This is a genomic window from Nocardia sp. A7, assembly GCF_046549215.1.
Lineage (GTDB): Bacteria > Actinomycetota > Actinomycetes > Mycobacteriales > Mycobacteriaceae > Nocardia.
Genome location: NZ_JAJPWE010000010.1, coordinates 1 through 55343 on the forward strand (window position 1 = coordinate 1; position 55343 = coordinate 55343).

General features: G+C 67.8%; 58 protein-coding genes (1 of these 58 running past the window's edge). 35 read left to right on the forward strand and 23 right to left on the reverse strand.

Annotated elements, in window-relative coordinates; genetic code table 11:
• The first annotated feature begins 154 nt into the window (after positions 1–154).
• Both nucS and ACLJPD_RS32285 read left to right on the forward strand, forming a co-directional pair.
• On the forward strand, positions 155–898 hold the full coding sequence (gene nucS / locus ACLJPD_RS32280) for an endonuclease NucS (RefSeq protein WP_410877250.1): 744 nt from the start codon (positions 155–157) through the stop codon (positions 896–898).
• 11 nt (positions 899–909) lie between these two features.
• Positions 910–1200: an ATP/GTP-binding protein gene (locus ACLJPD_RS32285; RefSeq protein WP_410877251.1), complete on the forward strand. Its 291-nt coding sequence runs from the start codon at positions 910–912 to the stop codon at positions 1198–1200.
• Positions 1201–1290: 90 nt separating this feature from the next.
• On the opposite strand, the gene ACLJPD_RS32290 is transcribed toward ACLJPD_RS32285, so the two are convergent.
• The gene (locus ACLJPD_RS32290; protein WP_084473310.1) at positions 1291–2286 is read right to left on the reverse strand and encodes a hypothetical protein; all 996 of its coding nucleotides are present in this window, start codon (positions 2284–2286) and stop codon (positions 1291–1293) included.
• Between the two features lie 86 nt (positions 2287–2372).
• Positions 2373–2834, reverse strand: a complete 462-nt coding sequence (mce, locus tag ACLJPD_RS32295; protein WP_410877252.1) for a methylmalonyl-CoA epimerase — start codon at positions 2832–2834, stop codon at positions 2373–2375.
• 131 nt (positions 2835–2965) lie between these two features.
• Here mce and ACLJPD_RS32300 point away from each other — a divergent pair, with 131 nt between their 5' ends.
• The 3 genes from ACLJPD_RS32300 to ACLJPD_RS32310 all read left to right on the forward strand — a co-directional run bounded on the left by ACLJPD_RS32300 (position 2966) and on the right by ACLJPD_RS32310 (position 5552).
• The gene (locus ACLJPD_RS32300) at positions 2966–4150 is read left to right on the forward strand and encodes an acetyl-CoA C-acetyltransferase (RefSeq protein WP_410877253.1); all 1185 of its coding nucleotides are present in this window, start codon (positions 2966–2968) and stop codon (positions 4148–4150) included.
• Between the two features lie 105 nt (positions 4151–4255).
• On the forward strand, positions 4256–4624 hold the full coding sequence (locus tag ACLJPD_RS32305) for a DUF3817 domain-containing protein (protein ID WP_410877254.1): 369 nt from the start codon (positions 4256–4258) through the stop codon (positions 4622–4624).
• 61 nt (positions 4625–4685) lie between these two features.
• Positions 4686–5552, forward strand: a complete 867-nt coding sequence (locus tag ACLJPD_RS32310; RefSeq protein ID WP_410877318.1) for a tetratricopeptide repeat protein — start codon at positions 4686–4688, stop codon at positions 5550–5552.
• 22 nt (positions 5553–5574) lie between these two features.
• On the opposite strand, the gene glgB is transcribed toward ACLJPD_RS32310, so the two are convergent.
• Genes glgB through ACLJPD_RS32325 form a run of 3 tightly spaced genes read right to left on the reverse strand, consistent with a single transcriptional unit; the run spans position 5575 to position 10366 of the window.
• The gene (gene glgB, locus ACLJPD_RS32315) at positions 5575–7731 is read right to left on the reverse strand and encodes a 1,4-alpha-glucan branching protein GlgB (protein ID WP_410877255.1); all 2157 of its coding nucleotides are present in this window, start codon (positions 7729–7731) and stop codon (positions 5575–5577) included.
• Positions 7731–9731, reverse strand: coding sequence for a maltotransferase domain-containing protein (locus ACLJPD_RS32320; protein ID WP_410877256.1), 2001 nt, complete (start codon positions 9729–9731; stop codon positions 7731–7733). Before ACLJPD_RS32320 ends, glgB begins: the two co-directional genes overlap by 1 nt.
• Before the next feature lie 44 nt (positions 9732–9775).
• A complete protein-coding gene (locus ACLJPD_RS32325) occupies positions 9776–10366 on the reverse strand; it encodes a TetR/AcrR family transcriptional regulator (RefSeq protein ID WP_410877257.1) in 591 nt (196 codons plus the stop codon).
• Positions 10367–10445: 79 nt separating this feature from the next.
• Here ACLJPD_RS32325 and ACLJPD_RS32330 point away from each other — a divergent pair, with 79 nt between their 5' ends.
• The 6 genes from ACLJPD_RS32330 (at position 10446) to ACLJPD_RS32355 (ending at position 17088) form a co-directional block, all read left to right on the forward strand.
• Complete coding sequence (locus tag ACLJPD_RS32330) at positions 10446–10865, forward strand: VOC family protein (RefSeq protein ID WP_410877258.1); 420 nt, start codon at positions 10446–10448, stop codon at positions 10863–10865.
• 36 nt (positions 10866–10901) lie between these two features.
• Complete coding sequence (gene glgP, locus ACLJPD_RS32335; RefSeq protein WP_410877259.1) at positions 10902–13469, forward strand: alpha-glucan family phosphorylase; 2568 nt, start codon at positions 10902–10904, stop codon at positions 13467–13469.
• Between the two features lie 99 nt (positions 13470–13568).
• A complete protein-coding gene (locus ACLJPD_RS32340) occupies positions 13569–14930 on the forward strand; it encodes an NCS2 family permease (protein ID WP_410877260.1) in 1362 nt (453 codons plus the stop codon).
• A 69-nt stretch (positions 14931–14999) separates the two neighbouring features.
• On the forward strand, positions 15000–15413 hold the full coding sequence (locus tag ACLJPD_RS32345; RefSeq protein WP_410877261.1) for a hypothetical protein: 414 nt from the start codon (positions 15000–15002) through the stop codon (positions 15411–15413).
• 184 nt (positions 15414–15597) lie between these two features.
• On the forward strand, positions 15598–16149 hold the full coding sequence (locus ACLJPD_RS32350; protein WP_410877262.1) for a DoxX family protein: 552 nt from the start codon (positions 15598–15600) through the stop codon (positions 16147–16149).
• Between the two features lie 129 nt (positions 16150–16278).
• Positions 16279–17088 (forward strand): hypothetical protein, encoded by an 810-nt coding sequence (locus ACLJPD_RS32355; RefSeq protein ID WP_410877263.1) that lies wholly within the window; start codon positions 16279–16281, stop codon positions 17086–17088.
• On the opposite strand, the gene ACLJPD_RS32360 is transcribed toward ACLJPD_RS32355, so the two are convergent.
• From ACLJPD_RS32360 to ACLJPD_RS32385, 6 genes are all read right to left on the reverse strand, one after another.
• Positions 17089–18387, reverse strand: coding sequence for a glycosyltransferase 87 family protein (locus ACLJPD_RS32360; RefSeq protein ID WP_410877264.1), 1299 nt, complete (start codon positions 18385–18387; stop codon positions 17089–17091). It abuts the gene before it with no gap.
• Between the two features lie 153 nt (positions 18388–18540).
• Positions 18541–19242 carry a hypothetical protein gene (locus ACLJPD_RS32365; RefSeq protein ID WP_410877265.1) on the reverse strand — a complete coding sequence of 234 codons (702 nt, stop codon included), beginning with the start codon at positions 19240–19242 and terminating at the stop codon, positions 18541–18543.
• Between the two features lie 85 nt (positions 19243–19327).
• Positions 19328–21373 (reverse strand): ATP-dependent DNA helicase, encoded by a 2046-nt coding sequence (locus tag ACLJPD_RS32370; protein WP_410877266.1) that lies wholly within the window; start codon positions 21371–21373, stop codon positions 19328–19330.
• 55 nt (positions 21374–21428) lie between these two features.
• The gene (locus ACLJPD_RS32375) at positions 21429–21965 is read right to left on the reverse strand and encodes a hypothetical protein (protein WP_410877267.1); all 537 of its coding nucleotides are present in this window, start codon (positions 21963–21965) and stop codon (positions 21429–21431) included.
• 12 nt (positions 21966–21977) lie between these two features.
• Positions 21978–22532 (reverse strand): isochorismatase family protein, encoded by a 555-nt coding sequence (locus tag ACLJPD_RS32380; RefSeq protein WP_410877268.1) that lies wholly within the window; start codon positions 22530–22532, stop codon positions 21978–21980.
• Positions 22533–22657: 125 nt separating this feature from the next.
• Entirely contained in the window at positions 22658–23971 is a 1314-nt protein-coding gene (locus tag ACLJPD_RS32385) for a nicotinate phosphoribosyltransferase (protein ID WP_410877269.1), read from the reverse strand.
• A gap of 61 nt (positions 23972–24032) precedes the next feature.
• On the opposite strand from ACLJPD_RS32385, the gene clpS reads away from it, so the two are divergent.
• Genes clpS through ACLJPD_RS32400 form a run of 3 tightly spaced genes read left to right on the forward strand, consistent with a single transcriptional unit; the run spans position 24033 to position 26060 of the window.
• Complete coding sequence (gene clpS, locus ACLJPD_RS32390; protein ID WP_379226911.1) at positions 24033–24380, forward strand: ATP-dependent Clp protease adapter ClpS; 348 nt, start codon at positions 24033–24035, stop codon at positions 24378–24380.
• Between the two features lie 21 nt (positions 24381–24401).
• Positions 24402–24971, forward strand: a complete 570-nt coding sequence (locus tag ACLJPD_RS32395; protein ID WP_410877270.1) for a DUF2017 domain-containing protein — start codon at positions 24402–24404, stop codon at positions 24969–24971.
• Positions 24972–24998: 27 nt separating this feature from the next.
• Positions 24999–26060 carry a P1 family peptidase gene (locus tag ACLJPD_RS32400; protein WP_410877271.1) on the forward strand — a complete coding sequence of 354 codons (1062 nt, stop codon included), beginning with the start codon at positions 24999–25001 and terminating at the stop codon, positions 26058–26060.
• A gap of 28 nt (positions 26061–26088) precedes the next feature.
• On the opposite strand, the gene ACLJPD_RS32405 is transcribed toward ACLJPD_RS32400, so the two are convergent.
• Complete coding sequence (locus ACLJPD_RS32405; RefSeq protein WP_410877272.1) at positions 26089–26226, reverse strand: hypothetical protein; 138 nt, start codon at positions 26224–26226, stop codon at positions 26089–26091.
• A 29-nt stretch (positions 26227–26255) separates the two neighbouring features.
• Here ACLJPD_RS32405 and ACLJPD_RS32410 point away from each other — a divergent pair, with 29 nt between their 5' ends.
• The 7 genes from ACLJPD_RS32410 to rdgB all read left to right on the forward strand — a co-directional run bounded on the left by ACLJPD_RS32410 (position 26256) and on the right by rdgB (position 30956).
• Positions 26256–26669, forward strand: coding sequence for a M67 family metallopeptidase (locus tag ACLJPD_RS32410; RefSeq protein WP_358071628.1), 414 nt, complete (start codon positions 26256–26258; stop codon positions 26667–26669).
• 36 nt (positions 26670–26705) lie between these two features.
• Positions 26706–26981: a MoaD/ThiS family protein gene (locus ACLJPD_RS32415; RefSeq protein WP_379239291.1), complete on the forward strand. Its 276-nt coding sequence runs from the start codon at positions 26706–26708 to the stop codon at positions 26979–26981.
• 4 nt (positions 26982–26985) lie between these two features.
• Entirely contained in the window at positions 26986–27948 is a 963-nt protein-coding gene (locus tag ACLJPD_RS32420; protein ID WP_410877273.1) for a PLP-dependent cysteine synthase family protein, read from the forward strand.
• Positions 27949–28019: 71 nt separating this feature from the next.
• Positions 28020–28706 (forward strand): rhomboid family intramembrane serine protease, encoded by a 687-nt coding sequence (locus ACLJPD_RS32425; protein ID WP_410877274.1) that lies wholly within the window; start codon positions 28020–28022, stop codon positions 28704–28706.
• A 69-nt stretch (positions 28707–28775) separates the two neighbouring features.
• A complete protein-coding gene (locus ACLJPD_RS32430) occupies positions 28776–29540 on the forward strand; it encodes a cyclic nucleotide-degrading phosphodiesterase (RefSeq protein ID WP_410877275.1) in 765 nt (254 codons plus the stop codon).
• 43 nt (positions 29541–29583) lie between these two features.
• Positions 29584–30348, forward strand: coding sequence for a ribonuclease PH (rph, locus tag ACLJPD_RS32435; protein ID WP_410877276.1), 765 nt, complete (start codon positions 29584–29586; stop codon positions 30346–30348).
• 2 nt (positions 30349–30350) lie between these two features.
• Positions 30351–30956: an RdgB/HAM1 family non-canonical purine NTP pyrophosphatase gene (gene rdgB, locus ACLJPD_RS32440; RefSeq protein ID WP_410877278.1), complete on the forward strand. Its 606-nt coding sequence runs from the start codon at positions 30351–30353 to the stop codon at positions 30954–30956.
• Between the two features lie 74 nt (positions 30957–31030).
• Here rdgB and ACLJPD_RS32445 read toward each other — a convergent pair whose 3' ends face one another.
• From ACLJPD_RS32445 to ACLJPD_RS32455, 3 genes are all read right to left on the reverse strand, one after another.
• Positions 31031–31405: a DUF3817 domain-containing protein gene (locus tag ACLJPD_RS32445; RefSeq protein ID WP_410877280.1), complete on the reverse strand. Its 375-nt coding sequence runs from the start codon at positions 31403–31405 to the stop codon at positions 31031–31033.
• The gene (locus ACLJPD_RS32450) at positions 31402–31830 is read right to left on the reverse strand and encodes a transcriptional regulator (RefSeq protein ID WP_410877282.1); all 429 of its coding nucleotides are present in this window, start codon (positions 31828–31830) and stop codon (positions 31402–31404) included. Before ACLJPD_RS32450 ends, ACLJPD_RS32445 begins: the two co-directional genes overlap by 4 nt.
• A gap of 73 nt (positions 31831–31903) precedes the next feature.
• A complete protein-coding gene (locus ACLJPD_RS32455; RefSeq protein WP_410877283.1) occupies positions 31904–32869 on the reverse strand; it encodes a GlxA family transcriptional regulator in 966 nt (321 codons plus the stop codon).
• A gap of 121 nt (positions 32870–32990) precedes the next feature.
• On the opposite strand from ACLJPD_RS32455, the gene ACLJPD_RS32460 reads away from it, so the two are divergent.
• A complete protein-coding gene (locus ACLJPD_RS32460) occupies positions 32991–33938 on the forward strand; it encodes an NADP-dependent oxidoreductase (protein WP_410877284.1) in 948 nt (315 codons plus the stop codon).
• Here the strand turns inward: ACLJPD_RS32460 and ACLJPD_RS32465 are convergent.
• Positions 33926–34801: an oxidoreductase gene (locus tag ACLJPD_RS32465; protein ID WP_410877285.1), complete on the reverse strand. Its 876-nt coding sequence runs from the start codon at positions 34799–34801 to the stop codon at positions 33926–33928. The genes ACLJPD_RS32460 and ACLJPD_RS32465 overlap by 13 nt on opposite strands.
• A 37-nt stretch (positions 34802–34838) precedes the next feature.
• The gene (locus ACLJPD_RS32470; RefSeq protein ID WP_410877286.1) at positions 34839–35756 is read right to left on the reverse strand and encodes an RNA polymerase sigma factor RpoD/SigA; all 918 of its coding nucleotides are present in this window, start codon (positions 35754–35756) and stop codon (positions 34839–34841) included.
• 135 nt (positions 35757–35891) lie between these two features.
• On the opposite strand from ACLJPD_RS32470, the gene ACLJPD_RS32475 reads away from it, so the two are divergent.
• Together ACLJPD_RS32475 and ACLJPD_RS32480 are read left to right on the forward strand one after the other, a co-directional pair.
• On the forward strand, positions 35892–36521 hold the full coding sequence (locus tag ACLJPD_RS32475) for a TetR/AcrR family transcriptional regulator (protein WP_410877287.1): 630 nt from the start codon (positions 35892–35894) through the stop codon (positions 36519–36521).
• A 67-nt stretch (positions 36522–36588) separates the two neighbouring features.
• On the forward strand, positions 36589–38619 hold the full coding sequence (locus tag ACLJPD_RS32480; RefSeq protein WP_410877289.1) for an MDR family MFS transporter: 2031 nt from the start codon (positions 36589–36591) through the stop codon (positions 38617–38619).
• A 65-nt stretch (positions 38620–38684) separates the two neighbouring features.
• Here the strand turns inward: ACLJPD_RS32480 and ACLJPD_RS32485 are convergent, their stop codons facing one another.
• The 4 genes from ACLJPD_RS32485 to ACLJPD_RS32500 form a co-directional block, all read right to left on the reverse strand.
• Positions 38685–39395 (reverse strand): phosphatase PAP2 family protein, encoded by a 711-nt coding sequence (locus ACLJPD_RS32485; RefSeq protein WP_410877290.1) that lies wholly within the window; start codon positions 39393–39395, stop codon positions 38685–38687.
• A 25-nt stretch (positions 39396–39420) separates the two neighbouring features.
• Positions 39421–39645 carry a hypothetical protein gene (locus tag ACLJPD_RS32490; protein WP_378638957.1) on the reverse strand — a complete coding sequence of 75 codons (225 nt, stop codon included), beginning with the start codon at positions 39643–39645 and terminating at the stop codon, positions 39421–39423.
• A gap of 35 nt (positions 39646–39680) precedes the next feature.
• Positions 39681–40457 carry an HNH endonuclease family protein gene (locus ACLJPD_RS32495; RefSeq protein WP_410877292.1) on the reverse strand — a complete coding sequence of 259 codons (777 nt, stop codon included), beginning with the start codon at positions 40455–40457 and terminating at the stop codon, positions 39681–39683.
• Positions 40458–40655: 198 nt separating this feature from the next.
• Positions 40656–41306, reverse strand: a complete 651-nt coding sequence (locus tag ACLJPD_RS32500) for a phosphate signaling complex PhoU family protein (protein ID WP_410877294.1) — start codon at positions 41304–41306, stop codon at positions 40656–40658.
• A 103-nt stretch (positions 41307–41409) separates the two neighbouring features.
• On the opposite strand from ACLJPD_RS32500, the gene ACLJPD_RS32505 reads away from it, so the two are divergent.
• The 11 genes from ACLJPD_RS32505 to ACLJPD_RS32555 all read left to right on the forward strand — a co-directional run bounded on the left by ACLJPD_RS32505 (position 41410) and on the right by ACLJPD_RS32555 (position 53059).
• Entirely contained in the window at positions 41410–42501 is a 1092-nt protein-coding gene (locus ACLJPD_RS32505; protein WP_410877319.1) for a calcium:proton antiporter, read from the forward strand.
• A gap of 198 nt (positions 42502–42699) precedes the next feature.
• Positions 42700–43545: an MlaE family ABC transporter permease gene (locus ACLJPD_RS32510; protein ID WP_410877295.1), complete on the forward strand. Its 846-nt coding sequence runs from the start codon at positions 42700–42702 to the stop codon at positions 43543–43545.
• On the forward strand, positions 43545–44411 hold the full coding sequence (locus ACLJPD_RS32515) for an MlaE family ABC transporter permease (RefSeq protein WP_410877296.1): 867 nt from the start codon (positions 43545–43547) through the stop codon (positions 44409–44411). Before ACLJPD_RS32510 ends, ACLJPD_RS32515 begins: the two co-directional genes overlap by 1 nt.
• A gap of 3 nt (positions 44412–44414) precedes the next feature.
• Positions 44415–45446, forward strand: a complete 1032-nt coding sequence (locus tag ACLJPD_RS32520; RefSeq protein ID WP_410877297.1) for an MlaD family protein — start codon at positions 44415–44417, stop codon at positions 45444–45446.
• Positions 45446–46450 carry an MlaD family protein gene (locus tag ACLJPD_RS32525; protein WP_410877299.1) on the forward strand — a complete coding sequence of 335 codons (1005 nt, stop codon included), beginning with the start codon at positions 45446–45448 and terminating at the stop codon, positions 46448–46450. Before ACLJPD_RS32520 ends, ACLJPD_RS32525 begins: the two co-directional genes overlap by 1 nt.
• The gene (locus tag ACLJPD_RS32530; protein WP_410877300.1) at positions 46438–47457 is read left to right on the forward strand and encodes an MlaD family protein; all 1020 of its coding nucleotides are present in this window, start codon (positions 46438–46440) and stop codon (positions 47455–47457) included. The genes ACLJPD_RS32525 and ACLJPD_RS32530 overlap by 13 nt, the downstream gene beginning before the upstream one ends.
• Positions 47457–48554: an MlaD family protein gene (locus ACLJPD_RS32535; protein ID WP_410877302.1), complete on the forward strand. Its 1098-nt coding sequence runs from the start codon at positions 47457–47459 to the stop codon at positions 48552–48554. Before ACLJPD_RS32530 ends, ACLJPD_RS32535 begins: the two co-directional genes overlap by 1 nt.
• Positions 48551–49603, forward strand: a complete 1053-nt coding sequence (locus ACLJPD_RS32540) for an MlaD family protein (protein ID WP_410877303.1) — start codon at positions 48551–48553, stop codon at positions 49601–49603. Before ACLJPD_RS32535 ends, ACLJPD_RS32540 begins: the two co-directional genes overlap by 4 nt.
• Positions 49600–50553, forward strand: a complete 954-nt coding sequence (locus ACLJPD_RS32545) for an MlaD family protein (RefSeq protein ID WP_410877304.1) — start codon at positions 49600–49602, stop codon at positions 50551–50553. Before ACLJPD_RS32540 ends, ACLJPD_RS32545 begins: the two co-directional genes overlap by 4 nt.
• 130 nt (positions 50554–50683) lie before the next feature.
• A complete protein-coding gene (locus tag ACLJPD_RS32550) occupies positions 50684–51328 on the forward strand; it encodes a hypothetical protein (RefSeq protein WP_410877305.1) in 645 nt (214 codons plus the stop codon).
• Positions 51329–51487: 159 nt separating this feature from the next.
• A complete protein-coding gene (locus ACLJPD_RS32555; RefSeq protein ID WP_410877307.1) occupies positions 51488–53059 on the forward strand; it encodes a Na+/H+ antiporter in 1572 nt (523 codons plus the stop codon).
• Positions 53060–53070: 11 nt separating this feature from the next.
• Here ACLJPD_RS32555 and ACLJPD_RS32560 read toward each other — a convergent pair whose 3' ends face one another.
• The gene (locus tag ACLJPD_RS32560; RefSeq protein ID WP_410877309.1) at positions 53071–53835 is read right to left on the reverse strand and encodes a VIT family protein; all 765 of its coding nucleotides are present in this window, start codon (positions 53833–53835) and stop codon (positions 53071–53073) included.
• Positions 53836–53942: 107 nt separating this feature from the next.
• On the reverse strand, positions 53943–55343 hold the 3' portion of the coding sequence (locus tag ACLJPD_RS32565; protein ID WP_410877310.1) for a GMC oxidoreductase. It continues 228 nt past the right edge of the window; the window shows 1401 of its 1629 coding nt (coding positions 229–1629); the start codon falls outside the window, past its right edge; it ends in the stop codon at positions 53943–53945.

Below are 55343 nucleotides of genomic sequence, written 5' to 3' on the forward strand. Positions count from 1 at the left end.
CCGAACCCGGAAGCTAAGCTCATCTGCGCCGATGGTACTGCACTCGACAGGGTGTGGGAGAGTAGGACACTGCCGGAACATCTTTGCGAAAGGCCCTCCAACTTCGGTTGGAGGGCCTTTTTGCGTTCCTATGGCCGTCGCCTACAGTGCTTGGGTGCGCCTCGTCATTGCTCGTTGCCAGGTCGACTATGTCGGTCGACTGACCGCCCACCTCCCGATGGCTCGACGGCTGTTGCTGATCAAGGCCGACGGGTCGGTGCTCGTGCACTCCGACGGCGGCTCGTACAAGCCGCTGAACTGGATGAGTCCGCCGTGCTGGCTGGTGGAGCAGGACGTGCCCGACGCCGTGCCCGCCGAGTTGCCTGCCGGTGTGCGGCCGCTGCGCGAGGAGCAGACACCGGAGCCGGTAACCGCGAAGGCGCTGTGGGTGGTGACCAACAAGGCCGGCGAGGAATTGCGGATCACCATCGAGGAGATCGAGCACGACTCCTCGCACGAGCTCGGCGTCGATCCCGGCTTGGTGAAGGACGGTGTCGAAGCGCATCTGCAGGAGCTGCTCGCCGAGCACGTGACGAAGCTCGGGGAGGGGTACACCCTGGTGCGGCGCGAGTACATGACCGCGATCGGCCCGGTGGACCTGCTGTGCCGCGACGCCGGCGGCGCCACGGTGGCGGTGGAGATCAAGCGACGCGGCGACATCGACGGTGTCGAACAGCTCACCCGGTACCTCGAACTGCTCAATCGCGACCCGCTGCTGGCCCCGGTGAGCGGGGTGTTCGCGGCGCAGCAGATCAAGCCGCAGGCGAAGACGCTGGCGGAGTACCGTGGGATCCGCTGCCTCACGCTCGATTACGACGAGCTGCGTGGCACGGAGAGCAACGTTTTCCGCCTGTTCTAGGAGGAAGTGGGATGCCGCGACGTAAACCACGCACCGGGCGTCCTACGGGGCCCGCGCCGATCGGTGATGTCTACGGCCGTACCGAGGACGGTCCGGGTGATGAAACCTACATCGTACGAACGGTTCCCGGTGCCCGGGCGGTGAAGACCTATCGGTGTCCCAGCTGCGACCACGAGATCGCGGTCGGGGTGGCCCATATCGTGGCCTGGCCCGCCGAGGATGGCGAGGACGACCGTAGGCACTGGCATCAGGGGTGCTGGAACGGCAGGCACACCCGCGGCATCACCCGCCGTTGGTCGTGACGCGAGAGACAACGAAAACCGAAGGCCGCCTCGATGATCGAGGCGGCCTTCGGTTTTCCAGGTGAATGTCGTGACTAGTCCGACAGACGGTTAGTTGACGTCGGCGCTCTCGCGGTCCTCATCGACGATGTCCTCGTCGGCGACCTCGGGGATGGCCTTGTTCTGGCGCGAGCTCGACACCGACTTGTTGCCGTTGTTGCTGATCGACTTGCGCTCAGGCGTGCCGTCGAGCAGTTCGCTCTCGCGGTTGACCGCGGCGAGCATGGCGGGCACCGAATCGAGCTGACCGCGGATACCGAGCAGCTGGGCGAGCACCCGGCCGCGCAGCACGCGCATCTCCTCGGCCAGTTCCTTCGCGTGCGCGATCTTGCGCTCGGAGGTCTGGGTGGCGGAGCTGATCAGACGGTTCGACTCATCGGTCGCGTCCTTGATCCGCTGGGCGGCCTCGGCGCGACTGGTGGCCTCGAGCTCCTCCATGGCACGGGTCAGCTTGGTGCGCCGATCGTTCATGGTGGCCTCGAAGTCCTGCTGGGTGGCCTTGCGCTTGGCCTCGGCCTCCTTGCCGAGACGTTCCACATCGGCCTGTGCGGCCTCGATGATCTTGGCGGACTCGGTGCGCGCGTTCGCGAGGGTCTGCTCGAACTCGATCTCGAGCGCCTCGCGCTTCTCCTTGGTCTCCGCGAGCAGCGACTCGTACTTGCCACGCATCTCGGTGGCCTGCTGCTCGGCGATCGACACCATCTCGGCGGCCTCGGCCTGCGCGAGCGCGCGAACCTCGGACGCTTCGTCCGAGGCGAGGCGCAGCATGCGCGAGATGCGGTCGGACATGCCTTCGGCGGTGGTCGGCGGCACGGAAAGCCGGTCGACCTCCTTGCGGAGCTCGTCGATCTCGTCACGTGCATCTTCCAGCTGACTGGCGAGATTGCGGGCCTGCGCTGCGGCAGCGTCCCGGTCGGTGGCGGTGACGCGGAGCTCAGCGTCGAAGCGGTCGAAGTAGTTGCGCACCTCGTCTTGCGCATAACCCTTGCGCACAACGGTGAAGGGCAGTGCAACGAAGCGATTGCGATCGGACTCAGGTGACGACATGGCACACAAAATACAGCCTCGAGCGAGCCAATGGAGACTCGACCGTGATTGTGATCTCGCCGAGATTTCCCGACGGTACCCGCGTACTAGTGCGTAACATCCGGGTTCGGCTCCACGAGCTCGACCAGCACACCGCCAGCATCCTTCGGATGGATGAAATTGATGCGGGAATCGGCGGTTCCGTGGCGGGGGGCTTCGTACAGCAAACGCACGCCACGGTCGCGCAGGAATGCCGAAACCGCCTCGATATCGGTGACCCGGTAGGCCAGCTGCTGCAATCCGGGGCCGCTGCGGTCGATGAACTTGGCGATGGTCGACTCGGGGGTGAGCGGGGCCAGCAACTGCAGGGCGGTCGCGCGGTCGGCGGCGGCGGGGCACGACAGCATGGCCTCGACGACGCCCTGGGCCTCGTTCACCTCGCGGTGGGTCTCGACCATGCCGAGATTGTCGGTGTACCAAGCCACGGCGATGTCGAGGTCGGGCACGGCGATGCCCACGTGGTCGATGGCGATGACGTAGTCGGCGGGGATGAAGTTCTCGTTGGTCACCCTACGAAGCTAGCGCGGACCTGCGTGCCGGGCACGGGCCGATACCGGTTACCGTGGAGGTCAACTCCTGAACCCGTGCGGTGATGCCGCCTGCGTCCGGTGAGGTTCGACTCAATGAATGCGAGGCTTTCGTGACCACTTCTGTCATCGTGTCCGGTGCGCGTACCCCGGTCGGTCGGCTGCTCGGCGGTCTGAAGGGCTTCAAGGCCTCGGATCTGGCCGGGGTGGCGATCAAGGCCGCGCTGGAGAAGGGCGGCGTCGCCCCCGAGCAGGTCGAGTACGTGATTCTCGGCCAGGTGCTGCAGGCCGGTGGTGGGCAGCTGCCCGCGCGTCAGGCCGCCATCGCCGCGGGTATCCCGATGGATGTGCCGTCACTGCTGATCAACAAGGTCTGTCTGTCCGGTATCAACGCGATCGCGTTGGCGGATCAGCTGATCCGCGCGGGGGAGCACGAGATCGTGGTCGCCGGTGGCATGGAGTCGATGAGCCAGACCCCGCACCTACTGCCAAAGAGCCGTGAGGGCTTCAAGTACGGCGATACCACCCTCGTCGATCACATGGCCTACGACGGCCTGCACGACGTGATCACCGACCAGGCCATGGGCCTGCTCACCGAGGATCGCAACGACCTGGACAAGGTGAGCCGCGCGGAGCAGGACGCGCTGGCCGCGGCCTCGCACCAGCGCGCTGCCGCCGCGTGGAAGAACGGGCTGTTCGAGGACGAGGTCGTGCCGGTCGCCGTGCCGCAGCGCAAGGGTGACCCGGTCTACGTGACCGAGGACGAGGGCATTCGCGCCGACACCACCGTCGAGTCGCTGGGCAAGCTGCGTCCGGCCTTCCGCAAGGACGGCACCGTCACCGCGGGCACCGCGTCGCAGATCTCCGACGGTGCGGCCGCGGTGATCGTGATGAGCAAGGCCAAGGCCGAAGAGCTGGGGCTGGAGTGGATCGCTGAGATCGGCGCCGCGGGCCAGGTCGCAGGGCCGGATTCGACGCTGCAGGATCAGCCTGCCAACGCCATCCTCGCCGCGTGCGCGAAGGAGGGCATCACGCCCGCCGATCTGGACCTGATCGAGATCAACGAGGCGTTCGCGGCCGTGGGTGTGTCCTCGACCCGCAAGCTCGGCTTCGATCCGGAGAAGGTCAATGTCAACGGTGGAGCCATCGCCATCGGGCACCCGCTCGGCATGTCCGGCGCGCGCATCCTGCTGCACCTGGCGCTGGAGCTGAAGCGTCGCGGTGGTGGTGTCGGCGCCGCCGCGCTGTGCGGTGGTGGCGGCCAAGGCGACGCGCTGATCATCCGCGTGCCTGCCTGATCCTGTTCGGCTGCGAAAGCCCTGGTACTCCTCGCGAGTGCCAGGGCTTTTGTTGTGATCGGTGCAACTACGTGGTGTCGTAGATCATGCTGCACAATAGTGGGCATGGGTTTCTTCGATTTGCGGTCTACGGCCAGTCGGTTTCGGTTCTTCGCGGTGCTCGAGGCACTGTCCTGGATCGGGCTGCTGACCGGTATGGCGTTCAAGTACCTGCCCGCGGAGGGCAACGAGATCGGCGTGAAGATCTTCGGGCCGGTGCACGGCGCGATCTTCGTGCTGTTCGTGATCACGGCGCTGCTGACCGCGCGTGAACTGAACTGGAACTGGAAGACCACGGTGCTGGCGCTGGCGTCTAGCATTCCGCCGCTGTTCACCGTGATCTTCGAGGTCTGGGCGGTGCGCACCGGTCAGCTCGGTGAGCTGAGCGTCGACGCGAGCAAGGGCGCCGCGGCTGCTACCCCAACGGCTTCATGACAAACTGGAAAGCGTGACTCGACCCGCTGCCCGTCGTCCTTCGCCCGTCGCTGCCGCCGCCATGTCCGGCGCGGTGGATCTGTCCGCGCTGAAGCAGCCGCCCGCCGCTCCCGGCGGTGCCGCTGCTCCGGCCGCGGGAAACCACACGGTGACCGAGGCGGATTTCGAAGCCAAGGTGATCCGGCGCTCGACACAGGTGCCCGTGGTGGTCGCGCTGTTCTCACAGCGCAGCGCGGGCAGCGTCGAGCTGGTTCGCACGCTCGAGCGATTCAACGCCGAAGACGGCGGTGCCTGGGATCTGGCCGTGATCGAGGCCGAAGCCAATATGAACATCGTCCAGGCGCTGCGCGTGCAGGGCATTCCGACGGTGATCGCGGTGGCAGGCGGGCAGCCGCTGGCCGATTTCGAAGGCGCCCAGCCCGACCCTCAGGTGCGGCAGTGGCTCGACGCCGTGATGGACGCGACCGCGGGCAAGCTCGAGGGCGACCCCGGCGCCACGCCCGCCGAACCCGAGATCGAGGACCCGCGCTTCGTCGACGCCGAGGACAAGCTGTCCGAAGGTGACTTCGCCGGTGCCGAGGCGGCCTACGAGGCGATCATCGCCGAGGAGCCCGGCAACGAGGAAGCCAAGGCGGCGCTGCGCCAGCTGCGCTTCCTGACCAGGGCCCAGCAGCTCGACCCGGCCGTGGTCGCCACCGCCGACGCCGACCCGACGAATCTGGACGCCGCCCTGGACGCCGCCGACATCGAGATGTTCGAGCAGCGCGCCGAGGCGGCCTTCGACCGGATCATCGGCGTCATCAAGCGCACCGCGGGCGACGACCGCACCAGGGCACGCACCCGCCTGCTCGAACTGTTCGAGCTGTTCGACCCCGCCGAGCCCTTCGTGATCGCCGCGCGCCGCAAGCTCGCCGCCGCCCTGTACTGACCACTTACATCGCGCACCAGAGCTAGGTCGGTGAGCTCAGCCAGAGGGCACTGTTCGGTGCCAGTGTGATGGTCGCCGAGCAGGGCTGACCGTGCCAGGGGGTGGCCTCGGCGGTGACGGCGCCGAGGTTGCCGATGCCGGAGCCCGCGTATTCGCCGGCGTCGGTGTTGAGGATCTCGTGCCAGGAACCGGTGCGGGGCAAGCCGATTCGGTAGTTCTCGCGGGTGGAGCCGGCGAAGTTGAAGACGGCGGCGACGGCGCTGCCGTCGGTGGCCCAGCGCAGGAAGGCGAAGACGTTGGCGGTGCTGTCGTCGGCTTCGATCCAGGAATGCCCGCCCGGGGTGGTGTCCTGGGTCCACAGGGCAGGGTGAGCGGTATAGGTGCGGTTGAGGTCGGCGACCATCGTTGAAATGCCCTGGTGGAGTGGGTTGTCCAGCTCCTGCCAGTCGAGGCCGCGGTCGTTGTCCCATTCGCGGAACTGGCCGAATTCCTGGCCCATGAACAGCAGTTGCTTGCCGGGGTGGGCCCACATGTAGGCGAGCAGGGCGCGTACGCCGCTCGCCTTGGCGAAGTCGTCGCCGGGCATGCGAGTCCACAGGGTGCCCTTGCCGTGCACGACCTCGTCGTGGCTGATCGGCAGCACGTAGTTCTCGCTCCACGCGTAGACCAGCGAGAACGTCATCTCGTTGTGGTGCCAGGAGCGGTGGATCGGGTCGCGGCCGAGGTAGCCGAGGGTGTCGTGCATCCAGCCCATGTTCCACTTCATGGTGAAACCGAGGCCGCCCACGTCGGTGCCGCGGGTGACGCCGGGCCAGGTGGTCGACTCCTCGGCGATGGTGACCACGCCGGGGTGGGCGCCGTGCACGGTGTCGTTGAGTTCCTGCAGGAACTCGACCGCTTCCAGGTTCTCGCGGCCGCCATAGATATTCGGCTCCCAGCCGCCGTCGGGGCGGGAGTAGTCCAGGTACAGCATCGAGGCGACGGCGTCGACCCGCAGGCCGTCGATGTGGAATTCCTCGATCCAGTAGACGGCGTTGGCGACCAGGAAGTTGCGGACCTCGTTGCGACCGAAGTCGAAAACGTAAGTGCCCCAGTCGAGTTGCTCGCCGCGGCGCGGGTCGGGGTGTTCGTAGAGCGGGGTGCCGTCGAAGCGGGCCAGCGCCCATTCGTCGCGAGGGAAGTGCGCGGGCACCCAGTCGAGCAGCACCCCGATGCCCGCGTTGTGCAGGTGGTCGACGAAGTAGCGGAAGTCGTCGGGGCTGCCGAAACGGGAGGTGGGGGCGTAGTACGAGGTGACCTGGTAGCCCCACGATCCGCCGAACGGGTGCTCGGCGACAGGTAGCAGCTCCACGTGGGTGAACCCGGTCGCGCGCAGGTAATCGGCCAGCTGGTGGGCCAATTCGCGGTAGTCGAGGCCGGGGCGCCAGGAACCGAGGTGGATTTCGTAGGCGCTCATGGGGGAGCGGGTGGCATCGGTTTTCGCGCGACGGTCGAGCCAGTCGCTGTCGGTCCACACGTGGTCGGCTCGGGTCACCACCGAGGCGGTCGCGGGCGGTACCTCGGTCGAAAAGGCAAAGGGATCAGCGTGATCCACGACGCGACCGTCGGCACCGTGGATTCGGTACTTGTAGCGCGTGCCCGGCCCGACGCCCGGCACGAACACCTCCCACACCCCGGAACCACCCAACGCGCGCATCGGGGCCGAGGTGCCGCTCCAGTGGTCGAAATCACCGAAGACGGTGACACCGCGGGCATTCGGAGCCCAGACCGCGAAGGATGTGCCGTCGACCTCGCCGTCGAGGGTGGTGTAGTGGCGTGGGTGGGCGCCTAGTACTTCCCAGAGGCGGGTGTGGCGGCCTTCGCCGATGAGGTGCAGGTCGAATTCGCCGACGGTGGGCAGGAAGCGGTATCCGTCGGCCGAGATCACGGTTTGGCCGCCGGGGTACTCGGTGCGGACGCGGTAGTCGTCGATCTGCGGGTACGGCAGGACCGCGTCGAAAATGCCGTGGCCCAACGACTTCAGTCGATGCTCGGACGCACCGACGAGCACGGTGACCGTGTCGGCGTGCGGGCGCATGACCCGGATCGCGGTGCCGTCGGCATGGGGATGGGCGCCGAGGACAGTGTGCGGGTCGGTGTGGGTGCCCGCGGCCAGGAGCAGCAGATCGCGACGTTTCATCAGAAGGTCTCGCGGTAGGCCAGCGGTGCGCGGGCGGCGGCCGGGACCGTCGGCAACGACAAGATGTGCGCGACCGCATGTGCTGGGTCGAGGCGCACGAAGTTCTGCTGGCCCCAGTGGTATTCCTCGCCGCTCACCTCGTCGAAGACCACCGGATGGTCATGCCACTCGCGGCCGATCGCGGGGAGATCGAGCGAAATATGGCCCTGCTCAGCGGCGTACGGGTTCAGGTTCACGATGACGAGGACGGCGTCGCCGGTGGCCGGGTCGATCTTGGAATAGGCGATCAGCGCGTCGTTGTCGACGTGATGGAAGTGGATGCAGCGCAACTGTTGCAGCGCTGGGTGATTGCGGCGGATCTCGTTGAGGCGGGTGAGCCAGGGTTCCAGCGATTCGCCGCGTTCGAGGGCGCCTGCGAAATCGCGGGGGCGCAGTTCGTACTTCTCCGAGTCGAGGTATTCCTCGCTGCCCACACGGACCGCCTCGTGTTCGAACAGTTCGAAACCGGAGTAGACGCCCCAGGTGGGGGACAGGGTGGCGGCGAGGGCGGCGCGGATGGCGAACATGCCGGGACCGCCGTGCTGCAGGCTTTCGTGCAGGATATCCGGGGTGTTCACGAACAGATTCGGTCTGGCTTCGTCGGCCTTGGCGGCGATCTCGCAGCCGAATTCGGTGAGTTCCCACTTGTGCACGCGCCAGGTGAAATACGTGTACGACTGACTGAATCCGCGGCGGGCCAGGCCGTAGAGGCGGGCGGGGCGGGTGAAGGCCTCGGACAGGAAGAACACATCGGGGTCGGTGCGCCGCAACTCGGTGATCAGCCACTCCCAGAAATCGGCGGGCTTGGTGTGCGGGTTGTCCACGCGGAAGATGGTGACGCCCAAGGAGATCCAGTGCCGGACCACGCGCAGGATCTCGGCGTAGAGACCGTCGGGATCGTTGTCGAAGTTGACCGGGTAGATGTCCTGGTACTTCTTCGGGGGGTTCTCGGCGTAGGCGATGGTGCCGTCGGGCAGGGTGGTGAACCATTCCGGGTGGGCGGCGACCCATGGGTGGTCGGGGGCGCACTGCAGGGCGAGGTCGATGGCGACGTCCAGGCCGAGAGCTGTTGCCTCGGAAACGAATTCCGTGAAGTCCTGCTCGGTGCCGAGGAGCGGATGGACGGCATCGTGGCCGCCGTCCGCCGAGCCGATCGCCCAGGGTGAGCCGACATCGCCGGGCTCGGTGGTGAGAGTGTTGTTGCGGCCCTTGCGATTCACCGCGCCGACCGGGTGGATCGGGGGGAGATAGACGACATCGAAGCCCATGCCCGCGATGCGGGGCAGTTCGCGGGCCGCCGTGGCGAAGGTGCCGTGGATCGGGTTGCCGTCGACGTCACGGCCGCCGGTGGAGCGGGGGAAGAACTCGTACCAGGAGCCGACCAGGGCGCGGCGGCGTTCGACCAGGATCGAGAACTGGTTGCCACGGGTCACCATTTCGCGCAGCGGGGTGGCGCGCAGGATCTCGGCGACCTCCTCGGAGAACGCGGGGGCGACGCGCGCCGGAAGTTGATCGTCGCTGCGCAGTGCGGTGGCGGCGGCGCGCAGGCGTTCGAACTGCTTCTTCGGGACGGCTTGGGCGGCGCGTTCGAAGAGGATGGCGCCGGTCTCGAGGTCGTTGGCGAGGTCGGCGGCGGTTTGGCCGACGGACAGTTTCGCCTCGACGGCCGAACGCCACGTGGCGACGGGGTCGCTCCAGCCTTCGACGCGGTAGGTCCACAGGCCGGGGGTGTGAGGGGTGAAGAGGGCATTGAAGACGTCGGGTTGGTAGTCGGGCGTCATGCGGATGCGGGTGATCCGGGAGGAACCGGGGGCGCGGACGGCCAGGGTGGCAGCTACCGCGTCGTGGCCCTCGCGCCAGACGACGGCGCGGACGGGGAACACCTCGCCGACTGCGGCTTTGGCCGGGCGGCCGCCGGGGATGGACGGGGCGATGTCATCGATGGCTATCCGGCCGGTCACTCGGCTAACCTACTGCATTTTCGCTGGGCGGACAGCGATGGTGTTCACGCGGTGCGTATGCCCGCGAGGAGGCGGTCCAAGGCGGCGATCGTGTCGGTCAGGGCGTTGGGATCGGTGGTGGTGGCCAGCCAGAGGGCGGCCTCGTTCATCGCGCCGGAGAGCAATTGGGTGAGTGGGGCGACCGGTTGGGGTGGGAGAACACCGGCGTCGACGAGGGATCGCAGGGCCTCGTGGAGGTGGCGGGCGGAATTGGCTTCGTCCATGGCGCGCCATTCGTGCCAGCCGAGCACTGCGGGGCCGTCGATCAGCAGGATCCGCTGAACGTGGGGGTCGGCGCAGGCGCGCAGGAAGGCGGCGCAGCCGGTGGTGAGCTGCGTCCAGAGGTCGGGCTCGGTGTCCGCGGCGGCGGCCACCTGGGCACCGACCTCCTCCTGCACCTGGGAGAGGACCGCGCGGAACAGGTCGGCCTTGCTGTCGAAGTGGTGGTACAGCGCGCCCTTGGTGACGCCTGCGGCCGCGACGATCTCCGACAAGCCAACGGCGGCATAGCCTTTCGCGGCGAACAGGGCCCTGGTCTCGTGCAGCAGGATGCTCCGCGTCTGCTCGCGCTGACGCGTCCGCGCTGTGGCTGACATCGACCGTCCTCCCATTGACCTACCGCTGGTATGTGAACTATCGTACGATACATACCAACGGTATGTGAAAGGTGTTCTGATGAAACTCAGCAGCTACTACCCGGTGCTCGCCACCCCCCGGATCGCGGAATCGCGCGACTTCTACACGACCTGGTTCGGCTTCGAGATCGTCTTCGAGGCGGACTGGTACATCAGCCTGCGGCGCCCGGGCGCCGACGACGAGCCGAGCTACGAACTGGCCCTGCTCGACCCCGCACACCCCACGATCCCGGCCGGTTTCGGCAAACCGGTCCAGGGCCTGCTGCTCAACTTCGAGGTCGACGATGTCGACGCCGAGTGGGACCGGCTCGTGAAATCCGGCGGCCTGCACCCCGAACTCGACCTGCGCACCGAGGACTTCGGCCAACGTCACTTCATCGTCGCCGACCCTGCCGGCGTCCTGATCGACGTGATCACCGAGATCCCACCCAGCCCCGAGTTCGCGGCCCAGTTCACCTGAACCCCCCGCGCTCGCGCGATCGTTTATTCTTCCGGGGTGAAGGCACTTCGTCGGTTCACTGTCCGCGCTCATCTGCCGGAGCGGCTCGCCGCGCTGGGTGAGTTGTCCACCAACCTGCGGTGGTCGTGGCACGGCCCGACGCAGGATCTGTTCGCCGAGCTCGATCCGCCGTTGTGGCGAACCGTCGGGCAGGACCCGGTGCGGATGCTGGGGGAGGTCCCTGCCGAGCGGCTCGACGAGCTCGCCACCGATCCCGGCTACACCGCGCGGGTGGACGCGGCCGCCGCCGGCCTGCGGGACTACCTGACCCGGCCGCGCTGGTTCCCGGAGCAGACCGGCACCGAGGTCGCCGGAATCGCCTACTTCTCGATGGAGTTCGGCGTCACCGAGGTGCTGCCCAACTACTCCGGTGGTCTCGGCATCCTCGCCGGTGATCATCTCAAGGCCGCCTCGGATCTGGGCCTGCCGCTGATCGGTGTCGGGCTGCTGTATCGCTCGGGATACTTCCGGCAATCACTGTCGGCGGACGGCTGGCAGATGGAGCACTATCCGGCGCTCGACCCGCAGGGTCTGCCGCTGCGGCTGCTCACCAGTGACGGTTCGCCGGTGCTCATCCACGTCGGCATGCCGGAGGGCCGGGTGCTGCGGGCCAGGGTCTGGATCGCGCAGGTGGGTCGGATCCCGTTGCTGCTGCTCGATTCCGATATCGCCGAGAACGATCCCGAACTGCGCGCCGTCACCGACCGGCTCTACGGTGGCGACCAGGACCATCGCATCAAGCAGGAGATCCTCGCGGGTATCGGCGGTGTTCGCGCGGTGCGCGCCTACACCCACGCCAACGGACTCGCCGATCCCGATGTTTTTCACATGAACGAGGGCCACGCGGGATTCCTCGGCGTCGAGCGCATGCGTGAATTCATCGCGGGCGGACTGGATTTCGAGACCGCGCTCGCCGCGGTGCGGGCGGGCACGGTCTTCACCACACACACCCCGGTGCCCGCCGGCATCGACCGTTTCCCGATGCCGTTGGTGCGCAGGTACTTCGGTGGCGCACACGGCGAGTCCGAATCCGCCTTGCTGCCAGGGCTTTCCGTCGACCGGATCCTCTCGTTCGGCCGGGAGGGCGACCCCTCGGTGTTCAATATGGCGCACATGGGGCTGCGCATGGCCCAGCGCGCCAACGGGGTATCGAAACTGCACGGTGAGGTCAGCCGGGAGATGTTCGCCGCGCTGTGGCCGGGATTCGACGCCGCGGAGGTGCCGATCGGGTCGGTGACCAACGGCGTGCACGCCCCGACCTGGGCCGCGCGCGAATGGATCGACAAGGCGCGCGAACTCGTCGGTCCGGAACTGGTCGAGGAGGCGCGGGGCTGGGAGAAGCTCAGCGATGTCGACCTCGGGCAGCTGTGGTCTACGCGAAACACGTTGCGCGCCATCCTGATCGATGAAGTGCGGCGCAGGCTGCGCGATTCCTGGCGACAGCGCGGCGCCGCCGACGCCGAACTCGGCTGGATCGACGACGTTTTCGATCCGAACGTGCTCACCATCGGTTTCGCCCGCCGCGTACCCACCTACAAGCGGCTCACCCTGATGCTGCGCGACCCCGAACGTCTGCGCGCGCTGCTGCTCGACCCCGAACGTCCGGTGCAGCTGGTGGTCGCGGGCAAGAGTCACCCCGCCGACGACGGCGGCAAGGCGCTGATCCAGCAGGTCGTGCGCTTCGCCGACGATCCCGAGGTGCGTCATCGCATCGTCTTCCTGCCCGACTACGACATGTCGATGGCCCGCTACCTGTACTGGGGTTGCGATGTGTGGCTGAACAATCCGCTGCGCCCGCTCGAGGCGTGCGGGACCTCGGGGATGAAGTCCGCGCTCAACGGCGGCCTCAACCTGTCCATCCGCGACGGCTGGTGGGACGAGATGTTCGACGGGGAGAACGGCTGGGCGATCCCCACCGCCGACGGCATCCGCGACGAGTCACGCCGCGACGACCTCGAGGCCTCCGCGCTCTACGAACTCGTCGAACGTACGGTCGCGCCGCGCTTCTACGATCGCGACGCCGCCGACATACCGGTCCGCTGGACCGAAATGGTGCGCCACACCCTGCAGACCACCAGCCCGAAGGTCCTGGCATCGCGGATGGTGCGCGACTACGCCGAGCAGTACTACGGACCCGCGGCCGCCGCGTTCGGCCGCGCCGCCGCCGACAAATTCGCCGGTGCCGCCCAGATCGCCGAGTACCGCAGGCGTGTCGACGCCGCGTGGCCCTCGGTGCGGATCGCGCAGGTGGACAGCTCGGGCCTGCCCGACACCCCGGTGATCGGCGCGGAGCTGTCGCTGCACGCGCGCATCGACCTCGGCGGGCTCGCGCCCTCGGACGTGGTGGTGCAGGCGGTGCTCGGCCGGGTCTCGCCGACCGACGATCTGTCCGACACCACCACGATCGAGATGCGGCACAGCGGCACCGACGGCAGCGAGCTGTATTCGATCCAGGCGCCGGTGCCGCTGTCAGGTGCGGTCGGCTACACGGTGCGGGTGCTCCCGCGCAACGCGCTGTTCGCCTCGGACGCCGAACTGGGGTTGGTGGCCGTCGCGGGCGCGTAACGCTACTGGTGACACGGGTGCCTGGTTATTCGATTCAGTGAACTTTCCGCTACCGTTCCGGGGCAATCTTTCTTTCTTGAAATCCCGGACTGGAGAGTCATGGCCAGCGATGTCCTAACCCGTGCCCGAGGGCGCATCGACGGATATTTCGGTATCTCGTCGAGTGGGTCCACCTTCAAGCGCGAAGCGATGGCGGGCACGGTCACGTTCCTGGCGATGTCGTACGTGCTCGCGGTGAACCCGTCGATCCTCGGTGACGAGGGCGCTCTCGGTGACAAGGGCATCCCGATGCAGGCGGTGTTCACGGCCACCGCCGTCGCCGCGGTGTTCGGCACGCTCGTGATGGGCATCTGGGCGAATTACCCGATCGCTCTCGCGCCGGGCATGGGCCTCAACGCGTTCTTCGCTTACACGGTGGTGCTCAGCATGGGCATCCCGTGGCAAGTGGCGCTGTCGGGAACCTTGCTCTCGGGCATCATCTTCTTCATCTTGGCGATCACGAAGGTCCGGGAACGGATCCTCAATGCGATCCCGCTGCAGATGAAGTTCGCGGTCGGCGCCGGCATCGGCTTGTTCGTGGCGTTTCTCGGTTTGAAGAACGCGGGCATTGTCGTCAACAGTGACGCGACGCTGGTCACCCTCGGTGATTTCACCAAGGGCACCACCCTGCTCGCCCTGTTCGGCCTCATCGTGACCGTGGTCTTCCTGGTGCTCGGCTGGCACGGCGCCGTGCTCTACGGCATCGTCTCGACCACGATCCTCGGCATGGTGACCGGCCTGGTCGGCGTGCCCGACGGCATCGCGGAGTTGCCGAGGGGCCTGGATCAGACCTTCGGCCAAGCGATCATCCACCTGCCGGATGCCTTCACCGGGCAGATGATCGTCGTGGTGCTGACCATGCTGTTCGTCGACTTCTTCGATGCCTCGGGCACCCTGATCGGCGTCGCCAACCAAGCCGGTCTGCTGAACAAGGACGGCACCCTGCCCCGCGCGGCGAGCGCGATGGCCGCCGACTCGGTCGGCACGACCGCGGGCGCGATCATCGGCACCTCGACCACCACGGCCTATGTCGAATCGACGGCAGGCGTGTCGGCGGGTGGTCGAACGGGACTCACCGCGGTGACCACGGCGGGCTGGTTCCTGATCGCGATGTTCTGCTATCCGATCTTCTCGGTGATCGCCGGATCTGCCGAGATCACCTCGGCCGCGCTGATCGTGGTCGGCATCCTGATGGCGCGTTCGATGGGTGACATCGACTGGCAGAAGCTCGAATACTCGGTGCCCGCGTTCATCACCATCATCATGATGCCGCTGACCTACTCGATCGCCAACGGTCTGGCCATGGGCATGATCTTCTACCCGATCGTGATGGTCGCCAAAGGTCGGATCAAGGAAGTGCATCCGGCCATGTGGGCGCTGATGGTGCTGTTCCTCGCGTACTTCTTCTTCTTGGTCGAGTAGGCGTTTCGGCCGTAGGTATGTCTATACTCAGGCTAGCCTAGGCTTGCCTAACTAGAGGAGATCTACCTTATGAAGCGCTCACTCGTTGCCGCGTCGATGGCCTTCGCCACCATCTTCGCGCCGGTCACCGCCGCTGTCGTCGCCACCGCGCCCGCCGCGATCGCCGCTCCGGCCACCCCGTCGGTCGGTCAGCTGTACGGCAAGCTGCAGGCTGCCATGAACGGCTCTGCCGCCGAGCTCGAGTCGGGCAATGCCGGTGGGCTCGCGGTCGTGCGCGACACCGTCAACCGGATCCCCGGCTACAGCTGGGACGTCTCCGGCCCGGTCACCGTGGACGGCGACACCCTCTCGGCCACCCTGAACAGCCGCCTCGGCGACTACACCTTCCCGATCCCGGTGACCTGGAAGGACATCAACGGCACCTGGAAGCTGTCGCAGGAGTCCGAGCAGACACTGGTCAGCTACGCCACCATGGCGTGGTGAACTGAGAAGCAATTTCGAGCAGGGTCGTCCCGTTGGGGCGGCCCTTTTCGATTTTTGTGACCGGGATCACAGTATTGCCGGGAGCAGCGTGAAATAGTGGCATCGGACCCAGGGTTGTGACCGAGGAAGGCAATCGGACCGTGGTCCGGTTGCGGGCATGTTTCGAATCGCAGACGAGGACACGATGACCGACACCGCTACCCGCATCACTCCTACCGGCACCACCGAAGACACCACCATCGCCACCGGCATCGGCCTGCTGGTGCTGCGCATCGGCTTCGGCGGCCTGATGGCCGCCTACGGAGCCCAGAAGCTGTTCGGCTGGTTCAACGGAGCCGGCTGGCGCGCCACTACCGACGGCTTCACCGCCATGGGCTACAACCCTGGCGAACTCTTCGGCACACTGGCCGGGCTCGCCGAACTGGTCGGCGGGCTGCTGCTGGTATTCGGGCTGTTCACGCCGCTGGCCGCCGCCATCGTGCTCGGGACGATGATCAACGCCATCCACGTCCTGTGGAGCAGTGGACTCTTCCCGGAGGACCCGTCGGTGACGGGTTTCTCGACACCACTGTTGTTCGCGCTGGTCGCGGCGGCACTGGCGTTCACCGGGCCGGGGCGGTTCTCTCTCGATGCCGGACGGCCGTGGCAGCGTGCGGGTGTGGTGTTCGGCGGTGGTGCCGTCGCGCTCGGTGTCGTAGCCGCGGTGGTGACGTTGATCTTCAAGGCTGTGCTCTGAATCGTCATCGCCCGTACGCCCGTGGTTCCACCGCGTGCGCGCAGGTGTCGGTAGCAGCGATTAACCTCGTGGCGGCGCTGGTAATCGGCGCCGCCACGCATGGTCCGCGGATGGAAGAGGAGAGCTGCGATGAAGGCTTACGACCTGGGTTTCGGAGACTCGGCGGACAAATTGGCCGAGACGCCCGACGGTGATCCGCTGACACTCGAGGCGCCGGTGCGCTCGGGATGGATCGGCAGCGAAGGCCCGGCTATCGATCCGGCGACGTGGCCGCGCGGACCCGTGACCGGCCTGCCGATGATGCACGCGCTCACCCTGCGCCTGCCGACCGATTTCCAGCGCCGCGGACCCGGCTTTCCCGCCATCGCGCTCTTCCAGGGTGAGGGGCAGTTCGCCGGTACCGACGCCGTCGAGGCCGACGCGACATCGGCGGACCCGCTGGCCCGCGACCTGGTCGCCACCCGCGCGCATCCGAAGTTGCAGATCATGCACGACGAGATCGGCGGCGCCTTCGCCCTGATCTGGCTCACCGACTCCGAATTCGCCGGCGGCCCCGTCGCCCCGCCCGCCGACGTTCGTCAGCCCGGTTCGCCGACCGCGAGCGATGAAGGGTGCAACGCCTGGGACGACGTGCATCCCACCGTCGGTGTCTGGCTCGCCGAGCGCACCGCCGACCCCAACGTCGGCATCCCACCGGTCGAATACGAGCCGAACACCAAGTATCAGGACCCGCTCACCGAGGATTCCGGCTGGACCCCTTGGGCTGAACCGCTTTTCGGCCGCTCCCACCTCGGCGGCACCGCTTTCCCCGTCCAGGCGTTGCCCGAGGGGTTGACCCCGTACTACCTGGAGATCGAAGAGATCTCCGGCATGAATTTCGGCGGCGGCAATGCCCAACTCGACCTGGAGTCCGGCGTTTTCGACTGGTCCTGCGGGTAATCAGTTCATCATGGCCGGGCGGTCGTCGTCGGGGTGTGCGGCGGCGGTCCGGCTGTCGGTCGAAAGCTGTTCTGGAGCAGCGAGATCGGTAGTCGGCTCGACTGGTGCGGGCGGTTGTTCGCGCGAGCGGATGTGCAGGGCGATGCCTGCCAGGGTGATCAGGTAGATGATCACGTAGATGTTCATCAGGACCTGGGGCAGCGGCCACCATGGGGGCAGCAGGAAGGTGCCCACGCTGACCCAGGTGGGAGTGTAGGTGTAGGTCCAGGCGGCGATGGCCAGGTAGAGGGCGGCTGCGGCGAGCCACCAGGGGGCCCGGGTCTGGGCTCGGTGGATCAGGTAGACGAGCAGCGGAACGAACCACACCCAGTGGTGGCCCCAGGAATACGGGGAGATCGCGCATGCCGTGAGGCCGCCGAGGGTGACCGAGAGCAGGGGTTCGCCGCGCCGGACCAGGACAGCGGCCAGCCACAACGCGACCAGCGCGATCGGCACGGCGATCAGCAGCCACAACCACACCGGTGCGGGGCCGTGGGTGAGGTGGGCGATCGCGCCGCGCAGCGACTGGTTGGCGGGGTGGACGTCGGGGGCGATGCGACCGGAATGGAAGAACGTCGAGGTCCAGTACTGGTAGGAGTCGCTGGGCAGGACCAGGGCGGTCAGGCCGATCGACGCGACGAAGGTGAGGGCGCCGGTCGCGGCGGCGCGCCACTGCCGCTGGGCCAGATACTGGGCGATGAAGTACAGCGGGGTCAGTTTGATGCCCGCGGCGATGCCGACGCCGATGCCGCGCAACTTGCTGTTCTCGGCACGGGAGAAGTCCCACAGCACCACCAGCATCAGCACCAGGTTGATCTGCCCGTAGTAGAGCGTGGTGCGCACCGGTTCGGCGAACGTGCAGGACAGGGCGAGCAGCGCGCTGACCGCGGCCAGCTTGGGCGTGGCACGGTAGCCGAGCATCCGAAAGCTCTGCAGCACAACGCCGAACAGCACCAGCAGGTTGAGAATCATCCACGTCGTGGTGACGTGCGCCCACGGCACCAGCAGCAACGGCAGGAACACCAGCGCCGAGAACGGTGTGTAGGTGTAGAGCAGGCCGTAGTGGGTCGGATCGATGTAGAGCGCGCGGTCGTGCACCACCCGCCAGCCACCGTCGCGGTAGATGTGCACGTCGAGACCGCCGACGAGAATGCCACCGCTGTCCATCCAGGGATCCATGGTGGTGAACAGCAGCGTGACGCCTGAGGCGGCGGTGCCGAGTAGTAGAAGTAGCGTCAGGGTCGTGCGCGGCAGTGCCACGCCTCGCGATCTCTCCGCCACAGCCGTACTACCGGCCGGCCCGCATCGTATGCACGTCTAAGAACCTACCGCGCCCGGTCGAGGCGGTTCGGCAGCGGATCGACATCGGTAGGAAAACGACATGATCGCCGGTCTGCGCGAAACGGCGCGCCATCAGGCCGCCGAGCGCAGGGTGAGCATGGTGTCGGCGCCGTGGTGGAACTCGTAACCGGTCTTGCGCAGCGCGGTCTCGATGCCCTTGTCCTGCAGTTCCGTTCGCAGATGGTCGATGAGGTCGTCGAGGGGTGCGCCGGTGTAGTCGAGCAGCGGGTAGACGCGGGTTTCGGTGCAGGCGACGCGAGCCAGTTCGAGCAGGGCGGCCAAATGGAAGTCTGCGTCGAGGCGGTCGGCGTAGCTGAACAGCAGGTGCGAGCTCAGGGCCAGATCGAACGCGTCGTCAGGGCAGGGCAGTGCGGGCAAGGAGCCTGCCAGGTAGCGGTGGGGTGCGGCGCGCACGTCGTCGGCGAAGCGGGCTGCGGCGCCGCGACGGATCGCGGCGTGCTCGGCGGTGGAGCCGTACCAGTCCCAGCGGTAGCGGTCGGCGTGGGCGTGTGCCCAGGCCACGGCGCGTTCGGTTTCGGGGGTCGCGCGGGCGGCCAGCTCGTTCGGCGGAGTGGCGTAGATGGGATCGATCGCGGTGACTTCGGCACCCAGTGCGCTGGCCTCGGCCGCGAAACTCGCTGCGCCACCGGGACAATCGAGGATACGGCGACCGGCGAGGTCATCGTCGGAGAGCTGGAACATCGCGCGGTACTCGGCCAAAGATCTTGCGCTGACCAAAAATTCGCCGAGTACCTCGCCATCGGCGTGGTGCATCATCACACGTTCTCACGAGTTGCGTTCGCACGCTCGCTGATTCACGAGTGTGGTCACCCGGATTGCGCGTCTCGATCTGTCGCGCTCAGGCGGTGTCGGTGAGTCGGCGCAGTGCCTTCGCTACGACCTCGGGATCGCTCGTCTCCCAGTACGGTGGCAGCGAAGCGCGCAGGTAGCTGCCGTAACGGGCGGTGGCAAGGCGGGAATCGAGGATGGCGACCACCCCGCGGTCGTCGACGCTGCGCAGCAATCGGCCGGTGCCCTGGGCCAGCAGCAGCGCGGCGTGATTGGCGGCCACGGCCATGAAACCGTTACCGCCGCGTGATTCGACCGCGCGCTGGCGGGCGGTGAGCAGCGGGTCGTCGGGGCGCGGGAACGGAATGCGGTCCAGGATAACGAGACTCAGCGACGGACCCGGCACGTCGACGCCCTGCCACAGGGTGAGGGTGCCGAACAGTGAGGTGGCCGGGTCGGCGGCGAACTTGCGCACCAGCGCGCCCATCGAATCGTCACCCTGGCACAGCACCGGGGTGTCGAGTCGTTCGCGCAGCGCCTCGGTGGCGGCCTTGGCGGCGCGCATCGAGGAGAACAGGCCGAGCGTGCGGCCGCCGGCGGCGGTGATGAGCTGTTCGATCTCGTCGAGGTAGGCGGGCGAGAGGCCGTCGCGACCCGGCGCGGGCAGGTGCTTGGCGACGTAGAGGATGCCGGACTTGGCGTGGTCGAACGGGGAACCGACATCGAGTGCGTTCCAGCGCACCGATTCCAGATCGGCGGGGGCGGTGGCGCCGTTGGCCATCGCCGGGTCGACCTTGCCGCCCGACTGCGACGGCAGACCCCAGGTGATCGCGAGGCTGTCGAACGAGCCGCCGATCTGCAGGGTGGCCGAGGTGAGCACGACCGTCGCGGTGCCGAAGAGCCTGCTGCGCAGGAGCCCGCCGACCGAGAGCGGTGCCATCCGCAGGGTGCGGCGGGCGACGCCGCGCATCTCGTCGGCCGACAGCCAGATGACATCGCGGCGGGCAGCCGGGTCGGCTTCCTCGAACGCGGTGAGCGCGCGGACGGCGGCATCGTGCACGTCGTCGATGGCGGCCACGGCCATGGTGCGTGCGGCGGCGTTGTCGGGGTCGTCCTGGGTTTTCACGGTGCCCTGCGGTGCGATCGCGGTGCGGGCGTTCCAGGCGGCGTCGCGGACCAGGGCGAGCACGGGGGCGATGCCGTCGGGCATGGTGTCCCAGCGGCCGGGCTGGAGGTCCTCCAGTGCCTGATGGAAGGCCTCCGCGGCGCCTTCGAGCCGGTCGACCTCGCGTTCGTCGATCAGTTTGGTGCACCGGCGGGCGGCGGCGCTGATCGCGGTCGCGGCCAGTTCGGCGGTGGCGACGCCGGTGACGCGGTCGACCAGTTCGTGCGCTTCGTCGATGACGACCACGTCGTGCTCGGGCAGGATCTGGATGCCGCTGATGGCGTCGATGGCAAGCAGGGCGTGGTTGGTCACCACCACGTCGGCCTGGGCGGATTCCGCGCGGGCCTTCTCGGCGAAGCAGTCCTGGCCGAACTGGCACCGGGACTTGCCGAGGCATTCCCGCGAGCCGACACTGACCTGGCGCCAGGCGCGGTCGGTGACGCCGGGGGCGAGTTCGTCGCGGTCGCCGGTCTCGGTGTCGGAGGTCCATTCGTTGAGGCGCTGGACCTCGCGGCCGAGGCGGGAGATGGCGAAGGCATCGAACAGTTCGGCCTCGCCGCCGGTGTCCTCCGGGATGACGCTGTTGATCTTGTTCAGGCAGAGATAGTTGTTGCGGCCCTTGAGAATCGCGAACTTGGGAGCCCGGCCGAGCGGTTCGGTGAGCGCTTCGGCGAGCCGGGGCAGGTCGCGGTCGACGAGCTGGCGTTGCAGCGCGATCGTCGCGGTGGAGACCACCACGGTGCGCCCGGTACGGACCGCGTGGCGCAGGCTCGGGATGAGGTAGGCCAGTGACTTGCCGGTGCCGGTACCCGCCTGGACCGCCAGGTGTTGCTTGGTGTCGATCGCATGGTCGACCGCGGTGGCCATGGTGGTCTGCCCGGTGCGTTCCTTGCCACCGAGGGCGTGCACGGCGGTGACGAGCAGGTCGGCGACGGGAGGAAGTTCGGGCACGCTGGCAGCCTATCCGCACCCTCGGACAGGTTCGCGCGAGCGACGGCGAGCCCGGTCAGGACTCGCGGACGAAGTCGTCGATGTGGTCGCGGATGTAGTCGAGGACTCGTTGTTCGAAGTCCTCGGGTTCGTTGACGTCGTAGATCTCGTCGGGGTCTTCGGCGCGGTCGCCGGTGGGGCGGCGGATCTGGTCGGGGGTGGCGAGGGTTCGGTGTTCGTCCTCCCAGAAGCGGTCGAGGTCGTCGTCGGGGGAGCTCACGGAGGCGTCGCGGGCGGCGATGATGGCCGCGGCGGCCAGTTGGGGCATGCCTGCGGCGCGTAGACCTCTTGTGGCCCAGGGGAGTTCGCTGCGGCGGGTTTTCAGGTAGCTCGAGAACCCCGCGTCCAGGACGCTGGTGTGCAGGCTCGACAGGGCCAGCAGGTGCGAGAAGGCCGGGGGGAGTTCGCCGAAGGCGCCGACGCCGAGGCGTTGGAGGTCGTCGGTGGCGGGGTTGGACCAGAAGACGGTGTCGGCGGCGTCGTGGATGCTGTCGGTCTCGGCGAGCGCCTTCGTCAGGGCAGGCCGGGTGTGCGCCGGGAAGCGATAGTCCATGGGGAGAAGTATTCAGGGGCGCAGGTGGACGCCCGCGTCGCGGAGGGTGGTCAGGGCCGTTGCGGTGGTCTCCGGGGCGACGCCCGCGCTGAGGTCGAGCAGGACTGTGGTGTCGAAACCGGCTTCGGCGGCGTCGAGAGCGGTGGCTCGGACGCAGTGGTCGGTGGCGATTCCGACGACGTCCACGGCGTCGATGTGGCGGGCTCGGAGCCAGTCGGTGAGGGACGTGCCGTCCGCCGCCGCGCCCTCGAAACCGGAGTAGGCGGCGGTGTATTCGCCCTTGGAGAAGGTTTCCTGGATGGGTGACGTGTCGAGGGCCGGATGGAATTCGGCGCCGGGGGTACCGACTCGGCAGTGGGGCGGCCAGGAGTCGACGTAGTCGGGCTCGGTGGAGAAATGCGGGCCGGGGTCGATGTGCCAGTCACGGGTGGCGACTACCGCGTCGTACCGCTCGACTGCGACGAAGTCGGTGATCGCGGCCGCGACCGCCGCGCCGCCCGCCACCGCGAGCGAACCACCCTCGCAGAAATCGTTCTGAACGTCCACGACTATCAGCGCCCGTGCCATCTCGTCCTCCATCTGGTTCGACCGCACCATTCTCCGCCGGGCGAGGCTCGGCGGCCACCCGGTAGCGAAGGTGGCCCGCATCGCCGACTGGGTGGGCGACGCGGTTGTTCGGCGAACAGCGGTGCTCAGCCGAGGAAGGTCGTCGGCACGGCGGGCTCGCCTGCCGAGAGCTTCAAGCCCTCCCACGGCAGACTGACCAATCCGCGGGCCACGAGGTCGCGACTCTGCGCCAGCGTGGCGACATCGTCGACGACCTTGCCGCCACGAACCAGCGGAATCTGCAGCTCGCGCACTTGAAAGCCGCTGGTGTCCGGCGCTTGCGCGCCTTCGGGGTAGACGATCTCCTCGACGATCGTGCCGGTGGCGCGGGCCAATCGCACTGCCTTCTTGGTCCCACCGCGCGACTGCTTGTGACTCGAGCGTTTGGCGACCGGAATGCCGTCGACTTCGACCAGCTTGTAGACCATGCCCGCCGTCGGGGCGCCCGAACCGGTGACCACCGACGTGCCGACGCCGTACACGTCGACGGGTTCGGCACGCAGCGCCGCGATCGCGTACTCGTCCAGATCGCCGGAGACCACGATGCGGGTGCCGATGGCGCCCAGTGCGTCGAGCTGGTCGCGGACCTGTCGAGCTAGCACGCCGAGGTCGCCGGAATCGATGCGCACCCCGCCCAGCTCCGGCCCGGCCACCTCGATGGCGGTGGCGACGCCCCTGGTGATGTCGAAGGTGTCGACGAGCAGGGTGGTGCCGATGCCGAGCGCGTCGATCTGGCTGCGGAAGGCCGCTGCCTCGTGTTCGCCGTCGGCGCCGCTGTGCAGCAGGGTGAACGCGTGCGCACTGGTCCCCGCGCCGGGCACGCCGAAGCTGCGCACGGACTCGAGATTGGAGGTGGCGTCGAATCCGGCCAGGTAGGCGGCACGTGAGCTCGACGGGGCGGCGAGTTCGTGGGTGCGCCGCGATCCCATCTCGATCATCCGCCGACCCGCCGCGGCACTCACCATGCGCGCGGCCGACGAGGCGATCGCGCTGTCGTGATTGAAGATCGACAGGGCGAGGGTCTCGAGGACCACGCATTCGGCGAAACTGCCGCGCACGGTCAGGATCGGTGAACCGGGGAAGTAGAGCTCACCTTCGGCATAGCCGTCGATATCGCCGGTGAAGCGATATTCGCGCAACCAGTCGACGGTGGCGGGGTCGAGGAATTTTTCGACCACGGCCAGCTCGTCGGGGCCGAAACGGAAATGGGCCAGCGCGTCGAGCAGGCGACCGGTGCCCGCGACGACACCGTAGCGGCGCCCGTTCGGCAAACGTCGGGCGAACACCTCGAAGGTGCACCGCCGGTGGGCCGAGCCGTCGGCCAGCGCCGCGGCCAGCATGGTCAACTCGTACTGGTCGGTCAGCAGCGCGGTGCTGGCGAACTCGTCACGGATCTGCACATCAGAAACTCTAGTCACCGCGGGTGTTGTTTCCGGTGGGCCTCGTCGTACCCTGGTTTTCATGGCCGTGTGCAATACCGTTCGGGCCGGCGCCGTCACCGACGCTGTGAACGCCGCACTGTCGGCACCGCAGGCGACGCCGGAGACTACGGAATACACCGAGATCCTGGAGGCCGAGGACAGGCCCTGGGTCACCGTCGTCTGGGACGATCCGGTGAATCTCATGCACTACGTCACCTACATCTTCCAGAAGCTGTTCGGCTACAGCAAAGCCAAGGCGACCGAGTTGATGATGCAGGTGCACAACGAGGGCAAAGCGGTGGTGTCCTCGGGTTCGCGCGACAAGATGGAACAGGATGTGCGTCGGCTGCACGCCGCGGGCCTCTGGGCAACCATGCAGCGCGACTGACGACCTGAGTAACCTGGGCCTGTGCGCAAGTGGAGCAGGAAGAACTCACTGAGTGGCCTGAAGCTTCGATCCGAAATGGACGAGCACGAGGCCAGCGTCCTGCGCTCCCTGATCAGCGCGGTGTCGGGCCTGCTCAGCGACCGCGCCGCCGACGCCCCCGAAGACGAACTCGCCGCGCTCACCGGTCTGCGCACCGGCAACTCCACCCCGCCCGAGGATCCGCAGCTGCTGCGCCTGCTGCCCGATTTCCACCGCGCCGAACCAGGTTCTCCCGACGCCAAGCGCGCCGACCTCAACAGTGCCCTGCGCAGCCTGCACGAGCCGGAGATCATCGACGCGAAACTGGCGGCCGGGCGGGCGGTGCTCGACAGCTGCCCCGACATGGGCGGCAAGATCGTGCTCACCCCCGAGCAGGCCGACGCGTGGCTGGCCGCGCTCACCGATGTCCGTCTCGCGCTGGGCACCCTGCTCGACATCGACGACGACACGCCCGACCACTTCGATCCGGAAGATCCGCGCGCCCCGCATCTGGACGTCTACCACTGGCTGACCTGGATGCAGGATTCACTCCTGCAAGCGCTCGCGCCCTGAGCGCCGGATTCGCAGACGAAGGACGAGATGATGCGCAGCGGCCCCGGGGTACGCAACTCGATCACTGATGTCGCCGGTGTGCTTGTCGGCCACCACCAGGCCCTCGACGCCGAAGTCTCCGACGGCGCGGGCGCCGCGACGGGCTGCACGGTTGTGCGGGTGCCCGGTGGCGCCACCGCCTCGGTCGACGTGCGCGGCGGCGGACCTGGCACCAGGGAAACCGACCTCCTCGACCCGGCCAACACCGTCCGCCAACTCAACGCGGTGCTGCTCACCGGCGGCAGCGCGTACGGTCTCGCCGCCGCCGACGGGGTGATGCGCTGGTCGGAGGAACACGGCGAGGGCATTCCGATGGACCCGGCCGACCCGAGTCGGGTGGTGCCGATCGTGCCGGGCGCGGTGATCTTCGATCTGCCGGTCGGGGACTGGGGTATTCGGCCCGATGCGGACTTCGGTTATCGCGCGGCGGCGGCTGCGTCGACCGAGTTCGCCAGGGGTACCGCCGGTGCCGGTGTCGGCGCGCGGGCGGGTGCGATCAAGGGCGGAATCGGTTCGGCGAGTGTGGTTCTCGCGGACGGTCCCGGTGCCGGAGTGACCGTCGGCGCGGTGATCGTGGCCAATCCCGTCGGGTCGGTCGTCGATCCGCGCACGGGGTTGCCGTGGGGTGTCGGCACCGATGGACCCGACTTCTTCGGGTTGCGGCCGGGGACCACGGACGAGATCGCCGCACTCGCCGCGCTACCGGCGAAGAGCATGGTGCTCAACACGACGATCGGCGTGATCGCCACCGATGCCGCCATCGACCCGGCCGCCTGTCGCAGGATGGCCGCCACCGGGCACGACGGACTCGCCAGGGCGATCAGGCCCGTGCATTCCCCGCTCGACGGCGACACCCTGTTCGCGCTGTCCACCGGCGCCATCGAAGTCGCGCCGCTCGAGCTGCCGCGCGCGTTTCCCGGTGACCTGCTGCTGCTCGACCAGCTGTGTACGGCCGCGGCGGTGGTCGTCGAGCGCGCTGTAGTAGACGCGGTGCTCGCCGCGACCTCGATCGCCGGAATCCCGGCCTACCACGACCTGTTTCCGCGCTGATCGGCGCGCGAACGGCGCGTCGTGCTGCTTAGGCCGGAATCCCCTGCTGACCAGCCCCGCGGCGGCTTGCCACCCCCGCGGTGACGGCCCGGCCGGGACCGGAGTGCGTGCCCCGCGGAATACCCGAATAGGGTGAGTCGTTGTCGAGGAAGGTGCTCGACAGCACGCAAGCAGGATGTGGAAAGGGTCGATGAAGTGCTGGTGATCAGGGCCGATCTCGTTGACGCGATGGTGGCACACGCCCGCGCCGACCACCCGGACGAGGCCTGCGGCATCATCGCCGGGCCCGAGGGCAGTGACCGGCCCGAACGCTTCGTCGCGATGGTCAACGCCGAACGCTCGCCCACCTTCTACCGGTTCGATTCTGGGGAACAACTGCGCGTGTGGCGCGCGATGGACGACGCCGACGAAGTGCCGGTCGTCATCTATCACTCGCACACCGCCACCGAGGCCTACCCGAGCCGCACCGACATCTCCTACGCCGCTGAACCGGACGCGCACTACGTGCTGGTCTCCACGCGCGACCCACAGGAGCACGAACTGCGCAGCTACCGCATCGTCGACGGCGAGGTCACCGAAGAACCGGTGCGCATCGTCGATTCCTACTGAACCGTCCGAGAAAAGTCACCACCCCGAGGAGTCCCCATGCCGGTAACCGTGTCCATTCCGACCATCATGCGTGGTATCACCGGAGGTGAGAAGCGAGTGCAGGGCGAGGGCTCGACGCTGTCCGCGCTCATCGCCGACCTCGACGCGAATCACCCCGGGCTGGCGGAGAAGCTGCTGTCCGACGGCAAACTCAACCGCTACGTCAATATCTACGTCGACGACGAAGACGTGCGTTTCTCCGGTGGGCTGGAAGCCGAGGTGCCCGTCGGCGCGTCGGTGACCATCCTGCCCGCCGTGGCCGGCGGCGCCTGACACCGTGGCCCGCTACGAATCGCTGATCGCGACGCTGGGTAATACCCCGCTCGTCGGATTGCAGAAACTGTCGCCCCAATGGGACGGCGACGATCATGTGCGGCTGTGGGCCAAGCTCGAGGACCGCAATCCCACGGGGTCGATCAAGGACCGGCCCGCGCTGCGGATGATCGAACAGGCCGAAGCCGACGGGCTGCTCACGCCCGGGTGCACGATTCTGGAGCCGACCAGCGGCAATACCGGGATCTCACTGGCCATGGCGGCCAAGCTCAAGGGCTACCGGATCGTGTGCGTGATGCCGGAGAACACGTCGGTGGAGCGGCGGCAATTGCTCACGATGTTCGGTGCCGAGATCATCGACTCGCCCGCGGCGGGTGGGTCGAATCAGGCGGTGGCGATGGCCAAGCGGATCGCCGCGGAGAATCCGGAGTGGGTGATGCTGTACCAGTACGGCAATCCGGCCAACGCGCTGGCACATTACGAGAACACCGGACCGGAATTGCTGGCCGACCTGCCGGAGATCACGCATTTCGTCGCGGGACTCGGCACTACCGGCACCTTGATGGGCACCGGCCGGTATCTGCGCGAGAATGTGCCCGAGATCGAGATCGTCGCCGCTGAACCCCGATACGGCGAGCTGGTCTACGGGCTGCGCAATATCGACGAGGGTTTCATTCCCGAGCTCTACGACGAGAAAGTCCTCACCACCCGATTCTCGGTGGGCCCGTACGACGCGGTGAAGCGGACTCGCGAACTGGTCGGCGAGGAGGGAATCTTCGCCGGGATTTCCACCGGGGCGATCCTGCACGCCGCGCTCGGCATCGCGAAGAAGGCGCAGAAAGCGGGCAAACGAGCCGATATCGCGTTCGTGGTCGCCGACGGTGGGTGGAAGTATTTGTCTACCGGGGCATACGACGGCACGCTGGACGAAGCCGAGGAGAAGCTGGACGGGCAACTCTGGGCCTGACCCGATGTCGCTGTGCTTCGGTACGCTCAGGTCAGTGGGCTGTTTCACGGTCCTGTGCCGAAGTGGAGGCGATGTCGGTGAGCGGTGGGGTGGGTGCCTCGTTCGGTAACGCGAGTTCGGGTATCGGTGTGCGCAGCCCAGGGTCGTGGATCCGGGCCGCGATCGGGATCTTCGGCTTCGTCGGGGCGCTGTATGTGATCGAGGGCGTCGACACGGTGCTCTCCTACGATTCGCCTCCCGGCGCGGTGGGCGAACTCGACGCGGCCGGCATCGAGCCGCGCGAGGTCTCCGGGCTCGACGGCATTCTGTGGGCGCCGCTCCTGCACGGCGGGTGGGACCATCTGTTCGCCAACTCGCTGCCGCTGCTGGTCCTCGGCTTCCTCGTCCTGCTCTCCGGAATCGGGCGCGGGATCGCGGCGACGGCGATCATCTGGGTGATCGCCGGCGTCGGCACCTGGCTCACCGGATCGACGGGGAGCGTGCATGTCGGCGCGTCGTCGATCGTGTTCGGCTGGCTGACCTATCTGATCTGTCGCGGGTGGTTCGCCCGCAATGTGGGACAGATCGTGGTGGGGCTGGTGATCCTCGTCTTCTACGGCTCGATGCTGTGGGGTGTGCTGCCGAGCGACCCTCGAATTTCTTGGCAGGGGCATCTTTTCGGGGCGGTGGGTGGAGTGCTCGCGGGCTGGGTACTCTCAGCAGATGAACGTCGACGCCGCCGTGGTGTATCGGTCGGCCGCGCAGTACCAACGCGGTAGCCGGGGATCCGGTCTGGAAAATGGGGGGATCCTGCAGTGAGTACCAGCACGTCGTGGCAGCATGGGGGCATGCGCCTTACCGTCCTCGGGTGCTCGGGCAGCGTGTCCGGCCCGGACTCCCCAGCGTCGGGTTACCTGCTGACGGGCCCGGGTATGCGCCCGACCGTCATCGACTTCGGGCCGGGGATCTTCGGTGCGCTGCAGAAGCACATGAACCCGGCCGATGTCGACATCTTCCTCACCCACCTGCACGCGGATCACTGCCTGGATCTGCCCGCACTGCTGGTGTGGCGGCGTTATCACCCGAATCCGCCGACCGGCAAGGCCGTGGTGCGTGGGCCCTCCGATGCGGCGTTGCGGATCGGGAACGCGTCGGCGGAGATCGGTGGCGAGACCGACGACTGGTCCGATGTGATCGATTCGCAGGTGTGGGTCGAGAACACGCCGATTCCGTTCGGGCCAGGGCTCACGGTGGAGGCTCGGCGGATGTTCCACCCGCCGGAGTCCTACGGGCTGCGGATCACGGCCGCGGATGGACGGGTCTTCGTCTACACCGGTGATACGGCGATGTGCGATGCGGTTGTCGAGTTGTCGCGGGGTGCCGACGTGCTGATGGCTGAGGCGTCGTGGACTCATGATCCGGCGAATCGTCCGCCGGGGATTCATCTTTCGGGGACCGAGGCGGGGGAGATCGCTACTCGGGCCGGGGCCAAGGAGCTGTTGCTGACGCATATTCCGCCGTGGACTTCGCGCGAGGATGTGATCGCGGAGGCCAAGGCCGCGTTCTCGGGGCCGGTGCACGCGGTGTCGCCGGGGGAGACCTTCGACCTGTAGTCCCGGACTCGAGCGCGCCAGCACTCCACCTACACTGTCGGCTGTGTCTAGACGAGCTGATGGTAGGGCGGATGACGAACTCCGCGACGTGAAGATCACTCGGGGATTCACTGCGCATCCGGCGGGGTCGGTGCTGGTGGAATTCGGGCAGACGCGGGTGATGTGTACCGCGAGCGTCACCGAGGGGGTGCCGCCGTGGCGCCGGGATTCGGGGTTGGGGTGGCTGACCGCGGAGTACGCGATGCTGCCCGCGGCCACCCATACCCGCAGCGGACGTGAGTCGGTGAAGGGCAAGGTCGGTGGGCGGACGCAGGAGATCAGCAGGCTGATCGGGCGGTCGCTGCGGGCCTGCATCGATCTGGCGGCGCTGGGCGAGAACACGATCGCGCTCGACTGTGATGTGCTGCAGGCCGACGGCGGCACCCGCACCGCGGCGATCACCGGCGCGTATGTGGCGCTCTGCGACGCGGTGACCTACCTGGCCGCCGCGGGCAAACTGGCTGACCCGCAGCCGATCTCGTGCATGATCGCCGCGGTCAGCGTCGGTGTGGTCGACGGGCGCGTTCGCCTCGACCTGCCTTACGAGGAAGATTCGCGCGCCGAGGTCGACATGAACGTGGTGGCCACCGACACCGGCACACTGGTCGAGATCCAGGGCACCGGTGAGGGCGCGACGTTCCCGCGATCGACCCTGGACAAGATGCTGGACTCGGCCTTCCTCGGTGCCGAGCAGCTGTTCGCCATCCAGAAGCAGGCACTGGCACTGCCGTACCCGGGCACCCTGCCCGAGCCGTCGGCGAAGAGGTAGTCGTGGCCGTGCGGGTGCTGGTGGCCAGCCGAAATGCCAAGAAACTGAAGGAACTTCGCCGGATCCTCGACGAGGCCGGTGTCGCCGGAGTCGAATTGGTGAGCCTGAACGAGGTGCCGCCCTACGAGGAGGCGCCCGAAACCGGCGCCACCTTCGAGGAGAACGCGATCGCGAAGGCGCGTGACGGTGCCGTCGCGACCGGATTGCCTTGTGTGGCAGACGATTCCGGCATCGAAGTGGATGCGCTGAACGGGATGCCTGGTGTGCTGTCGGCCCGATGGGCAGGCGGCCACGGCGACGACGCGGCGAACAACGCCCTGCTGCTCGCCCAACTCGGCGACGTCCCCGACGACCGTCGCGGTGGTCGCTTCGTCTCCACCTGCGCGCTGGTCCTGCCCGACGGCACGACCACGGTGGTGCGCGGCGAATGGCCGGGCACGATCGCCCGTGAACCCCACGGCGACGGCGGTTTCGGCTACGACCCGCTGTTCTTCCCCGAGGGCGGCACCGGCAGCGCCGCCGAACTCACTCCCGCCGAAAAGGACGCGGTCTCCCACCGCGGCCGTGCCCTCACCCAGCTCATCCCCGCCCTGGCCGCCCTGGCCTGAGGTCGAGCGAGCTGACCGCACAACGACAGCGCCGCCGCTCCGGATTACCGGGGCGGCGGCGCTTTTCGCCGAAGTCAGAGGCTGTACTGCTGCTTGACGTCCTTGGCGTTGCGGTGTTCGACGAAGAACGACAGCAGGGGGATGGTGCCCGCGATGAGGGTGCCGACGGTGCGGCCGATCGGCCAGCGGACCTTCACGGCGAGGTCGGCGGTGACCAGCAGGTAGGCGAAGTACACCCAGCCGTGCACGACCGCGATCCAGCTGGGGGTGTCGACGCCGAAGCCGTACTTGGCGACCATTTCGAAGGTGAGCAGCAGCAGCCACAGGCCGGTGACCCAGGCGAGCACGCGATAGCGCTGCAGGGCTGAGGCGATCTTCGCGGTGGGCGCGCTGCCCGCCGGGACGGCCGTGCCCTTGTCCAGCGAAGTGGTGGTGTCGTTGTCGGTCACCCGGCGTTCCTCTCGGGGGAGTGCAAGCCGGCGGTGCGGACCTGCGCATCGGTGTCGTTGGCGTGCAGTTGCGCCAGGTACTGGTTGTAGGCGGCCGTTTCCGGGTCGTCGGACGTGGCGGCCTTCGGTCGCTCGGGCAGGATGCCCGCGGGGATCTCGCGTGGTGCCTCGGCCTTGCCCGCACGTGGCGGCGCGGGTTGCTCGGCCTCGCGCTCGAGCCGCACGAACCGTACATAGGCGAACACCGCGAACCCGGCGAACAGCGGCCACTGCAATGCGTACCCGAGATTCTGCCCGGTACCGGTCGACGATTCGAACCGCTCCCACTGCCACCAGGCCAGTGCCAGACAGCCGAGCGCGGCGACACAGACCAGCGCGATCAGGGCCGGACGGTTGTGCGCCGGGCGAGGAGGTGGAACGGACACGCGCTCCACGGTACCCGCCTACTACAGAGCACGTAGGAGCAGGTCGCGGCCTGAGTCGGGCGTCACCTCCGAGTCAGCGCGAGGCCCTCGCGTGGAAGGTCTGGCGGTAGGCGCTGGGGGAGACGCCGATCGCCGTGGACAGGTGTTGGCGAAGGGAGGCCGCGGTCCCGAGGCCTGCTTCGGCGGCGACGCGGTCGATCGGCAGGTCGGTGGCCTCGAGGAGGTGGCGAGCGTGGTCCACGCGTTGCTGGGTGAGCCATTGGCCGGGTGGGAGGCCGGTCTCCTCGCGGAAGCGGCGGCAGAAGGTGCGCACGCTCATGCGGGCGTGGGCGGCGAGTTCGGTGAGCGGGAGCGGGCGATCGAGGCGGGACATGGCCCAGGCGCGGGTGGCGGCGGTCGTCGCGGTGGTGGGTTCGGGGATCGGGCGATCGATGAACTGTGCCTGGCCACCTTCGCGCCACGGCGGCACGATGCACAGGCGGGCGACCTGATTGGCGACCGCGCTGCCGTGATCGCGGCGCAGCAGGTGCAGGCACGCGTCGATCCCGGCGGCACTGCCCGCGGCGGTGATGATGCGGCCTTCGTCGACGAACAGCACATCGGCGTCCATCCTGACCTGGGGGAACAGGCTGCGAAAGCGCTCGGCCTGCTTCCAGTGCGTGGTGGCGGGGCGGTCGTCGAGGAGGCCGAGGGCGGCGAGTACGAAGGCGGCCGTACAGATCGAAACGATGCGGGTCTCGGGTCGCACGCGGCTCAGTGCGCGAGCCAGTCCGGCGGGCATCCACTCCGATTCCGGTGCGTCGCAGGTGGCGAACGGTGGAATCACCACGGTGTCGGCTCCGTCGAGCGCGCTGCTGTCGAACTCGACGGCAATGGTGAAGTCGGCATTCGCCGACACCGGCGCCCCGTCGAGGCTGCAGGTGCGCACGTCGTAGAGCGCGGCACCGTCGGGATCGGTCGCCGTGCCGAAGATCCGGGCCGGAATCCCCAATTCGAACGGATAGACCCCGTTCAGTGCCAGAACCACCACGCGATGCATGGCAAGATTCTTGCACATATTGGCTTTCTTGCCACTCGTCGCCGGATCGCGCACCCGGCATCGTGGACCGCACACGGCCGGTTCGCAGTGAAACGGCCTGGGAGACACAGGGAGACACGCCATGCGCGCAATCGGTCAGGACACCTTCGGCGGACCCGAGGTCCTGCGGGTGATCGAGGTGGACAAGCCCGTCCCCGCCCCCGCGGAAGTGCTGATCCGCGTGCACGCGGCCGGGGTGAACCCGACCGATTCCTGGCACCGCAGCACCGGCGGACTGGTCGGCGCGATCATCCCGCTCGGCTGGGATGTCTCCGGTGTGGTCGAGGCCGTCGGTCCCGGCGTCACCCTGTTCGCCCCCGGGGACGAGGTCTTCGGCATGCCGCGTCTGCCCCGCGCCGCGGGGACCTACGCCGACTACGTCACCGCGCCGGCCCGCCATCTCGCGCACAAGCCCGCGAACCTCACCCACATCGAGGCCGCGGGCCTTTCGCTCGTCGCGCTCACAGCCTGGCAAGCACTCGTGGAGACCGCCGACGTGCAGCCTGGTCAGCGAGTATTGATCCACGCCGCCGCGGGTGGGGTCGGCCATGTCGCGGTGCAGATCGCCAAGGCGCGCGGCGCGTACGTCATCGCCACGGCCCGCGCCGACAATCACGACTTCGTCCGCGAACTTGGCGCCGATGAGGTAATCGACTACACGACAACAGATTTCGTCGACGCGACCGAAGGCATCGACATCGTGATCGACACCGTCGGCGGCGAATACGGCCCGCGCTCCCTGCGTACCCTGCGCCCCGGCGGCATCATCGTCTCGCTGGCCTCCCCTGCGGAAGCCGCACTGGTGGAGGTGGCTCGCCCGCTCGGCCTGCGGGCCGGTTTCATGATCGTCGAGGCCGACGCCGCGGGCATGCGTGCCATCGCCGATCTGGCCGAAGCAGGTGCGCTGCGGCCCCACGTGGCGACCGTGCTGCCGTTGGAACTGGTGAGCAAGGCCCACGAGATCATCGACAATCAGCGCACCCGCGGCAAGATCGTGCTCACGGTGGCGGGGGAGAGTCAGAACTTGTAGCTGATCCCGGTCATCCGCTCGGATTCCTCCCACAGCCTGCGCAGCAGTTCGGGATCGCGCGAGATGTTGGTCGACGGGCACGCCTCGACCGGCCCTTGGGACTGCATCCACCGGTTGGGACCCCAGTAGACGGTGGGATCGGCGTCGGGTTCGGTCGCACCGAACAGCGTGGAATGGGCGGCCTTGGCTGGCGCGTGGCCGATGAGCCGGATGAACGGCTTGCTGACCCGGTCGAGCGGGGTCTCGGTGCGGGCGAACAGATCCGTCGCCGAGACCCCGGGGTGTACGGCGTAGGACTTCTTCACCGACCCGGCTTCGGTGAGCCTGCGCTGCAGTTCACGGCCGAACATCAGGTTGGCGAGTTTGGCCTGGGCGTAGGCGAGATTGCGCTGGTAGCGGCGGTTCTCGTAGTTGAGGTCGTCGATCCACAGCTTCGGCGTCTGCTTGTGCGCGATGCTGGCGATCGACACCACCCGGTCGCGGACGCGGTCGAGCAGCAGCCCCGTGAGCGCGAAATGGCCGAGGTGGTTGACGCCGAACTGGGTCTCGAACCCGTCGGTGGTGCGTGAGAACGGGATGTTCATCAGGCCCGCGTTGTTGATCAGTACATCGAATTCGCCCTGCTGGTCGGCGAATTGGCGCACGGAGGCCAGATCGGCCAGGTCGAGTGCGGCCACTCGCACGTCACCGGGGATGGCGTCGGCGATCGGCTGCGCTTTGCTCGCATTGCGGCAGGCCATGATCACGGTGGCGCCCTTGCCTGCCAGCGCCTTGGTGGTTTCGGCACCGAGGCCGCCGTTGGCCCCGGTGATCACGAAGGTGCGCCCGGTCTGGTCCGCGATGTCAGTTGGTTTCCATGCCATGCGCCTATCTTACTCTGGAGTAAGATAGGAGGGAAGGTCAGCCCAGTAATCCGCTCAGCGTACGGGCGCAGGCGGGTCTGCGCAGTTTGGTCATGGCTTTCGCCTCGATCTGGCGGGCCCGTTCGCGGGAGAAGCCGAGCGCCGAACCCACCTCCTCCAGGGTGCGTCCTTCTCCGCGATCGAGGCCGAAACGCAGTCGGATGACAGCGGATTCGCGTTCGGTGAGCACCTTCATCGCCGCCTCGACATATCCGCCGAGCATCAGATCGGCGACCACATCCGCGGGCGTGGGCGCGGTGTCGGGCAGCAGCGAGCCCAGATCGGTGTCCTCGCCGATGGGCGCGTGCAGCGACACCGGCTCGGCTTCGTGCCGCAGCACCGCCTCGACCTGCGCCGTGGTGAGGTCGGCGCCCGTGGCCAGTTCCTCGGTGGTGGCCGCGCGCCCCAACTGGTGGGCAAGCTCGCGCCGCACCCGGATCACCCGGTGCAGCACGTCGGCCACGTTCGAGGGCAGCCGGATCGTGCGCCCCTGATCGGTGAGCGCGCGACCGATCGACTGCCGAATCCAGAACGTCGCGTAGGTGGAGAGCTTGAGTCCGCGCTCGTGGTCGAACTTCTCCACCGCACGCATCAGCCCGAGCGTGCCCTCCTGGATCAGGTCGAGCAGCGACATTCCGGTGTTGGTCGGGAACCGGCGCGCGATCGAGACGACCAGGCGCAGATTCGCCCGCACCATCTGATCTTTCGCGCGTAGGCCGTCGAGTTCAGTGCGTCGCAACAGTTCTCGCTGCGGGTCGGTGAGTTCGATGTCGGCGGAGTCGATCTCGGCGCGTGCGGCGGCGCCGGCGGCGATGCGCGTCCCGAGTGCGTATTCCTGCGCTGCGGTCAGTAGGGGAGTTCGGCCGATGGCGGTCAGGTAGTCGCGAATGGGATCGGCGGTGACGGTGATGGTCAAGAGAACTCCCGTTCGATGCGCGCCCGGATGTGTGGCTGGTGACCCGTGGTCGCTTGCGGCGACGAAAGCAAACTTAGAACGAACCTAAAAATATGTCAAGAACAATTTTATGCCGAGTTCAGATATGCTGGTGACATGACGCAACAGGGGCTTCGAGCCAGAAAGAAGCAGCAGACCAGGCAGCAGATCTCGGATCGGGCGACCGAGCTGTTCCTGGCGCGGGGATTCGACCGGGTGACCATCGCCGAGGTGGCGGCCGCCGCCGACGTCGCGAAGATGACCGTCACCAACTACTTCCCCCGCAAGGAAGATCTCGCCCTCGACCTGGGGGAGGTCTACATCGACCAGCTCGCCGCGATCGTGCGGGAACGCGCGCCGGGGCAATCCGCACTGGCCGCGTTGCGCGATGCCTACCTGACGGCGGTAGCGGCGCACAGTCAACTCATCGGCTTCAGCGGAGAGCCCTTCGCCAGAATGATCGCCGACAGTCCCGCGCTGACCGCGCGCGTGCGCGAGTTCCACGACGACCGCCAGGCGGCATTGGCCGCGACGCTCGCCGCGGAGACTGGCGCCGACCCGGGCGATATCACCGCGCGCGTCGCGGCGGCCCAACTCGCCGGCGTCCAGCGGGTGTTGTTCGACGAGGTCTCCCGCCGCACCCTCGACGGTGAATCCAACGCCGAGATCGCCGCCGCGTTGACCCGCGATGCCGAGATCGCCTTCGACGCGCTCGAACCGGGCTTGGGAAACTACGCCGTGCGCTGAGATATCGGTCTGGTTGCTGCCGTGTCACTGGACATCCCCGGCAGGGGCGAAAGCCCATACTGGGCCAATGCCGGATGGTGTTGCTGTAGACAAGCCCATCGAGCCGATGAGCAAGGCGAAGATCAATATCGTCTTCGCGACCGTCGTGCTCGGCATGCTCATGGCCGCACTCGACCAGACCATCGTGTCGGCGGCGCTGCCCTCGATCGTCGCCGACCTCGGCAGTGCCGGGCACATGGCCTGGGTGGTGACCGCGTACCTGCTTGCCGAGGCGGTCGCGACCGTGCTCGCGGGCAAACTCGGTGACCTGTTCGGCCGCAAACTGCTGTTCCAGATCAGCGGCCTCATCTTCATCGCGGGCTCGGTGCTGGCCGGTGTCGCGGGCGGGATGGCCATGCTGATCGTGGCGCGCGGGATCCAGGGCGTCGGCGCGGGCGGGTTGCTTGTCACCTCGATGGCCCTGATCGCCGACACCATTCCGCTGCGCGAACGCGGCAAATACCAGGGCGCGCTCGGCGCGGTGTTCGGCGTGACCACCGTCCTCGGCCCCACCCTCGGTGGCCTGTTCACCGACCACGCGAGCTGGCGCTGGTGCTTCTACGTGAATGTGCCGATCGCGATCATCATGGTGGTGATGGCGGCGCGCACCCTGCCGCACCTGCGCGCGGTGACCCGGCCGGTGATCGACTACCTCGGCATCGGCCTGATCGCGCTCGGTGTGTCGGCGCTGATCCTCGGGCTCGAGTTCGGTGGCAACGAATACCCGTGGGGCTCATGGCAGATCATCGGTTTGTTCGTGCTCGCCGCGGTACTGATCACCGGGTTCGTGCTCGTGGAGAACCGGGCGAAGGAGCCGATGCTGCCCATGCGGTTGTTCGGCAGCCGGGTGTTCACGGTGTCGTCGGTGCTCAGCTTCATCGTCGGTTTCGCGATGCTCGGCTCGATGACGTATCTGCCCGCCTATCTGCAATATGTCGACGGCGCGACGGCGACGATCTCCGGCCTACGAACCCTGCCGCTGGTGGTCGGCCTGTTCGTCACCTCGGTCTTCTCCGGTCAGGTCGTCGGCAAGACCGGGCAGTACCGGTACTTCCCGATCGTCGGCATGGCGGTGATGGTGGTCGGCCTCGCCCTGATGTCGACGATGGGCCGCAGCACCAGCGTGTGGCTGGAATCGCTGTACATGCTGATTCTGGGTGCCGGGCTCGGCCTGTCGATGCAGGTGCTCACGATCGTGGTGCAGAACACCGTGCCCTACGCCGATCTGGGTACCGCCACCTCCGGCGTCACCTTCTTCCGCACCCTCGGCAGCGCGTTCGGCACCGCGGTCTTCGGCACGCTGTACAACAACAAGAGCGAGCCCGCGCTGGCAGCCGCGTTGCAGCAGGTACCGGGTGTCTCGCCCGAGGTGGCGGCGAATCCGAAGCTGCTGCGCGAGCTTCCGCTCGAACAGTCCGCGCCGATCATCGACGCCTACGCGAATTCGATCGACCATGTGTTCCGCTGGGTCGTCCCCGTGGCGCTCGTCGGTTTCGTCGTTGCCTGGTTCCTGCCGCAGGTGCGCCTGCGTGACAGCGCCCGCCACGGCGCGGCCGATGTCGGCGAGGGCTTCTCGGTGCCCGATTCGCACGACCGGGTGGTGCAGTTGGAACGGGCGGTCGCCACGACGGTGCGCAAGGCCAGGGCGGACAAACCGCTCATCCCCGAGCTCATCGCGGCCTCTGGCAGCACACTGACGCCGGACGCGGCGTGGGCGCTGGGGCAGGTGTACCTCTACTCCAAGGAGGGCGTCCCCGCCACGGTGTACGCCATCGCCTACCGGCACCGACTACCGGTAGAGGTGCTCTCGCCGGTCTTCCGCCATGCCGCCGACGCGGGATTGCTGCGCTCCGAAGCGGGCACGTTGTCGCTCACCGACACCGGCGACACCGAGGTCGGCAAGCTGCGGGCAGGCTGGCGCCGCTGGCTCGGTGACCGCCTCGACGACTGGAATTCCGAGGATCCGGTCGATCGCGCACTGCTCGACGAGGCGCTGTCGAAGATCGCGGCCGAGCTACTCGATCAAGGCGCCGACAGCAGCGGGGTATCGAAAGCCTGAGTTGTCCAGGCGTAGGCGGGCTTCTTCGCGGTCATCGGCAGTGGCGTGCGCCCGAGCGGGGTGATCTAGCGGATCGCCGATGTGGGTCGCGCCGAGATGGCGGAGTGGACCCACACGCGAGTGAACACCGTGACACAGAGCACGAGCCACATCAGCCCGATGATCCAGCCCGCGAGCACGTCGGTGGTCCAGTGCACGCCGAGGTAGATACGCGACAACCCGACGGCGACAGGAAACGCGACGGCGAGCACGGTCGCGGCCACCCGGACCCAGCGCTTGGTGAGTCGCGGAATCAGGACGATCGCCACGATGCCGACGACCACTGTGGAGCCGAGCGTGTGCCCCGACGGGTAGGACAGGCTGGGTTCGAAGACCAGCCGCGACTCGTCGGGCGGACGATGACGCCCGACCAGGCGTTTGATCACCCATACCAGCACACCCGCCCCCAACGAGGTGATGCCGACCAGCGCGGCGACCGGCACATTGCGCCGCAGCAGGAACCAGCCGATGGTGACCACCGCGAGAATCGTCATCGACAGTGTGGAGCCCAGGTCGGTGATCACCGTGGCGATGTCGGTGAGCGCTTCGCCGCGGTGCGCGATCATCCAGTCGAGCACCCGGGTGTCCGTCGTGGTGACACCGGTGGTGACCTCCCAGGTGAGGACGGTGATCAGCACCGCCGCGGTCGCGATCAGGCCGACCAGGATCGGCGTCCGACGGCAGAACGAGGTCCAGGCGACCTCGGGGGGCGATGGGGGCTGATAGACAGTCGGCATAGCTACCAGATTGCCAGCTCGCGCGTCAGGCTTCGAAGACGACCGTGTTGCCCGCGACGTCGCGGGTGCCCGCGTCCTTCTTGATCGCCTTCACCAGATCGGCGACGCAGTCCCACGTTCGTGGGGGCTCGCCCTCGATGTTGCCGATCGTGTACCAGGTATCGGTGCCGCGATAACGGACGAGGCCCTTGCCCGCGTCGTCGAGCATGACATCGAGCTCACCGGACACCGTCCCTTCCTCTTCGGTCATGACGGCGCACTCGGCGGTGATTTCGATGGGCTCGCTTATTTGAACTCTCCTCGGCGTAGGCAGTCATCGACTGCGGCGCGCAACGCGGTGTGCTCGGCGGTATCAACGGTCAACGCGTACTTTACCTTCACCTTGACGTAGTGCCCCACATAGGCGCACCGGAAGTTGCCGGGCGGCAGGTAGTTCGCGGGATCCTGATCACCCTTGGAACGGTTGGCCGACGGGTCGGCGGCGACCAGGTTCATCGAGTCGTTGGCGATGCGGCGGCGGGTGTCCTCGTCGCGGTCGGCGGCGCCGGATCGCCACGCTTCGGCAAGGGCGACAATGTGTTCGGCGTCGACCTTGGACGGGTCGGTGATGAACTTGTACGGCCCGAGTTGGCCGGTCTTCTTGTCGATGAAGCCGTAGTGGTCCTGCCAGCCGCCGCCCGCTGCCACCTTCAGATCGCAGGTCTTGGCGTCGAGGGTCACCTTGCCGTTGGCGTCGCGCAGCATCATCACCTCGCGGCTGGTGCATTTCGGGTACTGGGCCAGGTCGCCGGTGAAGCCGTGCTCGGGCTTGTTGGTGTCCCAGTGCGGGAATTTCTCGCGCGTGTAGCCCGTCATCGGGCCTTCCTTCGCGACGACGAGGGTGGCGACCAGATCGCCGATCTCCTTGCCCGACACCGTCGCCGCGCCCGCGGCGGCAGGCCCCGGACTCACCGTGTCCAGCAGCGAGTTCGAACAGGCGGCCACCATGGCCAGGCAGACCGCCGCGGCGAAGGCGAGCAGAGCTCGTCCCAGGGTCGTGCTGCTGATCGAAGACCATTTCATGCCCGTACCACCCAGATGCTCCGTCGAAAAATGAACCGGCACAACTTAACGGTCGCACCGGGTGTCGTCAGTGATTGTCCGCTATGAGGTCCCGCACAGCACAGTCCTAACTGGTTGCGGCTCAATAGCGTTCATCTATCGACGGAGGTGACCAGCCGCGCGGACCCACAAACGTGAGGTGATCGAGATCACATTCTATCAGTCCGCCAGCGATCCCGATTCCGGCTGAATTCCGGTGTCCAGGAAGCGAATCAGCCGCGCGATACGGGCGGTGTGGTCGACGCATCGCTGGAATTGGCTGCCGAGCAACGCCATATCGATCGCGGCCTCGGTACTCACGTCGGCCTCGGTGAGCACGGTGCGCAACTGCTTGCACAGCGTCTCCATCGCCTCGGCATCGGTGCCGTCGTCGGAGACGAATCGTCCGTTCGCCACCGCCGCGCTCACCCGCGCCACGCACTCGGCGGCAAGGGTGCCCATCGACACGAGCTCGGCGGTCACCGCCGCGGGCGCGACGACACTCGGATGCGCCCGATATACGTACTGCCCAGCGGTTTCGGTGCGTCGACCGATTCGCGACAGTTCACCGGCGACCTGGATCGCGGTCACCACGTGTCGTAGATCGCGCGCGACCGGCGCCTGCAACGCGAGCAGTGCCATGGTGCGCGATTCGCACGCGGCGAACATCCGCTGTAACTGCTCGTCGAGTGCGAACACCTCGTAGGTGGCGGCGAGGTCGGCACCGGCCAGTGCCCGGGTGACCCGCTCGGTCGCGTCATGGGCGACGCGCGACATCAGGGTGAGATCGTTGGCCAAAGCGACGAGCTCGAGGGTGAACTGGGTCCGCACGCGCTGAATTGTTCCCCATCAACGGGGTGTGAGTGAATCCATCGCCGAGATCCATGCGGCGACGGATCAGGTGTGCCCGGTTGTAGCTGGAAAGATGGGGGTCATGATTGCCGCGTTGACGACTAAATGGACCATGTACGTGCCCATCCTCGCCGCGCTCGTGCTCGTACTCAGCTGGGGTCGTTCGGTACCGGGATTGATCGTCGCGCTGGTGAGTGTCGCCCTGGTCGGTGCGGTGCTGGCGGCGGTCTATCACGCCGAGGTCGTGGCCCACCGGGTCGGGGAACCGTATGGTTCGCTGGTGCTCGCGGTGGCGGTCACCGTGATCGAGGTGGCGCTGATCGTCACGATGATGATCTCCGGCGGCGACAAGGCGGCCTCGCTGGCCCGCGACACCGTGTTCGCCGCGGTGATGATCACCTGCAATGGCATCTTCGGACTGGTGCTGCTCGTCGGCGCGCTGCGCAGGCGGGTGGCGGTGTTCAACGCGGAAGGTACCGGTGCCGCCCTGGCTACCGTCGCGACCCTGGCCACGCTGAGTCTGGTGTTGCCGACCTTCACCACCAGCGCGCCGGGCCCGGAGTTCTCGTCCGCGCAGCTCACCTTCGCCGCCGTTGCCTCGCTGGCGCTCTACGGGCTGTTCGTGATGGTGCAGACGGTGCGTCACCCCGACGATTTCCTCCCGGTCGAGGACGGCGGCGCGGTCGACGACGGCGACACTGCCGGTCACGCGCCGTCGAACCGGGCCGCGCTGATCAGTCTCGGGATGCTGGTGCTGGCCCTGGTCTGTGTGGTCGGGCTGGCCAAGGTGGTCTCGCCCGCGCTCGAGTCGGCGATCGCCTCGGCCGGATTGCCGCCGTCGGCGGTGGGTGTGGTGATCGCGATGCTGGTGCTGCTGCCGGAGACCATCGCCGCGGTGAACTCGGCGCGCCGCAATCAGGTGCAGATCGGTCTGAACCTGGCGCTCGGTTCCGCGATGGCCAGCATCGGTCTGACCATTCCGGTGATCGCGATCGCGACCATCTGGCTCAGCGGTCCGCTGGTGCTCGGTCTCGGTGCTACTCAGATGGTTCTGCTCGCGCTGACGGTCGTGGTCGGCACGCTGACGATCGTTCCCGGCCGTGCGACCCTGCTGCACAGTGGCGTTCACCTGGCGTTGTTCGCGGCTTTTGTGTTCCTGGCCGCAAGCCCGTAGCTGAGGTGTTGCGGATCACACGGCACGTAGATCTGTCATGGAAACCGCGGAAAAGCGACGAGGGTCACCCACTGGAAATTTTGTTGTGACGCAGAGTACCGGTTAGCTTGCTGGAGTTGGCACCGACGCCGAAGCCAGAGAGTGCGGTATGAAAATCACCAAGCCCCGTGCTTCACGAGCGGCCCGGAGGCATCTCTGATGTCTACCGATCTGCACTCCACGAAGCCGGATTCCGCTACCCAGATCGTCCGCCAGAACTTCACCGACACCGTCGTGTCGTCGCTGCGGACCTTCGGGCGTGCGGTCGATCTCGCACAGCAATCGGTCGGCGGCTCGTTCTCCGATATCGCCCGCAGGCAGTTCCAGTGGCGTGAGACCCTCGTGCAGGCCTGGCGCCTGATCACGGTCACCGCCATTCCCGCGATCCTGATGGCGATCCCGTTCGGCGTGATCGTCTCGGTCCAGGTCGGCAACCTGATCCACAGCCTCGGCGCCGACTCGATGCTCGGCGCCACCGGCGGCCTTGGCGTGATCAAGCAGGGCGCGCCCATCGCCACCGGCTTCCTGCTCGGTGGCGCGGGCGCGGCGGCCATCGCGGCCGACCTCGGCGCGCGCACCATCCGCGAGGAGATCGACGCGCTCAACACCATGGGCATCAACCCGGTGCACCGCCTCGTGATCCCGCGACTGGTGGCCATGCTGATCGTCGCCCCGATGCTCAATGTGCTGATCATCTTCGTCGGCGTGCTGGCCGGTTACGCGGTGGCCGTCGGTGGGCAGGGCGTGACCCCGGGTAGCTACTGGTCGACGTTCGGTTCCTTCGCGACCGCCGGTGACGTGTGGGTCTCGCTGCTCAAGGCACTGATCTTCGGCTTCCTGGTCGTGATCATCTCCTGCCAGCGCGGCCTGGAGGCCAAGGGCGGACCACGCGGTGTGGCCGACGCGGTGAACGCGGCCGTGGTGCTCTCGGTGGTCTCGATCGCGATCGTGAACCTGCTGGCCAGCCAGATCAGTGCCATGTTCCTGCCGACGAAGTTGGCGTGATGGCTGCCTCCTCGTATATCCCCACCTCGCTGCACTGGCTGCGCAAGCCCGCCCGCATCGGCAAGCGGATCGTCACCGCCGGTGAATCGCTGGGCTTCGTCGCGGTGTTCGTCTGGCAGGTGCTGTCCTCGGTGCCGCTGACGCTGCGCCGCTATCGGGACGAGACGCTGCGCGCGGTCACCGATATGACCTGGGGTCGCGGGTCGGTCATCGTCGGTGGCGGGACCGTCCCGATGATGATCGTGCTCGGTCTCGTCATGGGTGCCTCGGTGGGCGTCGAATCGTTCGCCTCACTCGACATGCTCGGCATGGGCCCGGTCACCGGCGTGATCTCGGCCTACGCGACCACCCGTGAGCTGGCCCCGATCGCGGCGGCCATCGGTTTCGCCGCACAGGCCGGGTGTCGGATCACCGCCGAGATCGGTGCGATGCGCATCTCCGAGGAGATCGACGCGATCGAGGCGCTCGGCCTGCGTTCGGTGCCCTATGTCGTCACCACCAGGGTGATCGCGGGCGCCATCGCCATCGTGCCGACCTTCCTGATCGCGCTGATCCTGGCCTACGGCGCCTGCCGCGGGCTGCTCACGATGGTCTACGGCCAGTCGGCCGGTGTGTACGACCACTACTTCTTCCAGTTCATCTCCGGCTTCGACATGATCGCCGCGGTGATCAAGGTGGCCGTGTTCGGCACGGTGGTGATCCTGGTGCACGCCTACTTCGGGTTCTTCGCCACCGGCGGCCCCGAGGGGGTCGGGATCGCCTCCGGTCGCGCGGTGCGCGCCAGTTCGGTGGCCATCATCGCCATCGACATGGTCCTCACGATCATGCTCTGGGGCTTCAACTCGGCGATCAGTTTTACGGGGTGAGCTGTGCCTAACTACGGAATGCCGGGCGTCGCGGCCGATCGGCGCACCGCGCGCACGACCGGCGCGATCATCCTCGGACTGATCACGGCGGTCCTGCTCGGGACCGTCGCCTACAACAACCTGCGCACCGAGGACGGCCTGCGCATCGCCCTGCACACCGAACATCTCGGTGACGGCATCAGCGCGGGCAGCCAGGTCCGTGTCGACGGCGTGACGGTCGGCGAGGTCGCCGAGGTGACCCCCGGTGCCCGCGGCACCCAGCAGGTCGCGCTGCTGCTCGACGCCGAGCGACTGGTCGGCATCGACGACAGCCTCGCGATCGACTACGCCCCGACCAACCTGTTCGGCATCGCCGAGATCGAATTGCGCCGTGGTGCGGGCGGTTCGCCGCTGCGCGAAGGCACGGTCCTCGACCTCACCGGCAACAACGGCGACCGGGTCTACGACGCCACGATGAGCGCGATCCTGCGCAGCCTCTCGCAGGTCGGCATGACCGTCACCAGCCCGCAGATGGCGACCGTCATCTCCCAGCTGGCCGCCGACTTCAAGGCCTTCACCCCGCTGGTCCAAGCCCTGATCACGGTCGCCAAGACCATCGCCGACAACCAGGACGTCATGCCATCGGAGTTGTTCGGCAAGCTCGGCCCCGCCTTCGACGGCGGCGGTCAGTTCGCGGGCGCCACCATGAAGGTGATCGACGAGCTCAGCGAGATCCGGGTGACCCAGGTCGACAAGGAGCGCTACGACATCGGTGTCGGAGTGATCGGCGGCTCCATCCTGCCCGCGCTCAGCACCACCCTGAGCACCGCGGGCGGGCACTTCGCCGAGACCACCGACATGCTCGCCCCGATGCTGCTGGCGCTGGCGCAGATGTCGCCGAACCCGCGCCGGACCGGCGCCGATCTCACCGCCCTGCTGCAGAACCTGCGTGGCGCCATGCCCGACGGTCCGAACGGTCCCGTCCTCAACCTCGACGTCGAACTCAGTGGTGTTCCCGGCATCGCGGTGCCGCTGTTCGGAAAGGCCGGTGGGTGATGAAGATTCGCGCAACCGCACTGCGCCTCGGTGTCTTCACCCTGGTGATGATCACCGTCCTCGGCATGGTGTTCACCCTGATCAAGCGCCCGGTCGACGGTGAAACCAACGCCCACGACGCGCTGTTCACCGACGCCAACGGTCTCAAGGTCGGCAACGACGTGCGGATGTTCGGCGTGCAGGTGGGCAAGATCGAGAAGATCAGCCTCGAGGGCGACAAGGCCAAGGTCGCGATCACGGTCAAGGCCGACACCCCGATCTACGAAAACTCCAAGCTGGCCATCCGCTATCAGAACCTCACCGGCCAGCGCTATATCGACCTGCAGCAGGCGCCGAACCCCGGTAAGACGATCGCCGCGGGCGCCAGGATCGGCGCGAACATGACCGTCCCGTCCTTCGACGTGACGAGCCTGTTCAGCGGCCTCAAGCCGGTGCTCGCCACGCTGTCGCCGGAAGCGATCAACCAGTTCACCGCGAGCATGCTCGCGGTGATCGAAGGCGACGGCACCGGCCTGGGCCCCGCACTGAGCGCGATCGATCAGCTCGCGAGCTACGCCGACGACCGTCAGCAGGTGATCAGCACGCTGATCCGCAATCTGTCCGACATGGGCGACAGGCACGGCGGGAAGGTCGGGCACCTGGTGCCGCTGCTGGCCCGGCTCACCGACATCTTCGAGGCGATGCAGCGCAACATCGGCGGCGTCGCGCAGTTCGCGATGACCGCACCCTCGGTGCTGGCACCGGTGGACCGGTTGCTCGCCTCGCTCGGCCTCGTCGAAGGCGGCGGCGCCGATGTCGACGCGATGATCCGTGGGTTGTTCCCGAATCCACAGGAAGCCGTCGAGGTGTTCGGCAAGCTCCCCGGCCTGCTGGCGACGGTCGACGCCTCGCTCGCCCGCGGTTTCGCCGACTTCACGCCGCACTGCAGCAACGGTGCCGCCGAGGTGCCCGCGCCGCTGCAGGTGCTGATCGCCGGACAGAAGGTCACCGTATGCAACCGCTGAAAATGCTCACCGAGATGTTCGCCGGTGATCGCCCGATCCCCGATGAGGCGGGCAAACGCGCACGGGAACTGCGGATGGGGATCATCGGCCTGAGCCTGGTCGTGCTGTTCATCATCGCCGCCGGTGTGGTCTACGTGGTGCCGCTGGGCAAGCACACATACACCGCCGAACTCAGCGAAGCGCAGTCTGTGCGCGAGGGCGACGACGTGCGCCTGGCCGGCATCTCGGTCGGCAGCGTCACCTCCCTCGAACTGAAGCCCGACAAGGTGCTCATGCGGTTCACCGTCGACAACGACGTGTTCGTCGGCGACAAGACCTCACTCGATGTCCGCATGCTGACCGTGGTCGGCGGCCACTACGTCGCGCTCTACCCGGCAGGCTCGGCACCGCTGGGGGACAAGGCGATTCCTTCCGATCGAATCCGGCTGCCCTACAGCCTGATCGAGACGTTCCAGGACGCCACCGCCCCGCTGGCCGCCGTCGACGGCGACACCGTGCGCAACAACCTGGCCGCCGCGAACTCCGCGATCGAGACCTCGCCGGAGGCGCTGCGCACCACCCTGGACACCGTCGGCAAGTACGTCGACATGCTCGATCGTCAGCGCAGTCAGGTGTCGAAGTCGATCGCGGTCGTCGACGAGTACATCTCCATGTACGACGGCGCCAAGTCCGATCTGGGCAGGCTGATGGACAACGTCAACCTCCTCGAAGACCTGTTGCTGAGCAAGCGGGCCGAAATGGCCGAAGCGGTGCGGTTGCTCACCTCGGTGGTGAACCGGCTCGCGGGAGTCGCCCCGTCCTGGGACTCCACCCTGAAACCGCAGGTGCAGGCGCTGGCCGACGCGCTGCCGCGACTGGGTGAACTCAGCGGTCAGCTCGAGCCCGTCATCGGCACCGTCGCTGAACTGCAGACCAAGCTGTCGCAACTGGCGACCCCCGAAGCCGGTGTGGTCGTCGATCAGTCGAGCGCCCGCGTGTGCGTACCGCTGCCAGGGAAGGCCTGCTGATGCTGAAAAGACTGCTCGGATCCCAGGCGTTCATGTCGATCGCCGGTGTCGCGGTGCTCGTGGCGCTGGTCACCGGCGGCTACTTCGTGGCCTTCGATCCGCTGAAGAAGACGCAATCCTATTGCGCGCTCATGCCCGACGCGATCGGCCTCTACCCGGGCAACCACGTCACCATGCGCGGCATGGATGTGGGCGAGGTGACCGCGGTGCGCAACGAGGGTGCCAAGGTGCGGGTCGAATTCTCCGTAGACGCCGAATTCGGTGTCTACTCCGATGCTTCCGCGACCACGGTCGCGTATTCGGTCGCGGCGGACCGCAATCTGGCGGTGCTCACCAGCGGCAAGACCGCGCCCCCGCTGGCCGGCGGCTGCATCACCAAAACGCTGACGCCCAAGAGCATCACCGAAACACTCACGGCGCTGGCGAGCCTGTCCGACGAGCTCTCCGGCACTACCGTCGGTGAGCCGAGTGCCCTGTCCGACGGCCTGTCCTCGCTGAACCGCGCGACCGAGGGCACCGGCCCGACGGTCAACGAACTCATCCACAAACTGGGTTCGGCGATGAACAAGCCCGATGCCGACATCGGTCACCTCGCCAGTCTTTTCGACGCGTTCGCCTCCGTCTCGAACCGCGTCGCCGCCAACTGGGGTGACCTGCAGACCATGCTGGTCCGACTGGCGCCGCTGCTGAACATGGCCTCCGACGACTTGCTCGGCCCCGCCACCTCGCTGTTCGACGGTCTCGGCGAGCTGCTGCCGATGCTCAACGACGTCGCCATCATCCTCGGCGACCCACTGATCGGCGCGCTCGACGACGCCGTCCCGCTGGTGAAGTTGTTGCGCGCAGGAGTCGGATCGCTCAGCGAGATCGTGGCGAAGATGCCCGCGCTCGCGTCTGCCTTCCGTAGCGCCACCGATCCAGCGGGCGGCACCGCGATCACCTACGCGCCGCCGAAGGTCGCATTGCCCAGCGGTGAGGCCGACCAGGTGTGCACCGCGGTGAACGCCCTGCTCCCTGGACACTGCGCCGATCCGGCGCAGGGACTGGCCGATGTGAATCTCGTGCAGGTTGTGCTGGGAATGGCAGGTGCTCGATGAACGATCGAAAGATGGTGCGGCGCAGTGTGACAGCACTCGTCGTCGCGGCCGGACTCGCGGTCGGCGGCTGTGGTTTCGACCCCGCCGAGGTGCCGGTACCCGGCTCGCGGGTCAGCGGTTCGACCTACCGTGTGCAGATCGAGTTCAGCAGCGCGCTGAACCTGCCCGCGAAGTCGAAGGTGATCGCCAACGGCGCCGAGATCGGCATCGTCGACGGCGTGCGGGTCGTCCAGCCCGCCGACGCCCCCGCCGGTCGTGGGGGTTACGTCATCGTCGAGGCCGACATCCTCGACACCGTGCAGTTGCCGACGAAGTCCATCGCCGAACTGCGCCAGGACACCATTCTGGGCGATATCCACCTCTCGCTCACCACCCCGAAGGACGGCTTCGGCGAGCTGCTGCGCGACGGCGGCACCATCCCGATCGAACGCACGAAACCGCCTGTGCAACTGGAAGACACGATGGCCACCATGGCCCTGTTCGTCCAGGGCGGGGCGATCGGACAGCTGCAGGAGATGCTCGGCCGGATCAACTCGGTGATGCCACAGGATCCGAAGGAAACCGCGCGCATCTCGGCGGTGATGGGCGCCGACGCCACCGACCTGGCCGCGAACCTGGATCAGGTCGATCTGCTGGTCGACGGACTGTCCCGGAATGCGGCGATCCTGCACGACGACACCGAACAAGCGCTGACCGACATCCTCACCCCGGCGGCCGTAGCCTCGCTGACGGGCACGCAGGACTCGATCGCCAAGACCATGAAGATCTTCGACGCGCTCGGCCCGGTCGGTTCCTCGCTCACCTGGCTGGCCCCGATCGCGAGCTCCGGCGACGCCGCCGCGACCACGTTCCTGCCACTGGCCACCGGTGGTTCGGCCGATCTGCGCTCCTCGACCAATATGGCACTGCTCACCGCGCTGTTGCGCGACAAGATCATTCCCTTCGCCGAGCGCGGACCCAAGGTGAACGTCACCGGCGTCGAGGTGTCCGAAGAAGACCAGTTGGCGCAGATCGTCACCGCGCTGCGGATGATCGGAATGGTGCGATGAAGGTCGGTGCGCTGGCTTCCCTCGGTGGTATCGCCGCCATCACCGTGCTCGGCGCGAGCTACCTGACCTTCGGGGTGGTGCGCGTCGACCCGTTCGCCGATTTCACCGCGGCCTCGATCGAGATCGCGAATTCCGGTGGTCTCAGCGTCGGTTCGCCGATCCTGCTCACCGGCATCGAGATCGGCGAGGTCACCGGCGTCGATACCTCCGCGAGCGGTCGCGTCGAGGTCGGCTTCCGGTTCGGCGCCGATCACAAGGTGCCGATGAGCAGTGTCGTCACCATCGAGCACCTGTCCTCGCTCGGTGAGCCGTACGTGCAGTTCGTGCCACGCGACGCCAACGGGCCCTATCTCACCGACGGACAGCGCCTGTCCGGGGAGAACGTGCGAACGCCGATGTCGATCCCCGAGGTCGCGCGGCTGGTCACCAAGACCGTCGAGCAGCTCGATCCCGCGGTCGTCGGCACCCTGGTCGACACGCTCGGCACGGCGATGGTCGGCACCGAGAACGTGATCCCCGAGCTGGCACGGGCTGGCGACCTGCTCGCCGCGGCGCTGATGAGCCGCGCCCCGGCGATCGGCGAGCTGCAGAACAACTTCGAATATGTGTCGGGCGACATCGCCTGGGCCGGGCCCGCCACCGCCGCCGCGGCGCCCGCTTTCATCCGGTTGAGTCAGGTGATCGATCAGTTCGTCGAATCGGTCGGCCGGGCCACCGAGGGTGATCCGCGGATGTATCTGCGCGAAGACGGTCTGGTGCCGTTGCTCGAGCAGCTCACCGCCAAGCTGAACGAGCTCGGCCCCGAGCTCGCGGCCCTACTGCCCGGGCTGCGCCCACTCACCGAATCGGTGACCGCCGCCGCTCCACAGCTCGATCTGAGCACGCTGATCGAGCAGGCGCTGCACAACACCGACGCGGACGCGGTGAAGGTGCGGGTCGCGATCAAGTAAACATCTGGCAACCATCGCATATAGGTGTTTACCCTGGCCAGTGGTTGTGTGGCCGAGCCGGGTGGTCTGCGAGCAACCGTGCGGTAGCGTGCTGGACGGGGGAGACCTGATCCGCGGCGAAGGCGGTGCGATGGCAGAGAGCAGCGAGGGTCCCGAAACCCGGGCCGGCAGCAGTACTCGGACGGTCGCGATCGCGGCGGTACTCGCCGCCTTGCTCGCGCTGGTGGTCGCGCTGGGCCTGGTGCTGCGCGCCGACCAGGGTGCAGACAACCCGTCGGTGAACCCGATGGGCTCCGACGCCAACGGTCTCCCGGTCGCCGGATCCGATCAGGAAGCCGCCGATGGACAGCCCGCGAATTTCGCGCCCCCGTGGCCCGCCAGGCGGATCGGCGGCAACTGCTCGGCAGGCGGCATCACCGCCCACTGGCGTGTCCACGACGACGGCGCGTGGCAATGCACGGTGACCACCCCCGACGCCATGCCCCCAGCCCCCGCGCCACCACCCCCGGGCCCTGAACCGGCACCCGAACCGGCCCCTGTCGACGCACCCGCGCCGCCGCCGGCATTCGAGCCGCCGCCGCCCGCATTCGAGCCGCCCCCGCCGCCCCCACCGGTCTACGAGCCCCCCGCTTACGAGCCGCCGCCCCCACCTGAACCACCCCCGGTCTTCGAACCGGAACCGGCCCCGCCGCCCCCACCGCCGCCGCCGGTCCTGCAACTCCCGTTCCCCCTCCCACCGATCCTGCTCCCACCCGCAGCGGCCGTCCGACCCTGACCCCGGCCGCTCGGTCGGGTACGGATCCTGATGCGACGATCTGTCCTCGACCGCGGCCGCCCAGAGACCGATGTAGGCGGCCAGCCAGCGGTCATCCGACCCTTGACCGGCGGCGGGTCGGTGCCTTCGCACCGGCGATCTCGGTGAGACTGGTCAGCTATGGACCAGTTGGTGCTGACTCTGGTGATCCTGCTCGCGGCCGTGCTCGCCGAACCGCTCGGTGCGCGTATCGGTCTCGCGCCGTCGATCCTGATGACCCTGTTCGGCTGCCTGCTCGCGCTGATCCCCGCCGTGCCGAGCCTGAGCATTCCGCCCGAACTGATCCTGCCCCTGGTGCTGCCGCCACTGCTCTACGCCGCCGCCCGCCGCACCTCGTGGCGACAGTTCGCGGAGAACTGGCAGATCATCGCGTTGCGCGCGGTCGGCCTCGTGATCGTCACCGCGATCGCGGTCGCCGCGGTGTTCCACGCCTGGAATCCGGCCACCGCCGTCGCCGCGGCCGTGGTGCTCGGTGCCCTGGTCGCGCCACCGGACCCGGTGGCGGCCACGTCGATGGCGAGCCGCCTCGGGCTGCCGCGCCGACTGATCGTCACCCTGGGTGGCGAAGGCCTGTTCAACGACGTCACCGCGATCGTGATCTATACCGTCGGTATCCAGGTGGTCATGACCGGCCTGTTCAGTCCATGGCATGCCCTCGGCGACTTCGCGATCGCCGCGGTGGTCGGACTCGGGGTGGGCCTGGTGCTGGGTTGGCTTGGCAGCAAGCTCACGAAATACCTCGACACCCCCACCACCCAGGTCGGCCTGAGTCTGCTGCTGCCCTTCGCCGCCTATGGCATCGCCGAACACTGGGAGGGCTCGGCCGTTCTCGCCGTGCTGGTCTGCGCGCTGTATCTCACCGACGCGGTGACCGAGATCGGCGACCGCGGGTATCGCCTGGTCGCCGACTCCGTCTGGGACATCGCCGAAATGCTCATCACCGGTTTCGCGTTCGCCCTGATCGGCCTCGAATTGCGCGTGGTCATCGAGACCACCGGACACAACTGGCCGTCGCTCGCTGGGGTCACCGCGGCGGTGATCGGGGTGGTCGTCGGCCTGCGCCTGGTCTGGCTGATGGCCACCTGGGCGATCAGCAGCAAACTGCCCTACACCGACGAACCGTTCACCTGGCGCGAGGTGATCGTCACCTGGTGGGCAGGCATGCGCGGGGTGGCGACGGTGGCGCTGGCACTGGCCGTGCCGTTGACCCTCGACACCGGCGCCGACTTCCCGGCCCGCTCGGAGATCCTGTTCATCGCCTTCGCGGTCGTGCTGTTCACCCTGCTCGTGCAGGGTCCGACGCTGCCGCTGGTGGTCCGCCTCACCGGGGTACATGCCGACACCCGCCAGGAACGCGCCGTGGAACAGGCACTCTGGACCAGGGTCGTGAATGCCGAACTCGCCGAACTCAAATCGATCGCCGCCCGCGACAACCTCCCCGAAGACATCTACGACGATCTCAAGGCGGTGTTGCGCCGCCTGACCGCCAAGGCCGATCCCGAAGCGGCGGACGCCGACGCGAAAGCCGCCCTCGAATCCGAACGCAAACTCGCCACCCAGATGCGCGCGGTCCGCGCCGCCGTCACCGAGGCGGGCCGCCGCGAAGCCCAAGCCGCCCGCCGCGAACCCGGCATGCCCCCCGAGGTGGTCGACCGCGTCACCCGCCGCCTCGACCTCGGCCCCACGCACTGAGTGTGCCGAGTTCAGCCGCTAGTGATGGAGTCGGTGAGGGCGCCGATTCCGTAGGTGATCGCCATCGCCAGGGCGCCGCTGACTACCACTCGCAGCACCGCGCGGCCTCGATTGCCGCCGCCGAGGCGGGCGCTCACCGAGCCGGTGATCGCGAGGGCGATGAGCACGGCGGCGAACGTCACCGGCACCCGCCATGCGGTGGGCGGCAACACGATTGCCAGCAGCGGTAAGAGGGCGCCGCAGGTGAACGCGACAGCCGAGGAGACGGCCGCCGCCCATGGATTGGTCAGCGCGCGGGGGTCGATACCCAGTTCTGCCTCCGCGTGCGCGGTGAAGGCGTCGTGGGCGGTGAGTTCGGCGGCGACCGTGCGTGCGGTGGCCGGGCTGAGCCCCTTCTTCTCGTAGATCCCGGCCAGTTCGGCCAGTTCGAAATCGGGGTCGTTGGCCAGTTCGCGGCGCTCCTTGGCCAGCAGCGCCTTCTCCGAATCCCGCTGCGTGCTCACCGACACGTATTCGCCCGCGGCCATCGAGATCGCGCCCGCGACCAGTCCCGCGATACCGGCGGTGAGGATCGTCTGGGCGTTGTCCGTGGTCGCGGCGACACCGACCACCAGCCCCGCGGTGGAGACGATGCCGTCGTTCGCGCCGAGCACCCCCGCGCGCAGCCAGTTCAACCGGCTCGCGAGCCCCTCGGTATGTGGCTCGTGTGGATGCCCCGACCCAGGCGCACCACCGGTCCCACTCGGACGACTGTTCTCTGCAGGCGAGTCCGGCATTCGCCCAGCCTAGTCGGGAAAACCGGCCGCTCATCGGCCCGTCGACGCCGAGTCGGCGCAGATGGGCACCAAAGTTCGACTCGTTCCATGCTGAGTCGGGCACCCGCTCAGTTTCGTCGAGCCACCGACGGATCAGCGGTGGCAGCCAGTCCCGCGCGCAGTGTGTCGGCCAGTCGCACCGCGAGCGCGAGCACGGTCAGCGTCGGATTGACGTGCCCGTTCGTCGGAAACACCGAACTGCCGGCGATGTAGAGGTTGTCCACCCCGTGTACCCGGCAGTGCTGGTCCACGACCCCGTGCCGCGGATCGGCCGACATCCGGGTGGTGCCACCGGGATGCGCCCAGTCGGTGAACGGTAGGGGAGCGGTGCTGCCGGGCAGTGCCGGGGGAACAACCTGCGGCGTCGGCAAACCGAGCCGCGCGAACTCGCCGACGAGCAGCGCCGTCGCTCGCCGCACCGTCCGGTCCTCCTGTTCGCTCACCCGCCAATCCACCTGCGGCAGCGGCATTCCCACCGGATCGGTCCGCGTCGAAAGCCGCACCCGGCTGTCCGCGTCGGGAGTCTGCTCCACCATCGCCCGCACCTCGACACCGGCCAGCCGATGCGGCAACCCGACCAGGTCCACCAACCTGCGTCGCGCTCCGTTGAGCAGAAGTCCGGTGTCGGACATCATGATGCGCACATCAGCCCACCGGGCCTGCCCGCTCAACAGCCGCTTCACTGAGTCCCACGGATCGTCATCGGCGGTGACCTCTTGCAACCACAGCGCACAGTTCACCAGCGACTCGCGCCGCTGCAGCGCGGGCGACAACGCCATCCCGTGCAGAAAAGTATGCCGACCCCGCGCGCTCTTGACCACGTACCTGCCGAACCGGTCCAGCGCCGCCCCGGCCTCCGCGGGCCGCAACGTCGCGACCACCCCGCAGCGGTGATCCATCAGATACCGCCCGACCTGGTCGTACCGATTCCCGATCCCGCCGACGAGGGTGCGCCGCGAGGCCAGCAGCAGTCGCGGCGTCGCGATCCCGCCCGCGGCCAGCACGAACATCCGCGCCTCGACGGTGCGCACGCGCCCACCGTCGCCGGTCACCTCCACTGAATTCACATGCGCGCCAGTGGCATCGGTGTCGATATGGGTGACGGTCGCGTTCACCAGCACCCGCGCGGTCGGCGCGACGATTTCGCGCACGTGCGGACCCCACCGTTTGCAGTCGAACCGGTTGGCCGGGTCGCGGCTGATCTGCCAGAAGTAGGGGCGCAACGCGGCGGTGTCGAGCGCGTCGGCGGGCGCTTGGCGCCCGGACAGCGGCCAGAACTCGCTCTCGGTGAAGCCGGTGCCGTGGCCGAGCCCGGCATGCGCGGCGGCGCGTTCGGCGTAGGGCCGCAACGCGCCCGCGTCGATCGGCCAGCCGGACCGCGGGACCCAGGGCCGATTGGCGAAGTCGAGATCGTCGAGTACCCCGCATCGCCCGGCCCAGCTGTGTGAACTTCCGCCGAGCACCCGGTC

Excerpts from the sequence above, each read along its gene's own strand:
- ACLJPD_RS32495 (WP_410877292.1), bottom strand. The coding sequence starts at position 40,457 with ATGAAATGGTCTTCGATCAGCAGCACGACCCTGGGACGAGCTCTGCTC.
- ACLJPD_RS32310 (WP_410877318.1), top strand. The coding sequence starts at position 4,686 with ATGTCCGGCGCGGTGGATCTGTCCGCGCTGAAGCAGCCGCCCGCCGCT.
- ACLJPD_RS32285 (WP_410877251.1), top strand. The coding sequence starts at position 910 with ATGCCGCGACGTAAACCACGCACCGGGCGTCCTACGGGGCCCGCGCCG.
- ACLJPD_RS32550 (WP_410877305.1), top strand. The coding sequence starts at position 50,684 with ATGGCAGAGAGCAGCGAGGGTCCCGAAACCCGGGCCGGCAGCAGTACT.
- ACLJPD_RS32475 (WP_410877287.1), top strand. The coding sequence starts at position 35,892 with ATGACGCAACAGGGGCTTCGAGCCAGAAAGAAGCAGCAGACCAGGCAG.
- ACLJPD_RS32515 (WP_410877296.1), top strand. The coding sequence starts at position 43,545 with ATGGCTGCCTCCTCGTATATCCCCACCTCGCTGCACTGGCTGCGCAAG.
- ACLJPD_RS32290 (WP_084473310.1), bottom strand. The coding sequence starts at position 2,286 with ATGTCGTCACCTGAGTCCGATCGCAATCGCTTCGTTGCACTGCCCTTC.
- ACLJPD_RS32330 (WP_410877258.1), top strand. The coding sequence starts at position 10,446 with ATGAAACTCAGCAGCTACTACCCGGTGCTCGCCACCCCCCGGATCGCG.
- ACLJPD_RS32535 (WP_410877302.1), top strand. The coding sequence starts at position 47,457 with ATGCTGAAAAGACTGCTCGGATCCCAGGCGTTCATGTCGATCGCCGGT.
- ACLJPD_RS32325 (WP_410877257.1), bottom strand. The coding sequence starts at position 10,366 with ATGTCAGCCACAGCGCGGACGCGTCAGCGCGAGCAGACGCGGAGCATC.
- ACLJPD_RS32380 (WP_410877268.1), bottom strand. The coding sequence starts at position 22,532 with ATGGCACGGGCGCTGATAGTCGTGGACGTTCAGAACGATTTCTGCGAG.
- ACLJPD_RS32340 (WP_410877260.1), top strand. The coding sequence starts at position 13,569 with ATGGCCAGCGATGTCCTAACCCGTGCCCGAGGGCGCATCGACGGATAT.
- ACLJPD_RS32560 (WP_410877309.1), bottom strand. The coding sequence starts at position 53,835 with ATGCCGGACTCGCCTGCAGAGAACAGTCGTCCGAGTGGGACCGGTGGT.
- ACLJPD_RS32510 (WP_410877295.1), top strand. The coding sequence starts at position 42,700 with ATGTCTACCGATCTGCACTCCACGAAGCCGGATTCCGCTACCCAGATC.
- ACLJPD_RS32460 (WP_410877284.1), top strand. The coding sequence starts at position 32,991 with ATGCGCGCAATCGGTCAGGACACCTTCGGCGGACCCGAGGTCCTGCGG.
- ACLJPD_RS32355 (WP_410877263.1), top strand. The coding sequence starts at position 16,279 with ATGAAGGCTTACGACCTGGGTTTCGGAGACTCGGCGGACAAATTGGCC.
- ACLJPD_RS32545 (WP_410877304.1), top strand. The coding sequence starts at position 49,600 with ATGAAGGTCGGTGCGCTGGCTTCCCTCGGTGGTATCGCCGCCATCACC.
- ACLJPD_RS32305 (WP_410877254.1), top strand. The coding sequence starts at position 4,256 with ATGGGTTTCTTCGATTTGCGGTCTACGGCCAGTCGGTTTCGGTTCTTC.
- ACLJPD_RS32415 (WP_379239291.1), top strand. The coding sequence starts at position 26,706 with ATGCCGGTAACCGTGTCCATTCCGACCATCATGCGTGGTATCACCGGA.
- ACLJPD_RS32490 (WP_378638957.1), bottom strand. The coding sequence starts at position 39,645 with ATGACCGAAGAGGAAGGGACGGTGTCCGGTGAGCTCGATGTCATGCTC.
- ACLJPD_RS32350 (WP_410877262.1), top strand. The coding sequence starts at position 15,598 with ATGACCGACACCGCTACCCGCATCACTCCTACCGGCACCACCGAAGAC.
- ACLJPD_RS32465 (WP_410877285.1), bottom strand. The coding sequence starts at position 34,801 with ATGGCATGGAAACCAACTGACATCGCGGACCAGACCGGGCGCACCTTC.
- ACLJPD_RS32505 (WP_410877319.1), top strand. The coding sequence starts at position 41,410 with ATGATTGCCGCGTTGACGACTAAATGGACCATGTACGTGCCCATCCTC.
- ACLJPD_RS32530 (WP_410877300.1), top strand. The coding sequence starts at position 46,438 with ATGCAACCGCTGAAAATGCTCACCGAGATGTTCGCCGGTGATCGCCCG.
- ACLJPD_RS32555 (WP_410877307.1), top strand. The coding sequence starts at position 51,488 with ATGGACCAGTTGGTGCTGACTCTGGTGATCCTGCTCGCGGCCGTGCTC.
- glgB (WP_410877255.1), bottom strand. The coding sequence starts at position 7,731 with ATGAAACGTCGCGATCTGCTGCTCCTGGCCGCGGGCACCCACACCGAC.
- clpS (WP_379226911.1), top strand. The coding sequence starts at position 24,033 with ATGGCCGTGTGCAATACCGTTCGGGCCGGCGCCGTCACCGACGCTGTG.
- ACLJPD_RS32480 (WP_410877289.1), top strand. The coding sequence starts at position 36,589 with ATGCCGGATGGTGTTGCTGTAGACAAGCCCATCGAGCCGATGAGCAAG.
- ACLJPD_RS32455 (WP_410877283.1), bottom strand. The coding sequence starts at position 32,869 with ATGCATCGCGTGGTGGTTCTGGCACTGAACGGGGTCTATCCGTTCGAA.
- ACLJPD_RS32365 (WP_410877265.1), bottom strand. The coding sequence starts at position 19,242 with ATGCACCACGCCGATGGCGAGGTACTCGGCGAATTTTTGGTCAGCGCA.
- ACLJPD_RS32485 (WP_410877290.1), bottom strand. The coding sequence starts at position 39,395 with ATGCCGACTGTCTATCAGCCCCCATCGCCCCCCGAGGTCGCCTGGACC.
- ACLJPD_RS32375 (WP_410877267.1), bottom strand. The coding sequence starts at position 21,965 with ATGGACTATCGCTTCCCGGCGCACACCCGGCCTGCCCTGACGAAGGCG.
- ACLJPD_RS32425 (WP_410877274.1), top strand. The coding sequence starts at position 28,020 with ATGTCGGTGAGCGGTGGGGTGGGTGCCTCGTTCGGTAACGCGAGTTCG.
- ACLJPD_RS32400 (WP_410877271.1), top strand. The coding sequence starts at position 24,999 with ATGATGCGCAGCGGCCCCGGGGTACGCAACTCGATCACTGATGTCGCC.
- ACLJPD_RS32540 (WP_410877303.1), top strand. The coding sequence starts at position 48,551 with ATGAACGATCGAAAGATGGTGCGGCGCAGTGTGACAGCACTCGTCGTC.
- ACLJPD_RS32345 (WP_410877261.1), top strand. The coding sequence starts at position 15,000 with ATGAAGCGCTCACTCGTTGCCGCGTCGATGGCCTTCGCCACCATCTTC.
- ACLJPD_RS32430 (WP_410877275.1), top strand. The coding sequence starts at position 28,776 with ATGCGCCTTACCGTCCTCGGGTGCTCGGGCAGCGTGTCCGGCCCGGAC.
- ACLJPD_RS32525 (WP_410877299.1), top strand. The coding sequence starts at position 45,446 with ATGAAGATTCGCGCAACCGCACTGCGCCTCGGTGTCTTCACCCTGGTG.